Origin of the sequence: Affinirhizobium helianthi (genome assembly GCF_042680945.1) — a bacterium.
Lineage (GTDB): Bacteria > Pseudomonadota > Alphaproteobacteria > Rhizobiales > Rhizobiaceae > Neorhizobium > Neorhizobium helianthi.
The window spans coordinates 1-55,554 of the sequence record NZ_JBHUEQ010000011.1; the positions used below are offsets into that span (position 1 = coordinate 1).

56 protein-coding genes and 1 tRNA gene (1 of these 57 only partly in view) are annotated in these 55,554 nt (G+C 58.7%); 30 read left to right on the forward strand and 27 right to left on the reverse strand.

Annotated elements, in window-relative coordinates; translation table 11 throughout:
- Positions 1–126: 126 nt before the first annotated feature.
- Both ACFSE1_RS06590 and rpmB read right to left on the reverse strand, forming a co-directional pair.
- A complete protein-coding gene (locus ACFSE1_RS06590; protein WP_377398206.1) occupies positions 127–762 on the reverse strand; it encodes a VUT family protein in 636 nt (211 codons plus the stop codon).
- Between the two features lie 107 nt (positions 763–869).
- On the reverse strand, positions 870–1,160 hold the full coding sequence (gene rpmB, locus ACFSE1_RS06595; protein WP_377398209.1) for a 50S ribosomal protein L28: 291 nt from the start codon (positions 1,158–1,160) through the stop codon (positions 870–872).
- A 237-nt stretch (positions 1,161–1,397) separates the two neighbouring features.
- On the opposite strand from rpmB, the gene ACFSE1_RS06600 reads away from it, so the two are divergent.
- Positions 1,398–2,174, forward strand: coding sequence for a DUF3108 domain-containing protein (locus ACFSE1_RS06600; protein ID WP_377398212.1), 777 nt, complete (start codon positions 1,398–1,400; stop codon positions 2,172–2,174).
- A 14-nt stretch (positions 2,175–2,188) separates the two neighbouring features.
- Positions 2,189–3,067, forward strand: a complete 879-nt coding sequence (gene yddG / locus ACFSE1_RS06605; protein ID WP_377398215.1) for an aromatic amino acid exporter YddG — start codon at positions 2,189–2,191, stop codon at positions 3,065–3,067.
- Here the strand turns inward: yddG and ACFSE1_RS06610 are convergent.
- On the reverse strand, positions 3,064–3,486 hold the full coding sequence (locus ACFSE1_RS06610) for a cupin domain-containing protein (protein WP_377398218.1): 423 nt from the start codon (positions 3,484–3,486) through the stop codon (positions 3,064–3,066). The genes yddG and ACFSE1_RS06610 overlap by 4 nt on opposite strands.
- Entirely contained in the window at positions 3,483–4,256 is a 774-nt protein-coding gene (gloB, locus tag ACFSE1_RS06615) for a hydroxyacylglutathione hydrolase (RefSeq protein WP_377398221.1), read from the reverse strand. Before gloB ends, ACFSE1_RS06610 begins: the two co-directional genes overlap by 4 nt.
- Before the next feature lie 77 nt (positions 4,257–4,333).
- Here gloB and ACFSE1_RS06620 point away from each other — a divergent pair, with 77 nt between their 5' ends.
- The 3 genes from ACFSE1_RS06620 (at position 4,334) to ACFSE1_RS06630 (ending at position 7,176) form a co-directional block, all read left to right on the forward strand.
- Positions 4,334–5,077: a class I SAM-dependent methyltransferase gene (locus ACFSE1_RS06620; RefSeq protein WP_377398224.1), complete on the forward strand. Its 744-nt coding sequence runs from the start codon at positions 4,334–4,336 to the stop codon at positions 5,075–5,077.
- A 72-nt stretch (positions 5,078–5,149) separates the two neighbouring features.
- Entirely contained in the window at positions 5,150–6,256 is a 1,107-nt protein-coding gene (hisC, locus tag ACFSE1_RS06625) for a histidinol-phosphate transaminase (RefSeq protein ID WP_377398227.1), read from the forward strand.
- Positions 6,253–7,176, forward strand: coding sequence for a prephenate/arogenate dehydrogenase family protein (locus tag ACFSE1_RS06630; RefSeq protein ID WP_377398230.1), 924 nt, complete (start codon positions 6,253–6,255; stop codon positions 7,174–7,176). The genes hisC and ACFSE1_RS06630 overlap by 4 nt, the downstream gene beginning before the upstream one ends.
- A gap of 10 nt (positions 7,177–7,186) precedes the next feature.
- Here ACFSE1_RS06630 and ACFSE1_RS06635 read toward each other — a convergent pair whose 3' ends face one another.
- A complete protein-coding gene (locus tag ACFSE1_RS06635; protein WP_377398233.1) occupies positions 7,187–8,191 on the reverse strand; it encodes a DUF2125 domain-containing protein in 1,005 nt (334 codons plus the stop codon).
- Positions 8,192–8,241: 50 nt separating this feature from the next.
- On the opposite strand from ACFSE1_RS06635, the gene ACFSE1_RS06640 reads away from it, so the two are divergent.
- Both ACFSE1_RS06640 and ACFSE1_RS06645 read left to right on the forward strand, forming a co-directional pair.
- Positions 8,242–8,781, forward strand: a complete 540-nt coding sequence (locus ACFSE1_RS06640) for a gamma-glutamylcyclotransferase (protein WP_377398236.1) — start codon at positions 8,242–8,244, stop codon at positions 8,779–8,781.
- A 330-nt stretch (positions 8,782–9,111) separates the two neighbouring features.
- Positions 9,112–11,379, forward strand: coding sequence for a methyl-accepting chemotaxis protein (locus ACFSE1_RS06645; protein WP_377398239.1), 2,268 nt, complete (start codon positions 9,112–9,114; stop codon positions 11,377–11,379).
- Positions 11,380–11,566: 187 nt separating this feature from the next.
- Here ACFSE1_RS06645 and ACFSE1_RS06650 read toward each other — a convergent pair whose 3' ends face one another.
- The 4 genes from ACFSE1_RS06650 to ftsE all read right to left on the reverse strand — a co-directional run bounded on the left by ACFSE1_RS06650 (position 11,567) and on the right by ftsE (position 14,965).
- Positions 11,567–12,358, reverse strand: coding sequence for a lysophospholipid acyltransferase family protein (locus tag ACFSE1_RS06650; protein WP_377398242.1), 792 nt, complete (start codon positions 12,356–12,358; stop codon positions 11,567–11,569).
- Positions 12,359–12,423: 65 nt separating this feature from the next.
- Positions 12,424–13,122 carry a YdcF family protein gene (locus ACFSE1_RS06655; protein ID WP_377398245.1) on the reverse strand — a complete coding sequence of 233 codons (699 nt, stop codon included), beginning with the start codon at positions 13,120–13,122 and terminating at the stop codon, positions 12,424–12,426.
- Between the two features lie 141 nt (positions 13,123–13,263).
- On the reverse strand, positions 13,264–14,313 hold the full coding sequence (locus ACFSE1_RS06660; RefSeq protein ID WP_377398248.1) for a cell division protein FtsX: 1,050 nt from the start codon (positions 14,311–14,313) through the stop codon (positions 13,264–13,266).
- Entirely contained in the window at positions 14,306–14,965 is a 660-nt protein-coding gene (ftsE, locus tag ACFSE1_RS06665) for a cell division ATP-binding protein FtsE (protein WP_377398251.1), read from the reverse strand. The genes ACFSE1_RS06660 and ftsE overlap by 8 nt, the downstream gene beginning before the upstream one ends.
- A 200-nt stretch (positions 14,966–15,165) precedes the next feature.
- On the opposite strand from ftsE, the gene ACFSE1_RS06670 reads away from it, so the two are divergent.
- From ACFSE1_RS06670 to ACFSE1_RS06680, 3 genes are all read left to right on the forward strand, one after another.
- Positions 15,166–15,855 (forward strand): hypothetical protein, encoded by a 690-nt coding sequence (locus ACFSE1_RS06670; RefSeq protein ID WP_377398254.1) that lies wholly within the window; start codon positions 15,166–15,168, stop codon positions 15,853–15,855.
- Between the two features lie 140 nt (positions 15,856–15,995).
- Complete coding sequence (hpt, locus tag ACFSE1_RS06675; protein WP_377398257.1) at positions 15,996–16,541, forward strand: hypoxanthine phosphoribosyltransferase; 546 nt, start codon at positions 15,996–15,998, stop codon at positions 16,539–16,541.
- Between the two features lie 143 nt (positions 16,542–16,684).
- Positions 16,685–17,059, forward strand: coding sequence for a response regulator (locus ACFSE1_RS06680; RefSeq protein WP_377398260.1), 375 nt, complete (start codon positions 16,685–16,687; stop codon positions 17,057–17,059).
- A gap of 75 nt (positions 17,060–17,134) precedes the next feature.
- Here ACFSE1_RS06680 and ACFSE1_RS06685 read toward each other — a convergent pair whose 3' ends face one another.
- The 4 genes from ACFSE1_RS06685 to argH form a co-directional block, all read right to left on the reverse strand.
- On the reverse strand, positions 17,135–19,783 hold the full coding sequence (locus ACFSE1_RS06685; RefSeq protein WP_377398263.1) for a TIGR02302 family protein: 2,649 nt from the start codon (positions 19,781–19,783) through the stop codon (positions 17,135–17,137).
- Positions 19,784–19,924: 141 nt separating this feature from the next.
- Positions 19,925–21,193: a diaminopimelate decarboxylase gene (gene lysA, locus ACFSE1_RS06690; RefSeq protein WP_377398266.1), complete on the reverse strand. Its 1,269-nt coding sequence runs from the start codon at positions 21,191–21,193 to the stop codon at positions 19,925–19,927.
- Between the two features lie 18 nt (positions 21,194–21,211).
- A complete protein-coding gene (gene lptM, locus ACFSE1_RS06695) occupies positions 21,212–21,409 on the reverse strand; it encodes an LPS translocon maturation chaperone LptM (RefSeq protein WP_377398269.1) in 198 nt (65 codons plus the stop codon).
- An 89-nt stretch (positions 21,410–21,498) separates the two neighbouring features.
- Positions 21,499–22,902, reverse strand: a complete 1,404-nt coding sequence (gene argH / locus ACFSE1_RS06700; RefSeq protein ID WP_377398272.1) for an argininosuccinate lyase — start codon at positions 22,900–22,902, stop codon at positions 21,499–21,501.
- Positions 22,903–22,925: 23 nt separating this feature from the next.
- Between argH and tlpA the strand changes: the two genes are divergently transcribed.
- The gene (gene tlpA / locus ACFSE1_RS06705) at positions 22,926–23,591 is read left to right on the forward strand and encodes a thiol:disulfide interchange protein TlpA (protein ID WP_377398275.1); all 666 of its coding nucleotides are present in this window, start codon (positions 22,926–22,928) and stop codon (positions 23,589–23,591) included.
- A 16-nt stretch (positions 23,592–23,607) separates the two neighbouring features.
- Here the strand turns inward: tlpA and ACFSE1_RS06710 are convergent, their stop codons facing one another.
- Complete coding sequence (locus ACFSE1_RS06710) at positions 23,608–24,480, reverse strand: 3-hydroxybutyryl-CoA dehydrogenase (RefSeq protein ID WP_377398278.1); 873 nt, start codon at positions 24,478–24,480, stop codon at positions 23,608–23,610.
- Between the two features lie 290 nt (positions 24,481–24,770).
- Between ACFSE1_RS06710 and ACFSE1_RS06715 the strand changes: the two genes are divergently transcribed.
- Positions 24,771–27,221, forward strand: coding sequence for a methyl-accepting chemotaxis protein (locus ACFSE1_RS06715; protein WP_377398281.1), 2,451 nt, complete (start codon positions 24,771–24,773; stop codon positions 27,219–27,221).
- A 77-nt stretch (positions 27,222–27,298) separates the two neighbouring features.
- Here ACFSE1_RS06715 and ACFSE1_RS06720 read toward each other — a convergent pair whose 3' ends face one another.
- The 6 genes from ACFSE1_RS06720 to ACFSE1_RS06745 all read right to left on the reverse strand — a co-directional run bounded on the left by ACFSE1_RS06720 (position 27,299) and on the right by ACFSE1_RS06745 (position 31,547).
- Positions 27,299–28,228, reverse strand: coding sequence for an electron transfer flavoprotein subunit alpha/FixB family protein (locus ACFSE1_RS06720; protein ID WP_377398284.1), 930 nt, complete (start codon positions 28,226–28,228; stop codon positions 27,299–27,301).
- A gap of 17 nt (positions 28,229–28,245) precedes the next feature.
- Positions 28,246–28,995, reverse strand: coding sequence for an electron transfer flavoprotein subunit beta/FixA family protein (locus ACFSE1_RS06725; protein ID WP_377398288.1), 750 nt, complete (start codon positions 28,993–28,995; stop codon positions 28,246–28,248).
- Between the two features lie 161 nt (positions 28,996–29,156).
- Positions 29,157–29,873: a rhomboid family intramembrane serine protease gene (locus ACFSE1_RS06730; protein ID WP_377398291.1), complete on the reverse strand. Its 717-nt coding sequence runs from the start codon at positions 29,871–29,873 to the stop codon at positions 29,157–29,159.
- 20 nt (positions 29,874–29,893) lie between these two features.
- On the reverse strand, positions 29,894–30,475 hold the full coding sequence (locus ACFSE1_RS06735; RefSeq protein ID WP_377398294.1) for a cob(I)yrinic acid a,c-diamide adenosyltransferase: 582 nt from the start codon (positions 30,473–30,475) through the stop codon (positions 29,894–29,896).
- 3 nt (positions 30,476–30,478) lie between these two features.
- Entirely contained in the window at positions 30,479–30,676 is a 198-nt protein-coding gene (locus ACFSE1_RS06740; RefSeq protein WP_377398297.1) for a twin transmembrane helix small protein, read from the reverse strand.
- Between the two features lie 37 nt (positions 30,677–30,713).
- Positions 30,714–31,547 (reverse strand): SDR family oxidoreductase, encoded by an 834-nt coding sequence (locus ACFSE1_RS06745; RefSeq protein ID WP_377398300.1) that lies wholly within the window; start codon positions 31,545–31,547, stop codon positions 30,714–30,716.
- A gap of 65 nt (positions 31,548–31,612) precedes the next feature.
- On the opposite strand from ACFSE1_RS06745, the gene ACFSE1_RS06750 reads away from it, so the two are divergent.
- Positions 31,613–32,551 carry a YihY/virulence factor BrkB family protein gene (locus ACFSE1_RS06750; RefSeq protein WP_377398303.1) on the forward strand — a complete coding sequence of 313 codons (939 nt, stop codon included), beginning with the start codon at positions 31,613–31,615 and terminating at the stop codon, positions 32,549–32,551.
- Here the strand turns inward: ACFSE1_RS06750 and gluQRS are convergent.
- A complete protein-coding gene (gene gluQRS / locus ACFSE1_RS06755; protein ID WP_377398306.1) occupies positions 32,513–33,394 on the reverse strand; it encodes a tRNA glutamyl-Q(34) synthetase GluQRS in 882 nt (293 codons plus the stop codon). The genes ACFSE1_RS06750 and gluQRS overlap by 39 nt on opposite strands.
- Before the next feature lie 33 nt (positions 33,395–33,427).
- Here gluQRS and ACFSE1_RS06760 point away from each other — a divergent pair, with 33 nt between their 5' ends.
- Together ACFSE1_RS06760 and ACFSE1_RS06765 are read left to right on the forward strand one after the other, a co-directional pair.
- Complete coding sequence (locus ACFSE1_RS06760; RefSeq protein WP_377398309.1) at positions 33,428–34,069, forward strand: DNA-3-methyladenine glycosylase family protein; 642 nt, start codon at positions 33,428–33,430, stop codon at positions 34,067–34,069.
- Between the two features lie 100 nt (positions 34,070–34,169).
- Entirely contained in the window at positions 34,170–34,727 is a 558-nt protein-coding gene (locus ACFSE1_RS06765) for an HNH endonuclease (protein ID WP_377398312.1), read from the forward strand.
- Here ACFSE1_RS06765 and ACFSE1_RS06770 read toward each other — a convergent pair whose 3' ends face one another.
- Entirely contained in the window at positions 34,728–35,246 is a 519-nt protein-coding gene (locus tag ACFSE1_RS06770; protein ID WP_377398315.1) for a disulfide bond formation protein B, read from the reverse strand. It lies immediately after the preceding gene.
- A gap of 188 nt (positions 35,247–35,434) precedes the next feature.
- Between ACFSE1_RS06770 and ACFSE1_RS06775 the strand changes: the two genes are divergently transcribed.
- A tRNA-Leu gene (locus tag ACFSE1_RS06775) sits at positions 35,435–35,519 on the forward strand.
- Positions 35,520–35,573: 54 nt separating this feature from the next.
- Here the strand turns inward: ACFSE1_RS06775 and ACFSE1_RS06780 are convergent.
- The 3 genes from ACFSE1_RS06780 to secA all read right to left on the reverse strand — a co-directional run bounded on the left by ACFSE1_RS06780 (position 35,574) and on the right by secA (position 41,112).
- A complete protein-coding gene (locus tag ACFSE1_RS06780; RefSeq protein ID WP_377398318.1) occupies positions 35,574–36,860 on the reverse strand; it encodes a GNAT family N-acetyltransferase in 1,287 nt (428 codons plus the stop codon).
- Positions 36,835–38,133 carry a lipopolysaccharide biosynthesis protein gene (locus ACFSE1_RS06785; RefSeq protein ID WP_377398378.1) on the reverse strand — a complete coding sequence of 433 codons (1,299 nt, stop codon included), beginning with the start codon at positions 38,131–38,133 and terminating at the stop codon, positions 36,835–36,837. Before ACFSE1_RS06785 ends, ACFSE1_RS06780 begins: the two co-directional genes overlap by 26 nt.
- A 267-nt stretch (positions 38,134–38,400) precedes the next feature.
- Positions 38,401–41,112 carry a preprotein translocase subunit SecA gene (secA, locus tag ACFSE1_RS06790; protein WP_377398321.1) on the reverse strand — a complete coding sequence of 904 codons (2,712 nt, stop codon included), beginning with the start codon at positions 41,110–41,112 and terminating at the stop codon, positions 38,401–38,403.
- Between the two features lie 261 nt (positions 41,113–41,373).
- On the opposite strand from secA, the gene ACFSE1_RS06795 reads away from it, so the two are divergent.
- The 6 genes from ACFSE1_RS06795 to ACFSE1_RS06820 all read left to right on the forward strand — a co-directional run bounded on the left by ACFSE1_RS06795 (position 41,374) and on the right by ACFSE1_RS06820 (position 45,660).
- Positions 41,374–42,216 carry a peptidylprolyl isomerase gene (locus ACFSE1_RS06795; RefSeq protein ID WP_377398324.1) on the forward strand — a complete coding sequence of 281 codons (843 nt, stop codon included), beginning with the start codon at positions 41,374–41,376 and terminating at the stop codon, positions 42,214–42,216.
- A 64-nt stretch (positions 42,217–42,280) separates the two neighbouring features.
- Positions 42,281–43,516 carry a bifunctional glutamate N-acetyltransferase/amino-acid acetyltransferase ArgJ gene (argJ, locus tag ACFSE1_RS06800; RefSeq protein WP_377398327.1) on the forward strand — a complete coding sequence of 412 codons (1,236 nt, stop codon included), beginning with the start codon at positions 42,281–42,283 and terminating at the stop codon, positions 43,514–43,516.
- Positions 43,497–44,306, forward strand: coding sequence for a GNAT family N-acetyltransferase (locus ACFSE1_RS06805; RefSeq protein ID WP_377398330.1), 810 nt, complete (start codon positions 43,497–43,499; stop codon positions 44,304–44,306). The genes argJ and ACFSE1_RS06805 overlap by 20 nt, the downstream gene beginning before the upstream one ends.
- A complete protein-coding gene (mutT, locus tag ACFSE1_RS06810; RefSeq protein ID WP_377398333.1) occupies positions 44,303–44,716 on the forward strand; it encodes an 8-oxo-dGTP diphosphatase MutT in 414 nt (137 codons plus the stop codon). The genes ACFSE1_RS06805 and mutT overlap by 4 nt, the downstream gene beginning before the upstream one ends.
- Positions 44,717–44,991: 275 nt before the next feature.
- Positions 44,992–45,312, forward strand: a complete 321-nt coding sequence (locus tag ACFSE1_RS06815; RefSeq protein ID WP_377398381.1) for a hypothetical protein — start codon at positions 44,992–44,994, stop codon at positions 45,310–45,312.
- Between the two features lie 183 nt (positions 45,313–45,495).
- Positions 45,496–45,660: a Flp family type IVb pilin gene (locus tag ACFSE1_RS06820; protein WP_377398336.1), complete on the forward strand. Its 165-nt coding sequence runs from the start codon at positions 45,496–45,498 to the stop codon at positions 45,658–45,660.
- Positions 45,661–45,663: 3 nt separating this feature from the next.
- Here ACFSE1_RS06820 and ACFSE1_RS06825 read toward each other — a convergent pair whose 3' ends face one another.
- Positions 45,664–46,542, reverse strand: coding sequence for a methyltransferase domain-containing protein (locus tag ACFSE1_RS06825; protein WP_377398339.1), 879 nt, complete (start codon positions 46,540–46,542; stop codon positions 45,664–45,666).
- A gap of 63 nt (positions 46,543–46,605) precedes the next feature.
- Here ACFSE1_RS06825 and ACFSE1_RS06830 point away from each other — a divergent pair, with 63 nt between their 5' ends.
- From ACFSE1_RS06830 to ACFSE1_RS06845, 4 genes are read left to right on the forward strand one after another with little or no spacing between them, the layout of a single operon-like run.
- Complete coding sequence (locus ACFSE1_RS06830; protein ID WP_377398342.1) at positions 46,606–47,382, forward strand: ComF family protein; 777 nt, start codon at positions 46,606–46,608, stop codon at positions 47,380–47,382.
- A 48-nt stretch (positions 47,383–47,430) separates the two neighbouring features.
- A complete protein-coding gene (gene grxC, locus ACFSE1_RS06835) occupies positions 47,431–47,688 on the forward strand; it encodes a glutaredoxin 3 (RefSeq protein ID WP_377398345.1) in 258 nt (85 codons plus the stop codon).
- Positions 47,689–47,698: 10 nt separating this feature from the next.
- Entirely contained in the window at positions 47,699–48,550 is an 852-nt protein-coding gene (locus tag ACFSE1_RS06840) for a carbon-nitrogen hydrolase family protein (protein WP_377398348.1), read from the forward strand.
- Positions 48,547–48,975, forward strand: coding sequence for a DUF1178 family protein (locus tag ACFSE1_RS06845; protein WP_377398351.1), 429 nt, complete (start codon positions 48,547–48,549; stop codon positions 48,973–48,975). Before ACFSE1_RS06840 ends, ACFSE1_RS06845 begins: the two co-directional genes overlap by 4 nt.
- Positions 48,976–48,988: 13 nt before the next feature.
- Here the strand turns inward: ACFSE1_RS06845 and ubiG are convergent, their stop codons facing one another.
- Positions 48,989–49,732 (reverse strand): bifunctional 2-polyprenyl-6-hydroxyphenol methylase/3-demethylubiquinol 3-O-methyltransferase UbiG, encoded by a 744-nt coding sequence (gene ubiG, locus ACFSE1_RS06850; RefSeq protein ID WP_377398354.1) that lies wholly within the window; start codon positions 49,730–49,732, stop codon positions 48,989–48,991.
- A gap of 223 nt (positions 49,733–49,955) precedes the next feature.
- On the opposite strand from ubiG, the gene ACFSE1_RS06855 reads away from it, so the two are divergent.
- The 4 genes from ACFSE1_RS06855 to prfA all read left to right on the forward strand — a co-directional run.
- On the forward strand, positions 49,956–50,741 hold the full coding sequence (locus ACFSE1_RS06855; RefSeq protein WP_377398357.1) for an SH3 domain-containing protein: 786 nt from the start codon (positions 49,956–49,958) through the stop codon (positions 50,739–50,741).
- Between the two features lie 228 nt (positions 50,742–50,969).
- Positions 50,970–52,244 (forward strand): aspartate kinase, encoded by a 1,275-nt coding sequence (locus ACFSE1_RS06860; RefSeq protein WP_377398360.1) that lies wholly within the window; start codon positions 50,970–50,972, stop codon positions 52,242–52,244.
- Between the two features lie 88 nt (positions 52,245–52,332).
- Entirely contained in the window at positions 52,333–54,600 is a 2,268-nt protein-coding gene (gene ptsP, locus ACFSE1_RS06865) for a phosphoenolpyruvate--protein phosphotransferase (protein ID WP_377398384.1), read from the forward strand.
- Positions 54,601–54,728: 128 nt separating this feature from the next.
- Positions 54,729–55,554 carry the 5' portion of a peptide chain release factor 1 gene (prfA, locus tag ACFSE1_RS06870; protein ID WP_377398363.1) on the forward strand. Its footprint extends 254 nt past the window's final position, so 826 of the gene's 1,080 nt are visible here — the first part of the coding sequence; its start codon is at positions 54,729–54,731; the stop codon falls past the right edge of the window.

Here is a 55,554-nt window from a genome sequence, read left to right on the forward strand (position 1 = left end):
AAACGCTCTGCTGAAAAACAACCGAAAATGGGTCCCAAAGATGGCTTGATCAAAACGGATACTCTAACTCTTTGTTTTCGCGCATTTCCCGATGGAAGGCCGTTACGCACTTTTCTCAGGCAAAGGCTAGGCAACCTTGGCAGGCGGCATGGGCTTCACGATGCTCATCAGCGCGCCGTAAGGCAGAAGCATCACCAGTCCGACGATCAGCTTAACTGCGAAATCGCCAATCGCCCAGGAAATCCAGCGCGGTGCCTCGCTTGCGAAGATGCCGAGGATCGGCGCGGAGCTGATGGCAAAATCATCATTGCCGCCAAGGAAGGCGAAGATCGGCGCGAAGGAGAGCGAGAAGAAGAGCAGCGTATCCAGAGCCGAGCCCAGCATGGAGCCAGCCAGCGGCGCCTGCCACCAGGTCTGGCGGCGCAGCTTGTTGAAGACCGAAATATCCAGCAATTGCCCAACCAGAAAAGCCGTGCCGGATGCCATGGCGATACGGGGCAGCGAGGTATAGAAGGACAGCGTGACGCCGACGACAAAGCCCGCAAAGACCACGCGGCGCGCAATATGCGGACCGAACTGGCGGTTCGTGAGATCGGTGACGAGGAAGGCTGCCGGATAGGTGAAGGCACCCCAGGTCAGCAGGTCGCTCAAGTTTATGCCGAGGAGTGTGCCGGGAATCGGGAACTGCACAAGGAAGTTCGACGAGACGACAACGAGGGTCATCAGCAAGACATAGATGGAAGTCGCGCGGAGATACTGCATTTTTTTACCCTGGGTGATGCCACCAGCTAGAGGATTGCCAACAGAAAAGGCTTGAACGGTTTTATCCGCCAAGCCTTTTTCTGAATTTCAAATGCTGAATGCGAAGATCAGGCGGCTTCAGCCGTCTTCTTCACGATCTGGCGGCGCAGCAGACGAGCGCGCATGGACAGATCACCTTCGCTTGCCTTCAGAAGGAAAGCGTCGAGGCCGCCGCGGTGCTCAACAGAGCGCAGGGCATGCGCGGAAACGCGCAGACGGAAACGCTGGCCGAGGGCGTCGGAAATCAACGTAACGTGGCACAGGTTCGGGAGGAACCGACGCTTCGTCTTGTTGTTGGCGTGGCTGACATTGTTGCCCGACTGGACGCCCTTACCGGTCAATTCGCAAACACGGGACATGGGTACACCTTTGTTCTTCTTTGCAATTGAATGGGGTTTCGGACAAAGTCCGGCCTGCCGATCCAACTGGTCCTGATTGGAAAGTTGCGGTTCTATAGTCAGTGAGGCCGCCCGCGTCAAGCCAAACATGGGGCTCAGACTCGAAAAACCACCCTAAGGAGAGGCTCTGCCGCTATTTTGTTGCCACAGTGCGTCCGCTATAAAGTACCAACAACGCTCATCCAGCAGGATAACGCCATGCTCAAGGGAAGCCCCACGCTTCTTGCCGCCACAGCCATTGCATTCGGGCTTGCCGTTACTCCGGCCGTTCCCGCCAGCATTCGCCATGTCAGCGAATATGATATTTCGCTTGGCCTTTTGCCCATTGCGAGGGCCTCCTTTGCCAGCGAGTTCGATGGGGGAAGCTACAGGATTGCGGGGTCTTTCAAATCGTCCGGTCTCGTCAATCTGTTTACCCGTGTTTCTGCCAATACCAAGGTCTCGGGTGCGGTTTCCGGCAGGCGCTTGCAGACCAGCAGTTACTCGTTGGTCTATACGCAGGGCAAGAAAACGCGTGTCTACGATGTCAGCTATCGAAATGGCAGCGTCGTTTCCACAACCATCAAGCCGGAGCCGGGCACGCGACCGGATACATGGGTGCCGGTTTCGCCCGAAGATCTGCGATCTGTGATGGATCCTCTTTCCGGCCTCATTTTCCCGGAAGGCTCACAGGTGTGCCCAACGCGCCTGCCGATCTATGACGGGGAATCGCGGCTTGATCTGGTGTTGTCGGCAAAAGGCAGCAAGCCGTTTTCGACGCAAGGCTTCAAGGGCGATACGATTGTCTGCGAAGTGCGCTACGAGCCGCGATCCGGCTACCGCAAGGGACGCAGTGATATTGAATTCCTGAAAAAGCAGCGCATGGAAGTCTGGTTCGCCAAGGCGGAAGGCGCGAATGTTTATGCGCCGGTCTATGCCCGTATTCCCACCCGCGTTGGGGACGTGTATGTCACAGCCGTCAAATATGGTGGCTGAGGGGGACGGCAGACGTGAAGATCCGGGGAACGCTGATTGGCTTTACCGCCATTTTGATGTGGTCTTTGCTTGCATTGATGACAGCAGCCTCCGGCAAAATGCCGCCGTTTCAGCTCTCCGCCGTGACTTTCGCTATTGGTAGTCTTCCAGGCCTTATCTTGTTGGCATTTCGCCCAGAGCGCCTGCGCCTGTTGCGCCAGCCGCCGAAGGTCTGGATCATCGGCATAGGCGGCCTCTTCGGCTATCATTTTCTCTATTTTACAGCACTTCGAAACGCGCCAGCGGTTGAGGCGGGGCTGATTGCTTATCTCTGGCCGCTTTTGATTGTTGTCGGTTCGGCGCTTTTGCCCGGTGAACGCCTTCGCTGGTTTCACATTGTGGGGGCCTTGGCGGGACTGTGTGGAACCTTCGCGATCATCTCGCGCACGGGCCTGAACTTCGACCAATCCTATCTCGTCGGTTATGGAGCGGCGCTGGCCTGTGCTTTCACCTGGTCCGGCTATTCGCTTTTGACGCGGCGGTTCGAAGCCGTATCCACAGACGTGGTAACCGGCTTCTGCCTCGCGACATCGCTGCTCTCGCTCATCTGCCATCTGGCGCTTGAGGTGACCGTGTGGCCTGCAGGCTCAGGCGAATGGGCAGCGGTGATCGGCCTCGGTCTTTTGCCCGTCGGTGCGGCATTCTATGCCTGGGATTACGGTGTGAAGAACGGCGATATCCAGATCCTCGGCGCGGCAAGCTATGCCGCGCCTTTGCTCTCGACGCTGATCCTTCTTCTCTTCGGCTTTGCTGAGCCGAGCCTCAGGATTGCTCTCGCCTGCGTGCTGATCACTGGCGGCGCGGCGCTTGCGGCCAAGGATATGATCCGGCGTAAGCCGTCCCCAAAAAGCTAGATTTCAGGCTCCCAGCCGGCTTGCGCCATCTCGAAAGACGAGAACTGGAAGCCCGGGGAGACCGTGCAGCCAACGAGGGTGAACGCCCCAAGCGCTTCAGCGGATTGCCACTCATTGGCCTCGACAAGGACCTGCGGTCGCTCGCCGTTTGCGAGATCCGCACCCAGAACAATCTCTCTCGCGGCCTCGCCGTCCTTTGCCAGACGCAGCCTGAGCGGGCTTCCGGCGTAGAAATGCCAAACCTCGACCGCGTCCTTGACACGGTGCCAATGCGATCTCTCATCCTGTTCCAGCAGGTAATAGATGGCTGTAGAGTGGCCGCGTTCTCCACCTGCCGCATCGCGGAAGGTTTCCACATACCACCCGCCCTCCGGGTGGCGCTGCATTCCAAGCGTGCGGATAATCTCTTCCGCTTTCACTTGAAATTGTCCTTGCGCTTGCGAAGCTCGGCAAAAACATCCTCATTGGATGCGCCTTCCATCACCAGATGGCGGCGAATATCGGGGTCTGCCACGCGCAGGAAAGGGTTGGTTTCCTTTTCCAGCCCCATCATCGTGGGAATGGTGAAACGGCCTTCGGCTCGAAGCTCATCGATTTGCTTTGCGCGACGTTGCAGGACTTCATTGCCAGCATCGACACTCAGCGCAAAGCGGGCGTTTGACTGCGTATATTCATGGCCGAAATAGATGGCTGTTTCATCCGGCAGCACGGCCAGTTTCTGGAAGGAATGCCACATATCCGCGGCCGAGCGCTCGAACAGGCGTCCACAGCCCAAGGCGAAAAGTGTGTCGGCGGAAAACAGGATCTTGTCTTCCGGGAAGTGGAAGCAGATGTGCCCTGCCGTGTGGCCCGGTGTTTCAAATACGCGGACGGGATGCTCGCCGAAAAGAAACTCGTCGCCATCGGCAACGGTGCGATCCAGGCCGGGAATTGCCACCGCCTCATTGATCGGACCGATAACTTCGCAGCCAAACTTTTCTTTCAGAGCAAGATTGGCTTCCACATGGTCCGTATGGTGGTGGGTGGTAAAGATATGGGTGATCTTCCAGCCCCTGCGGTTTGCGGCTTGCACAATCGGGGCTTCTTCGGGTGCATCGATTGAGGCTGTCAGCCCGCTTTCCGGGTCGTGCACCAGCACGCCGTAATTATCGCTGCGACACATAAAGACTTCGATTTCGAGAGGTTTCATTCGCCCAACCTGTCCTTCTGTCATTTTGACGCACAATGTAGGTTGCTACGGCTTGAAGTCCAACCTAGCTTGTTGTCATGCACGCCGATATCGTTGACCTGCGCGAATTCTATCACTCCCCGCTTGGGCATTTTGCCGAGCATTCCATTGCCATGGCCTTGAGTTCGCTCTGGGAGCGCCTGCCGGATGAACGTCTGGTGGGGCTTGGCTATGCGGTTCCCTATCTGGAACGCTTCCGCGCCGATACGGAGCGCACCTTCGCCTTCATGCCAGCCGGGCAGGGGGCGGTGAACTGGCCGGTGGGTGAACGCTCGGCAACTGCGCTTGTGTTTGAGGAAGAATTGCCGCTGCCCGATTCCTCCATTGATCGGGTGCTGATGGTGCATTCCCTGGAATTTGCCGAAAATCCGCGCGAAACGCTGAAGGAACTGTGGCGAGTTCTGGCACCTGGCGGGCGGCTGGTCATCGTCGTGCCAAATCGAAGAGGTGTCTGGGCGCGCATGGAGCACACGCCGTTCGGTTCGGGCCGTCCCTATTCAAGACGGCAGTTGACCAATCTGCTGCGTGAAACCAATTTCACGCCTGCGGCAAGCGCCGAGGCTCTGTTCTTCCCGCCTTCCAAGGTGCGTGCAATGCTCAAGTTGCGGCACGGCTTCGAGCGGATCGGCAGACGGTTGTGGCCAGCTTTTTCCGGCGTTTTGATCCTTGAGGCACAGAAGCGGCTCTATCAGGGGCTTCCCGTTGCCGCACGCGCATCCCGCCGCGTCTTCGTTCCTGTGCTCGGCGCGCAGGGCGTGCCGACGACCAGAAGCCGCAGTTGAGGGGTTCTACCCTCGACAAAAGCGGCAGAGGGGATTAGAGCAGAGAACCGATTTTTCGAAGGTTCTTGCCCTATGGATGCCGCCATGCTGAAGCCCGTTCCCCGCCCCGGAATTATGGATATCGCAGCCTATGTGCCGGGCAAGGAACATGCGCCGGGTGTCGCCCGTGTCTTCAAGCTTTCATCCAATGAGACGCCGCTGGGCGCAAGCCCGAAGGCGCTGGATGCATTCCGCCAGAGCGCCGGTCATCTGGAAATCTATCCTGACGGCCAGGCCATGCAATTGCGCACGGCAATTGCGGAGACCCACGGTCTGAATCCTGCCAACCTCATCTGCGGCAATGGTTCGGATGAGCTTCTGGGCCTCATCTGCCATGTCTATCTGGGTGCCGGTGACGAAGCCATCATCACAGAGCACGGCTTCCTCGTTTACAAGATCCAGATCATGGGTGCCGGTGCCACACCGGTGACGGTGAAGGAGAAGGATTGCCGCGTCGATGTGGATGCCATTCTGGCGGCTGTGACCGACAAGACAAAGCTCGTTTTCATTGCCAATCCCGGCAATCCGACCGGCACCTATGTGCCTGCCTCCGAAATTCGCCGTCTGCATGCCGGTCTGCCCAAGAATGTGATCCTCGTTCTGGATGCGGCCTATGCCGAATATGTGCGCGCGCATGATTTCGAGGCCGGGATTGAATTGGTCTCTTCCAGCCATAACGTTGTGATGTCCCGCACCTTCTCGAAGGCTTACGGGCTTGCCGCACTTCGCATCGGCTGGATGTATGGCCCGGCGGATATTCTGGACGCCCTGAACCGCGTTCGTGGCCCCTTTAACCTCAACGCGCCAGCGATTGCTGCGGGTAGCGCTGCCATTCGCGATCAGGCTTTCATTGCAAAGGCCGTGGAGCATAACAGCGAATGGCGGGTGAAGCTGACCGAGGCTTTCGAGGCGCTTGGCCTTAAGGTTACGCCTTCTGTGACCAATTTCGTGCTGATCCATTTCCCGGATGTGGAAGGCAAGCGTGCGCCGGAGGCCGATGATTTCCTGACCAGCCGTGGCTATATTCTGCGGGCGGTGAAAGGCTACGGCTTTCCCAATGCCCTGCGCATGACCGTCGGCTCCGAGGAGGCAAACCTTGGCGTGATTGCAACGCTCAAGGAGTTTATGGGCAAGGCATGAGCACGATCCTGTTTAACCGCATCACGCTGATCGGCATTGGTTTGATTGGCTCATCCATAGCGCGTGACATCAAGGCCCTGGGTCTGGCTCACGAGGTGGTGATTTCCACCCGCAGTGAGGCAACGCTGAAACGTGCGGAAGAACTGGGGCTGGGCGACCGATACACAGTGTCTGCCGCCGAGGCGGTGCGTGATGCCGACCTCATCATTGTTTCGGTTCCGGTTGGTTCATCCGGCACGGTGGCGGAGCAAATCGCGCCCAACCTGAAGCCCGGCGCGATCCTCACCGATGTTGGCTCCACCAAGGCTTCGGTCATTGCGCAAATGGCACCGCATGTGCCGGAGGGCGTGCATTTCATTCCCGGTCACCCTCTTGCGGGCACGGAAAAATCCGGCCCGGATGCCGGCTTTGCCGGGCTGTTCCGCGGCCGTTGGTGCATCTTCACGCCACTGCCGGAAACGGACGAGACAGCGCTTGGCAAGCTGCGAGACTTCTGGATCGCGCTTGGCTCCCGCATTGATGAGATGGATCCGCAGCATCATGACAAGGTGCTGGCCATCGTTTCGCATTTGCCGCACATCATTGCCTATAACATCGTTGGCACGGCGGATGACTTGGAGACGGTGACGGAATCGGAAGTCATCAAATATTCGGCTTCAGGCTTCCGCGATTTCACCCGTCTGGCGGCATCCGATCCTACCATGTGGCGGGATGTGTGCCTGCACAACAAGGATGCCATTCTGGAAATGCTGGCGCGCTTCTCGGAAGATCTGGCCTATCTTCAGCGTGCGATCCGCTGGGGTGAAGGGGACAAGCTGTTTGAACTGTTCGCCCGCACACGCACCATTCGCCGCTCCATCGTGCAGGCGGGCCAAGATGTTGATGCGCCTGACTTCGGTCGCCACGCGCTCGACAAGTAAATCATTTCGATCAGATCGGCGGAATTTCGCCAACAGCAATGAAGCCGCCGATCAGGATCTTGCCGCGATTGATCGTGAGATCCAGTGTTGCGCGGTCTCCGCCGCCGGTGAGTGCTGAGAGCATTTTCGAACCCGTATCGATGCTCTTTGCCAGTTGCGGCATGGAATTCTTCAACTGGTCGCGCCAAGCGCCAATTTTCTCCACCTCGATACGCAGTTTGCCGGAAATGCGGCCCTCATCATCAATGGAGAACGGTCCTGTCATGTTGACGACCCGGCCATTGCCAAGATCGAGGGCCAGCTTGCGCATCTCGCCTTCGGAGCCGTAAAGGCCTCGGCCTGTATCCTGACCGGCGAGAAGGGCTGCCTTGCCTACAAGTGTTACGTCGCCCGTTGCTGTGAAGCGCGGCATCATCTGGGGCAGGCCCTTCGGAATGATATCCGTATCCTTCAAGGTCAGGGCGGCATCGAGATCGTTCCCGTTCTGGCGAAGGTGAGCCTCGGTATGGCCGATCTTCACGTCGAAGGCCTGATTGGTTTGGGAAGAGATGATGCTGGTCGAGAGGCCTTCGATCACCGTCGAGCTGCGATCCAGGGAACGGAAGCTGGTGACGAGGCTTGATTGCAGGGCGTTCCAGGTGGAGGATGCCGTGATGCCAGTGCCAGTGCGGGTTTCGGCCGGTCCGTCCAATTCCCAAACGATGTGGCTTGGCTGGTAAACCTGTGCCGCGGAGCGCAAGGCACCGAAGCTTGCAGAAACGCCATTGGCGCTGTCATCAATCGTGACTTTCGAGCAGAATAGGCCGATGCGGAAGGGATAACCGCGATATTCCGCATCATGACATTCGGCGGTCACGCCGTGCTGTTGTTGCGCTCCGAGAAGCGCAAGGGTCTTTTCTTTGAGGACGGAGGCTGCATAGAACCAGCCAGCGGTATAGAGACCGGTGACGAGGACGATGCCGGCGGCGAGGGCCCAAAGCTTTGAACTCACGCCACTTCGGCTTGACGCTGCCATGATGATCTCCAATGGTGCTTTGCGGTTTTATATATGATTTGGCGTGCGATATGGACGAATTTTGGGTCTTTGGCTACGGCTCCCTGATGTGGAACCCCGGCTTTGCGTTTCAAGAGCGAGTGGCGGCAAGAACATTCGGATATCGCCGCTCGCTCTGTGTGCGCTCTCACGTGCATCGCGGGACGCCGGAATGTCCGGGCCTTGTTCTGGGCCTTGACCGCGGCGGCTCCTGCCGCGGCGTAGCCTTCCGGGTGAGTAGCGACGACTGGACTGGTGTTCTTGATTATCTTCGAGAGCGAGAGCTTGTCACCAATGTTTATCTGGAGCGGCACCTTCCCCTCCTGCTGGATGACGGACGCCGGCTCAAGGCCGTGGGCTACGTGGTGGATCGCGAGCATGAGCAATATGCCGGAGCGCTCGATACGGATGAGGCCGCCGTTATCGTTCTGACCGCGAACGGTAAATCCGGTCCCAACGATGCCTATGTCGTCAACACGGTGGCACATCTCAAGGAGCTGGGCATTCGCGATCTCTGGCTGGAGAGCGTTGAAGCCAAGGTACGGGAGAAGGCGCAGTCGCCTTCGCAATGACCCGAGAAGCACGTCTTGAGACGTGCAGCGGCCTTGCAAACACGGACCGCTTTAAAACAGGGATTCAAGGCTTGAGGAGCGCGCTCCGCACGATCGCGGCGTGCTTCAGTTCAGTCTGGCCTGAAAGGCTCCGATGAGGGCCTACAAGGCGATCTTCTGTCATGACGCTGACACAAATTAATAGCGCTGCGATTGGTTAAGTTTAATATACGCGCAGTGCGTGTTTTCTCCTGTTGCGCCGCGATATAATCCAACAGCCCCTCGCATTTGGTAACTTTTCGTTTGCTTCCTCTCCATATGCATGTTGCATCGCAATAGGATGAAACTGCCATGGCCATTTCCCTGAAAACGATCCTCATCGGAATTTTCGCAGCGCTAGGCTTGCTTGTTTGCACGCTTGTCGGTTCTGCTTTTCTGTCTTCCGTCAGCGATTACAACCGGTATTCGGAGATTTCTCATCTTGCTGTGCTGGACAAGGCCCTGTTCAACACCCTTCTTTCCTTCCGCAATGAGCGGGGAGATGGTCCGCCAGCGCTGGTTCTGCCGATCGAGAAGGCGGATGGAGCCATAGCCCAGATCCGCAAGGACCGCGCCGACACGGTGAGAGCGATGGCGGATGTTCATGCTGCTGCACCTGCAGTCACAGGCGGGGCGGTTTCGGCCTCGATGCGCCAGGTCATGGATCACTATGCCATGGTGGAGCGTTTCCGCCAGAGGCTTGACTCGACGCTGGCGCAGCCTTTGCCGCAGCGTGATGCGAGCTTCAGCGAGGCGTGGATGTCGGAGACCCAGAAGTTCCTCAACAGTGTCGGCGAAGCATCGGAGCAGATAGGGCAGGATATCCGCGCGCTGGATCCGAGCCTGGTTCCGGTCAGCCAGATCGGCAGCACCGCCTGGAGTGCCCGTGTGGCTGCGGGTGAAGTCTCGCTGGTTCTCAACCCACTTGTCGCTTCGGCAAAACAGATGAGCGAGGACCAATATGCCAAGGTGATTGTCGGTGAAGCGCGTATCAACGCTCTCTGGCAGATCGTTGGTGCGCTCGTTGCTCATCCGGCAACCGAACCGGAACTGCGTCAGGCCTATGCGAAGGGGCAGCAGGATTTCTTCTCCAGCGCTTTCGCTCAACGTCGCAAGGAGCTGATCACTGCGCTTCACAAAGATAAGCCCTTGCCGATGAACACGGATGAGTGGCGCGCCGGCAACAAGACCGCACTTGGATCTATTGCCGAGGTCGCACTGGTTGCGAAGACCGTACTTGTGGAGCGCGCAGAGGCGGCCCAGGCCAGCGCCTTAAATTCCGTCATGATCTATACTGGGATATTCCTGCTTACGATTGCCTTTGCCGTCGCGGCGCTTTGCGTCATCATCTTTCGGGTGACCCGCCCCATCGAGCGCCTCACGGCATGCATGAATACGCTCGCGCAGGGTAATCATGCCGTTGCCGTTGACGGTTTGCATCGGACAGACGAGATCGGCGGTATGGCGCGGTCCGTGGAGGTTTTCCGTCAGGCGGCCATTCGCAATGCCGAGCTGGAGCGTGAGGCGGAGGAGGTTCGCGCCCGCAACGAGGCCGAACGTATTGCCTTCCAGCAGCAGGCTGAGGCTGAGGCGCAACAGCGTCTCGAAGCGGCAACCGGCGCTCTTGCCACGGGCCTTCGACAGCTTGCATCCGGCGATATGCTTTGTGAGATCGAGGAAAGTCTCGCGCCTCAGTTCGAATCCCTGCGGCACGACTTCAATCGCTCGGTCAGCCAGCTGCGTCAGACGCTCGTTTCGGTCGGTCGCACTGTCTCTACCGTGCGAAACGGCAGCGACGAAATCGCCACCGCATCGTCTGATCTGTCCAAGCGAACGGAAGGGCAGGCGGCTTCGCTGGAGCAAACCGCCGCAGCGCTGGAAGAGATTACGTCCAACGTCATGTCCACCTCATCGCGCAGCGCCGAGGCCAGGGATCTGGTGCGTGCTGCGAGCGGTCAGGCCGAGCAATCGGGCGTTATCGTCAACGATGCCGTTCTGGCCATGGGGCGTATCGAAACCGCTTCGCGACAGATCGGACAGATCATCAGTGTGATCGACGAAATCGCCTTCCAGACGAATTTGCTCGCCCTTAATGCCGGTGTGGAAGCGGCCCGGGCCGGTGAGGCCGGAAAGGGGTTTGCCGTTGTTGCCCAGGAGGTTCGCGAACTTGCGCAGCGCTCTGCCAATGCAGCAAAGGAAATCAAGCAACTGGTCGGCAATTCGGAACAGGCTGTCGCGGAAGGGGTGAAGCTCGTCAGCGCCACTGGCGAGGGGCTGTCGGCCATTGCGGGGATGGTGGAATCCATCAACCGCCATATGGATGCCATCGCGACCGCCGCACAGGAGCAGGCAACCGGGCTTGGCGAAGTGAACGGATCCGTCAATCATATGGACCAGACAACGCAGCAGAATGCAGCCATGGTCGAACAGCTGAGTGCCGGAAGTTCACGCCTTGCCCAGGAAGCGGCTCAACTGGCCGTCATGCTGGAGGCATTCCGCATCGCTGCAGGTGCCGAGGCGGTTCAGGCTCGGTCCACGGCGGGGCAAGCAGTCTCCGGCCAGCCAAGGCAGGCGGCCTGAGGTCTGTCTATGAGGGCCCGTTGACCGGGTCTTCAAACCGATAGAGCGGTTTAGTGTTTCACGGAAACGCTGAACCGCTCTAACTCTTTGTATTTTAGCCATTTCCGAACGAAAAACCGCACCGCACTTTTCTCAGGTAAATGCTTTAGAGAAAAGGATGAGACCGGCGGCATTTCCGGTCTCAATCTCAAACCTCGGTCTTCTGCTTCAATTCTGCAATCCGCTTCTGTGCGGTCGGCGGCAGGGGCAGGGCGGGATTGGTTGCCGCTGCCTCCAGCAGAAGCTCGTCGCTTGCCTTCTCCAGTACTTCGATCAGATGTTCGAAAAATGCGTCCGGATCCATGCCCGGCTGTATCGCTGGCAGGATCCTGATCTTGAAATGGCCCGGATAGCGCATGGTGCTGCGGCGCGGCCAGAAAAGGCCCGGATGCATGGCAATCGGGACGACGGGCACCTGAACATCGCGATAGATGCGGGCAATCCCATAGCGGTAATGCGGTTCGTCACCGGGCTGTCGGCGGGTGCCTTCCGGGTAGATGATCAACTGGCGACCATTGTTCATCTCGGCCTTGGTGCGCTGCATCACCTCGACCATGACCTTGCCGCGCGCCCCGCGATCCACCGGGATCATGCGCTGCTTCTTGACGTACCAGCCGAACAGCGGAATCCAGGTCAGTTCGCGCTTCAGGATGTAGACCGGATCATCCATCCACGGCAGCAGGGCATAGGTGTCCCAGAAGGATTGATGCTTTGGCGCAAAGATGCAGCCGGTTTTCGGAATGTTTTCCAGCCCCTCGATTTCAAAGGTCGTGCCGACGATCTTTTCCATCAGCCAATGGTTGGAGCGTGCCCAGGCTTTCGGAATCGCATAGGCTTTCTTGCGTGGCAGCAGGAAATAGATGGGCGTCAACAGGATCATGCGAAGGATCAGGTTGGCATAAAAGGCAACATTGAAAAGCGTCGAGCGTAGAGCCAGCATCAGGACCAATCCGAAAGGGCGGGATTTCCGGTCCCTACACCATCGCATGGCCCAGCGAAAGCCGTTCATCGGTGCGGATGCGCGCTTTCCTTTTCGATTTGCTGTTCGGAGCGCAGGCCATCTCCCTGGCTGTAGCCGATGACTGCGCGCAGGCTGGCGGCTGCCATCTTCGCATATTCGGCCAGCATCAGCCGCAAGACATCGGGTTCCGTAAACCAGGCTTTTCTGGACAGGTCCGAATTGATCACGGGATAGGGGATGAAATCGGTTCTGTGATCGCGCCGGCGCAGCTCCAGCAGGCTTCGCGGCATATGGTAATTGTTGGTGACGACCAGCACCCGGGCGTAGTTATGGTCGCTGATCCAGCGTGTGATTTCATTGGCATTGCCGATTGTGTCGATGGCCTCATAGCCAATGTCGACGCAACATTTGAAGAGATCCGGCGAAGCCTGTGTTGCACGGCGAATGGAGGCGGGCGAGGCGGATGGATGTGCGCCGGAGATGAGCAGCCTCTGGCCAGCGCCATCCCGCAGAAGACCGATCGCCTGATCGATGCGCTGATACCCGCCGGTCAGCACCACAATGGCATCGGCCTTGACGCCATCTGGTGCCTTGAGCGAGGTGACGGCATCGGCAAACCAGAGAAAACCGCCAAAGATGAGGGCGGCAAGCAAAATGAGGGTGATGCCGATGTAGCGAAGCGCGCGCCGCAAGGGGCCCTTGCGGCGAAACCACCCCTTCTGTTCCGGCTGAAGCACTATCATCTGCTGCTATCCGCATTTCAAAACGCTTGGAGACTGTTTTGTTCTCTTCCCGCGTTCCATCGTCAATCCTCGATGTGGAGCCCGATTCTCCTCCTATGTCCATAGCCTGACTTGGGCAGGGTGAACAGATCGAATTCCTGGTCAGGAACCAGGCAGGCCGTCGGATCGAGCTGGATCCGAGCGGATAAGATCGATCTCGTCGATGGTTCGCATGACCGTGAAGCGAGCGGTCAGCGTGGTCAGCAATGCGATGACGATCATGGTGGCCAGAATGCCGAGATAGCCGCCAAAGCCGATGGTGAAGGTTCCGAAAAGCGCGGTCGCCTGATCGCTCTGCGGCGTGGCCAGGGAATTGCTTTGCCAGAGGCTGGCGGTGGCAAACAGGAGTGCTGCAAGCGCGCCACCGGCTGCCGAGCCTTTAAGACTGATCTTCAGGAAATGCTTCTGGAACTCGGTTGCCACGAAGCCGCTTTCGGCCCCCACGAAGTGCAGAACCTCGACAATGTGCCGATTGCCGGAAAGGGCGCCGCGTGTGGCAAAGATGACGGTAAGGATCATGGCTGTGAAGACGAGGACGAGAATACTCATGCCGATCAGCACCGTCGTATGCGCCATGGATACCAGACGGTCTACCCATGTGCGGTGATCGTCGAGCACTGCCTGTGGAACTTCCGCGCGCAGCAGGTCTCGCATGGCGGCAAAATCCGGTGGATTGGTCTCGTCGATGGTGATGATCACAAGGCGAGGGACAGGCAATTCGTTCAGATCCAGGCCCGCACCCAGCCACGGCTCCAGCAGGCGGGCGGTGGCGGCATCGTCCATGATCGTGCCTTGCTTGGTGCCGACGAAGGTCAGCGCCAGATCGCGGGCCTTGCGCAGGGTTGCATCCATATCCAGCCCTTCCTGCGGCTTGATCTGAATGGTCACCTCGCGGGAAATCTGGCTTTCCCAGCTTGCCGCCGTTGCACGAACCATGCTGACCGCTCCAAGCGTCAGGCAGGCGAGGAAGGACATGATGGCAATAACCACCATCAGCGCATTGCCCTGTATGTTGGAGGGCGGCAGGATAGGCCCTGTCGGGCGCACACGCATTTCCGCCCGGCGAGGCTCCCCGCCTTTTCCATCCAGGTTTTGTTTTGCGGCGCCGTCTTTTGCCGGAGGCTTGCGGCCTGAACGCTCGATGTCACTCATAGATATCAAGCCGCCCTTCGGTCAGGATCATTCTGCGGGCATCCACCTGGTCCATCAATGCCAGATCATGTGTGGCGATAACGACGGCGGTGCCAAGCCGGTTGAGTTCCATGAACAGGTTCAGTAGCCGCCTTGCCATGGGCGGGTCGACATTGCCTGTGGGCTCATCCGCCAACAGGATTTCCGGTCGGTCCATCAATGCGCGGGCAATGGCTGCGCGCTGTTTCTCACCGCCTGAGAGGACAGGCGGCAGAACATTGATCCGCTCACCCAAGCCCACCCATTTCAGAAGCTCGATCACGTCATTGCGATAGGAGGCTTCCTCCTTGCCGCGAACGCGCAAGGGAAGTGCGACATTCTCATAGGTCGTCAGATGTTCAAGCAGCCGGAAGTCCTGGAAAACGATACCGACACGGCGGCGAAGCATGGGCAGTTCGCTTCGCGGGATCTGGGAAATATCCCGGTCGAACATGCGGATGAGGCCGCGCGTTGGCTGCAGCGACATGAAAAGCAGGCGCAACAGCGTGGTCTTGCCTGCTCCGGACGGGCCGGTGAGAAACTGGAAAGAGCGGCTCGGAATATCGAAGGTCAGGTCCCTGAGAATTTCGGGACCCATGCCATAACGCAGGCCGACATTTTCGAAATGGATCAATGCGTCATCCAGTCCATTGGATCTTGGTTGGGTGTCGTCGTTCGTAAACGGCAAGAGTTGACGGAAACTGAAACCGCAGCCAATGCAGCCGGGTTCCTTGCGATCTTTGCAAAGCATTAACCATATAAATTTACGACTGAGCGGGATTCGTTTCAATGCCCCTGATTTGCCGTTGTGGCAGCGAGGGGCGGGAGAGAGCCATGAACGCATTTCGCCAGCGGCGCAGCAAGGTCGACAATGGTTACGACATCCTGCCGCCGGATGCCATGGGATCACGTCCCGCCCGGCGCAGCCTGTCCCAGTCGTCCGTCGAAGACGCCCATTTCATCACGCTTCCGGTGGATCCGACGTCACGGGCGCCGCATCGCTTCGAAAACGACAATCGGATAAGGCAATCTCCACGGCCTTCCAGATCCAGTGGCCAGATGGGGAAAAGATCAGGGGAAATGGCGCGGGGGATTGTCTCGAGGATCGAGACTTATCTCATGCGCATGTCCGCCGATTTCTTCTCGGCTATCGTGGCCTTTGTTTTTGTCATGGTCTTCGGTCTGGCGGGCGGTTTCTCGTTGATCAATTCCGGGCAGCAGGCTCCATCCAAGGGGTTGGACATCACGCATGTCACGCTTGCGCCGCAGGAGGCGGGCGGCATGCCGGTTCTCCAGATCAACGGCATTGTTGAAAACCGGACAGGCGCCTTGCAGAAGGTGAACCCGATCCGTGCCGAGCTTATCGTCGATGACCGGATCGTTTTCAGCACGATCATCGATCCGCCTGTGACCCATATCCAGCAGGATCATAGCCGCGGCTTTGTCGCACGCGTGCCCCATCCTGGTGGAAAACGCCCGCAATTGCGGCTTTCTTTCATAGAAGCGGGTGCCACGACCTCCTGATTGTGCTATCGCGAATGAAACGGAGCAGTTGGCCGCGTGCCGACAATGCTCCGATTTTCGTTTTGAAGGCCGCGGAACCTCGAAGATGATGGACGCGCCTTCTTTATTCTTGATTGCACGGAAAGTCTCAGGAGACGCTGATGCCTATCGTTCGCGGCAAAGTGATTGAGCCGCTTTTTACCGCCGAGCAGATTGCCGAGCGCAACCATGCGCTTGCCCAGCAAATCGCAGCCGGCCCCACCAAGGATCTTCTGGTCATCGCGATCCTGAAGGGCTCCTTCATCTTTGCGGCCGATCTTTTGCGTGCGCTTCACGATACGGGACTTGCACCGGAAGTCGAGTTCATCACCCTTTCAAGCTATGGTGCGGGCACTGTTTCGCAGGGGGTGCGCATCGTCAAGGATATCGATTCCGACGTGAAGGATCGCGACGTTCTGTTGATCGACGATATTCTGGAATCCGGCCGCACGCTGCGGTTCGCCAAGGAGCTGCTTTTCAAGCGCGGCGCCCGCAATGTGACTGTTGCAGTTCTTCTGGACAAGAGCGTGAAGCGCAAGGAAGACCTTGAAGCGGAGTATGTCGGTTTCGAGTGCCCAGACGAATTCGTGGTAGGCTACGGCATGGATGTGGCCTATGCCTTCCGTGAACTGCCTTTTGTTGGTGTGGTGACAGGCGACGCTGAGTAGGGCGCAAGCCGATCAGGCGGTCTTGCCTTTCGGAAAGTCACGGGGCGTTAACCATATGCGCCCCGTTGCCCGTTTTATTTACTCCTCGAAAAGGAAATACAGGTCATCTGGGTCCCGAATTGATGCACGGGAGACCAACAGCGATGGCCAAGATCCTGATCACCGAAGATGAAGATTCCCTGCGCTCCTTCGTGGCGCGGGCGCTTCGGCTGGACGGACATGAGACGCAGGAAGCGGCTGATGGTGCCGAGGGTCTTCAGCTTCTGGCTGAGGCGCAATATGACCTGCTTCTCTCCGACATTCGCATGCCGGTTATGGATGGAATCGAGCTGGCGCACAGGGCCGCCGAGCAGTTTCCGCAACTGAAAATCCTGCTGATGACCGGCTATGCGGAGCAGCGCGAACGTGCCGATGACCTGATGGCCAAGATCGTCGATGTGGTGGATAAGCCCTTTGCGCTGCCGGATATCCGCCGGGCTGTGGCCCAGGCACTGGCAACTGCACCGAAGGCAGCCTGAAAAAGCGCCAAAATATTCAAAGCCACGGGTGATGCACAGCGCATCACCCGTGGCTTTTTCATTTATCCCTGAAAATCATCGCGTTTCCAGAAGGCGCTCAAGATAGCGGCGTTCCATATCGTTCAGGAGCGGAGTGCCCATGGTGCCCTGGATGGAATCGTTCAGCTTCTCGCGAATCGCGTCGAGGATGCGTCGCGCCTGCTGCGCATCGATTTCGTTCGGGATTTTGAGGCGCGAATCCGGCAGCCCGTCTGCGCTTCCGGTTTCGCGACCGAGCGGATCGCGACGGGTTTGGTTGCCTTGCCCAGCCATACCTTCACCTGGTTCCTGGCCCTGCCCCTGCTGGCCGCGCATGGCCTGCATCATCTGCTGCATCATGTTCTGCGCGCCCTGGCGCAGCGCATTGAGCGCGTTGCCCTGTCCCTGCACCGCCTGATCACCCTGCGCTTCGCCAAGCGCCTTCCCGGCATTGCCCATTTCCTGCTGTGCCTCACCGAAGCTCTTGCCTGGATCCATGCCAAGATCTTTCAGGCCTTTCTGCAACTGCTCCAGCTTCTGGCCGAGACCTTGCTGTTGCGCCTGCAATTGCTTCAAAGCATCGCGCAACTGCTGTTCCGTCATCTGGTCTGGCTGTTGTTGCCCGTTTTGGCCCTGTTGTTGCTGACCCTGTTGTTGCTGGTTTTGCCCCTGTTCATAAGGCTGGTCGTTACCGCGCTGCATCCGGTCCCGCAGAGCCTCGTTGAGGCGATGGGTCTGATCCATCAGGCGTTGCTGTTCCTGCATGATCTCGCCCAGCTTGTCGATCTGCTCGCGCATCGGGTTGTTCTGGTTCTGGCCCTGTTGCGGGCGCTGCATGCGGCCTGCCTGCAGGTTGTTCATCAGGCGCTGCAATTCGGAGAGCATTTGCTGTGCTGCATCGCGATTACCGGAACGAGCCAGGTTTTCGATCTGGTCCATCATATTCTGCAGATCACGCTGGCGAATGACGTTCTGTGCCTGCATGCTCTGTTGCGACTGCGGCATGTTTTGTATGCGCTGCGCCATTTCGTTCATGAGGTTCTGCATTGCCTGACGCAGTTCCTGCATCAGCTTGGCAATTTCCTCTTCGGAGGCGTTGTTTTGCAGTGCATCGGAAAGAGCCTGCTGCGCATCCCGCAGACGCTTCTGTGCCTGCGACAGGTCTCCGTCCTCGATACCGAGCGCAATGTCCCAGAGATAGGCAGCCGTATCCTTGAACTGTTCTTCCGTTCTTGCCTGCTTCATGCGGCCAAGGGCGGAGCGGATCAGCAGGTAGTGGCTGAGATTCGGGATGGTTTCTTCCGGGCGAAGCGCCAGAGCCTGATTGAGCGCTATCGATTTCTTAATCTGGCGTGTATCGAGTGCAAAGACTTGGCGCTGTTCGGCCACGGCCGCGGCCAGGGGATTGACGAAGCGGCGGGCAGGCAGCGTCATCTCAATGGGCGCGCTGCGGCCTTCCTGGCCTGCGCCATCGGTTGCAATCAGCGTGATGCGAACCCGCTTTCCGGCCAGAGGGTGTTCCGTCAGGTCACGGCTCGTCGTGCCGCGCACCTCTTTCTCTGTCCCACGGCGAGGTAGGTTCAGCCGGAATTCCGGTGCCGGGAAGAGCGGCTTTGCATCTGCGGCGGGTGGTTCCACAGGCTCAATCAAGGCTTCCGCCTTTGTGATCCCGTAATCGTCCTTAGCGAGAACGGCAATTTCCAATGCTCCGTTCACTGCGCGCCTCGGCTGCTTGTCAAAGGCAATTTCCGGAGGACGATCCGCAATGACATCGAACAACCATTGCTGCCCGTTGACAACGAGATCGCCGCTTTCCGTTATTTTCAGCGCATAGGTGCGCGGTCCCGTTTGCGTGCCTTCGCTGGCCGGCTTGCCCTGCTGCTGATCGGCCTCTTGTCTTTTCGGATCATCCTGTCGCGGAACATCACGCTGCGGTCCGCCCTCCGCAGGAACGAACGTGACGCTCTCGGAGCCTTCTCCAGTCACCCGCACGGTGAGCTGGGAGAACTGCGGTGTCTGGACCCTGTCGAGCGCGCTTGCCTGTGTGCCAGTGAGGAAGATGGGCGCACGGCCCGTGTAGGAGGGCGGTGTGACCCAGGCATCAATGCGAAGATCGGGATTGGTCTCGCCTGCCGGTCTGGACGGACTGACGGCATCGCTCAGAAAGCCGCCGCCGTTGGAATAGGAAAATGCAAAGGCGATAGCCACAATGAGGGCCGGAAGTGCCCGGAGGCCAAAACGGTCATGGCTGGCAATATCCGGCTGCGGCAGTCCCGCATCCAGATGCGCGATCCGCTCGGCCATCCGTGCCTGATGCTCCTTCCACAAAGCCCTTGCGAATGGGGTGTCGAACGCCGGTTCGTCTTCCTGCACGGCCACGGGCTGGTGCGGCAGGTTGTTGCGCTTTTCCAGCAAGCGATCCGCTTCTGCCGCTTCTGGCCAGCGCAGACGTGCCAGGGGCAGGAGAGAACTCAGGAAAGAGAACAGGAAAACAAACAGCACGCTCCAACGCAGCAGGTCTGGCATGTGGCGAAACAGGCCAAACCAGGCGGTGGCGAGAAAAAGCGCCAGGATGGACAGCGGCAGCAAAAGTTTCGGCAGGAGGGTTTCCGCAAACAGCACGCCGCGCGCAACCGCCCGTTTTGTGGCGATGCGGCGTGCCAAACCCGGATGCGAGTGGAAGGCATCTTTTGGCGGGTGGCTCATGCGGCCCGTCTCCTGTTCATGGCGGCGTCAACGCAATAACGCATTGCAGAAGATACCAACCTTTGTGGCGAAGACGAGGGGCCGCGGCCCGTTTCAGGCCGCTTTCCCGTCAATTCCGAAAATTGTGAACGCAAATATCGTTCAACCGAGCCAGGCGGGCACGCTGTCGAGCCCGATCAAATCTTCGTAGGTGCGGCGTGGGCGAACGACATGGAACTTGTCGCCATTGACCAGTACTTCGGGAACCAGCAGCCTGCTGTTATACGTGCCGGATTGCACCGCCCCGTATGCACCAGCCGAACCCACCGCCAGAAGATCACCCGGCTGTGGCCGCGCCATTTCCCGATCCAGAGCCAGATAATCTCCGGTTTCGCAGACGGGGCCGACAATGTCACCCTTGATGCGTTCTGCATCCTCGGATGCCAGCACCACGGGGCGGATGCTGTGATAGGCTTCGTAAAGCGTAGGCCGGATGAGATCGTTCATCGCGCCATCGACAATGACGAAATGCTTCTCGCCTGCATCCTTCACATAAATCACTTCTGTCACCAGAATGCCGGCATTGCCGACAATCAGGCGGCCGGGTTCTGTGACGATCTTGCAATTCAGGCTCTTCAACTGTGCCTTGACGATATCCGCATAGGCATCGGGCAGCGGAGGCGGCTGATTATCCTCGCGATAGGGAATGCCGAGGCCGCCGCCGATATCGACATGTTCGATCCGGTGCCCGTCCTGTCTCAGTGTCTCGACAAGCTCCCGGAGCAGGCGGAATGCATCCTCAAAGGGCTGCAGATCGATAATCTGGCTGCCGATATGCATATCGATGCCGCTGATCTCGATTCCCGCCAGTGTTGCGGCGTGAGCATAGACGGCGCGTGCGCGCTCATAGGAAATTCCGAACTTGTTTTCCTTCTTGCCCGTGGAAATCTTGGCGTGGGTGCGGGCATCCACATCGGGATTGATGCGGAAGGAAACATGCGCCTTGCGCCCCATCTTCACGGCCCGCGCGTTGAGGACTTCAAGCTCCGGTTCCGATTCGACGTTGAAGCAATAGATGCCTGCCTCGAGAGCCAGATCCATTTCCGCCGGTGTTTTACCGACGCCGGAGAACATGATCCGGCTTGCGGGAATGCCGGCTGCAAGGGCCCGGCGAAGCTCGCCGCCAGAAACCACATCCACGCCCGCTCCCAGGCGGCCGAGCGTTTTCAGCACGGCCTGATTGGAATTGGCCTTCATGGCGTAGCACACCATGGCATCCACATCGTCGAAAGCCTTGGAAAAGACCTTGTAGTGCCGTTCCAGCGTTGCGGTGGAATAGCAATAGAAGGGCGTGCCGACCGCCTTGGCAATTTCGGGAATGGGCACGTTTTCAGCGTGCAGGACGCCGTCAATATACTGAAAATGGTTCACGGATGAAAAACCGATAGATCAAAGGAGGGGATCGAGAAGGAAAGGCTTTTCGGCAACAGGTTCTCGGGACTGTTCCTTGCCGGTCTTGCGCAGGTTCTGCTGCTCAACCGGCGTGCTCGGCTTATCCAGGTTGCCCTTGCGGCCGCAGCCGGTCACAACGAGACCGGCAATGCACACGGCGACAGACATGCGGGCGATCTTGCGCAGGTTAGACATTCCTATTCCTTCAAAACAGCAGGCCGAGCCTGTTCATAGCGAAGTTCGTGCCTCTTGTGCAGTCACTTCTGCAGTCAGTCTTTCGGTTCTCAGTTGCGGCCGCGCCACCAGGCGATCTGCTTGCGCACTTCGCTGGGGGCCGTGCCGCCGAAGCTGGTGCGGCTTGCAACCGAGGCATCCACGGACAATACATCGAAAACCTTGTCGGTGATGGATGCATGGATGGATTGCAGCTCTTCCAGGCTCAGATCCGCCAGGTCGCAACCCTTGGCCTCGGCCATGGCCACGGCGCGGCCGGTGACATGGTGTGCATCGCGGAAGGGCAGACCCGCCTCGCGCACCAGCCAGTCGGCCAGATCGGTGGCCGTGGAGAAGCCGGAACCGGCAGCCGCACGCATGCGGTCGGCGCGCACTGTCATGTCGCGAACCATGCCTGCCATGGCGGCAACCGCCAATTCCAGGTTTTCGGCAGCGTCGAAAACCTGTTCCTTGTCTTCCTGCATATCCTTGGAATAGGCGAGCGGCAGGCCCTTCATGACGGTGAGGAGTGCAATCAGCGAACCATTGATGCGGCCCGTCTTGGCGCGAACCAGTTCAGCAGCATCCGGGTTTTTCTTCTGCGGCATGATGGATGAGCCGGTGGAGAAGGCATCCGACAGGCGGATGAAGCCGAATTGCGGCGTCGACCAGATGACGATTTCCTCCGCGAAGCGGGAAAGGTGAACCGCGCAGATCGAGGCAACAGACAAAAATTCCAGCGCGAAATCGCGGTCGGAGACCGTATCGATGGAATTGCGGGTCGGGCCACGGAAGCCGAGCGCCTCCGCCGTCATGTGGCGGTCTATGGCAAAGCCGGTTCCAGCCAGCGCGGCCGCGCCAATCGGTGATTCGTCCATGTGCTCGATGGCGTGGCGAACGCGGGCGCGATCACGACCGAACATTTCCACATAGGCCATGCAGTGATGACCAAAGGTAACCGGTTGAGCCGTCTGGAGGTGCGTAAAACCCGGCATGACGGTATCGGCGTGTTCTTCCGCCTTGTCCAGAAGTGCGTTGATGAGATCGGTGAGGGCCGCTTCCGTCTTGCCCATCTCTTCCTTGACCCAGAGACGGAAATCCAGCGCCACCTGATCGTTGCGGGAGCGGGCAGTGTGCAACCGTCCTGCCGCGGGGCCGATCAGGGCGGCCAGTCTTGCTTCGATATTCATATGAATATCTTCGAGCTTGCGAGAGAATTCGAAGCGTCCTTCCCGGATTTCTGACAGGATCGTGTTCAGTCCTTCGACAATCTTGTCTTTATCTTCGACTGAAATGATGCCTTGTTTCGCCAGCATGGTGGCATGCGCGATTGAGCCGCGGATATCCTGGGCATAAAGCTTCTTGTCGAAGCCGATGGAGGCATTTATCTCCTCCATGATGGCATCTGGACCTGAGGCGAAACGCCCGCCCCACATCTGGTTGGAGGAACCCGCATCCTTCGTGCCGTCAGCCATGATTACCCGTCCTGGAGTCGCAAATGTCGAACAAGAGACCGCTGGGTCTGCCGTCCGCCCGTCTGATTGTGATTGCTGCCATCGCTGGAGTTCTGGCAGGCGCGGTTGCGGTATACGTGAAGCCTACCCTCTCTGGCAATGCCACAGCATTGGCCGAGGCCGATAAGGGGTGCGAAGGGGCTGTTCAGCAGGCCAAGACCATCAATGAGCTTGCCACGGGCGATCTGGCCGCGCTGAAGGGCGTCGATACGCCCCGTCTGCTTCCCTCGCTCACTTTCAAGAACGCAGAGGGCAAGGATCTGAAACTGGCGGATTTCGAAGGCCGGGCAGTGCTTCTTAACCTGTGGGCCACCTGGTGCGTTCCCTGCCGCGAAGAGATGCCGGCGTTGAACAATCTGCAAAAGGCCAAAGGCAGCGATCAATTCGAAGTCGTGGCCGTGAACATCGATACCGGCAGCGACGAAAAGCCCAAGGCTTTTCTCGATGAGACCGGCGTGCACGCGCTTGGCTATTACCGCGATAGCAGCATGGGCGTGTTCAACGCCTTGAAGAAGGAGGGGCTGGCTTTCGGCCTGCCCGTCACGCTTGTTCTGAACAAGAAGGGGTGCCTCATCGGTGCCATGAACGGCCCCGCGCACTGGGATAGCCAGACGGCGCAGGACCTGATCACCAGGGTGACGGCGCTTTAATTTTCGAGCCGCTTGATTATCGTGTCGGAACCGGGATTTCGCCACGATAATCGTAGAAGCCGCGGCCGGATTTACGACCGAGCCAACCCGCCTCGACATATTTGACCAGCAGAGGGCATGGACGATATTTGCTGTCGGCCAGCCCGTCATACAGGACCTGCATGATGGAAAGGCAGGTATCCAGCCCGATGAAATCCGCCAGTTGCAGCGGCCCCATGGGGTGATTTGCCCCAAGCTTCATGGCCGTATCGATCGCTTCAACCGAGCCGACACCCTCATACAGCGTGTAGATTGCCTCGTTGATCATCGGCAGCAGAATGCGGTTGACGATGAAGGCTGGGAAATCTTCCGCCACCGTTACCGTCTTGTCCAGCGAGCTGACAAATTCCTTCGCCGTGGCGAATGTGGATTCCTCGGTGGCGATGCCCCTGACAAGCTCGACCAGCTTCATCACCGGAACCGGGTTCATGAAGTGGATACCCATGAAGCGTTCCGGCCGGTCTGTAGCGGCAGCAAGACGCGTGATGGAAAGCGATGAGGTATTGGTGGCAAGGATCGCCTCAGGCTTTAGGGCCGGGCAGATTGTGGTGAAGATCTTGCGTTTGACAGCCTCATCTTCGGTTGCGGCCTCGATGACCAGATCTGCCGAGGCAAAGTCGTTGGTATCGATAGTGCCGGTGATGCGGGACAGAGCGTTGCGGCGCTCCTCATCGCTGAGTTTGCCGTTGCTGACCTGACGGGCCAGATTGCCGTTGATGGTGGCAAGGCCCGCTTCAATGCGTTCGCTGGAAAGGTCGTAGAGCGTGACCTTGTAACCTGCCAGTGCGCAAACATGCGCGATGCCGCACCCCATTTGTCCAGCACCGACGATTCCTACATTCGTGATCATAATGCCCCATTCGGAATTGTGGTTTTCAACCGGCCTCACGCGTCAGTCGCGCTTTCGCCTGTTCTTGTAACACACATGGCGACTGGCTCTGAATAAATTGATAATGCTGCAGGCGCGAATTTGCCAGCTTAATTGCGACGTCAGGCCAAGGGTTTATGTTCACGTCTCTGTTGAACCAGCAATTTAAACCTAATTAAAGCACTTCGGTCTAAATTCCGACGAAAACCTGTCAGGCGTCTGAGCGATACACCGGTCAGTGACCTGATCTGCCCGTTGGAGACCCTTCTGCCATGCGTATTTCGTGGAAGCTTCCCGTCTTTGTTACCTTGGTAGCCTTGCTTTCGATTGCCGGTGCAAGCATTGCGAGCTTCATGGAAACGGCAAGCGTTGTGCGGCAACAGGCCGTTGCCAAGCTTGAAGCTGTGGCCAATGGCCGACAAAGTGAAACGCAGCTCTATTTGAAATCGCTGGTGACCAACCTGCATGCTTTGGCGGGTATCCCTTCGACGGGCGAGGCGCTTGGCAAGTTTCGCCGGGACTGGCGCTATCTGGGCGACAATCCGAAAGCCACGCTGACGCAACGCTACATCACCGACAATCCCAACCCGGATGGCAAGAAAGCGCTGCTGGATACGGCACGTGTCGATACCTATGACAGTAACCACGCGCTCTATCACCCACTCCTGCGGGCCTCGCTGCAACGGCTGAATTATGCCGATATCTTTCTGATCGATGGCAAGGGGACGATCCTCTACAGCGTTCAGAAAAATCCTGAATATGCCTCCAATCTCGCCGATGCGGCACTGAAGGATACGGCCTTGGCTGCCGTCTTCCGCAAAATGGCGGAGGTTGAGGATCGGGAGGCCTTTGCCATGTCCGATTTCGTGGCCTACGGCCTTGGCAAACAACCGACGCTTTTCATGGCAACGCCGCTTTTTCAGGGTGACGTGAAGGTCGGCGTGCTGGCCGTGGCGGTGGATACTCAGGGTCTGAACGCCATTTTCGGCAACCGGGTCGGCCTCGGTGCGACGGGCGAAACGCGCTTGCTGGATGCCGCAGCCCGCTTTGTCACCACCTCGCAGGTTTATCCGGGCGGCAAGGCTCTGGAGGAAAAGCTCGATCAGCCGGTCATCAAGGCGGCACTGGATGGAAAGCCGCAGACGGGCACCGTTACAGGGCCGCAAGGCAGAAGTCTGGCTGCCGTTACGCCGTTGACCTTTGCTGGCAATCAGTGGGCGGTGGCTGCCCTGATGCAGGAATCGGAAGCCTTGAATGCGCTGAGCCACCTGCGCAACGTCATTTTGATGATCACGGCCTGCATGGTGGTTGTCGCAGTTGCCGCAGCCATCTTCTTCTCTCGCACGATTACCAACCCCATCCGGGATCTGGTTGCGGCGATGTCGGGCCTGGCAAGCGGGGACACATCCGTTGAATTGAAGGGTGAGGCGCGGCGCGACGAACTGGGTGACATGGCCCGTTCGGTTGCCGTGTTCCGGGATGCGGCCATTGAGAAAACCGCGCTTCAGACTGCTGCCGAGCGCGATCGCCAGACGGCAGAGCAGGAACGCCAGCTTCGGGAGACAACGCGCAACCAGGAAACGGCTCGTCTGCAGCAGACAGTCGAAATCCTGGGCGAGGGCCTGCGCCGTCTGGCTTCCGGCGATCTGACCGCCAGCATCGACCAGCCCTTCATGGAAGGGCTCGATCGCTTGCGGCTCGATTTCAACCAGTCGATCCGCAATCTCTCGGAAATCATGCAGCGCGTGGCGGGAAGCACGGGCTCCATTTCCACCACGGCCAATGAAATGGTCTCCGCGACGGAAGATCTGTCGCGCCGTTCGGAACAGCAGGCTGCTGCCATCGAGGAAACATCGGCGGTCATCACGCAGATCATGGAGGCTATCCAGGTTTCGGCAGAGCGTGCCGCCTCCGCCCGTCAGATGGTGGCGGATGCCAAGCTTTCGACAGAGCGCTCTGGCGAAATCGTCGGCACGGCCGTGGAGGCCATGCAGCGCATCGAACAGGCATCGGCTGAAATTTCCAAGATCATCAACGTTATCGACGAGATTGCCTTCCAGACCAATCTTCTCGCTCTCAATGCGGGCGTGGAGGCCGCGCGCGCGGGTGAGGCGGGCAAGGGTTTTGCAGTCGTGGCGCAGGAAGTGCGCGAGCTTGCCCAGCGCTCTGCCAATGCAGCGCGTGAGATCAAGGAGTTGATCGGCAAGTCGGGCGATGCAGTCAAAACCGGCGTCGGCCTCGTGCGCAACACGGGTGAGGCTCTCGGTGGCATTGCCGACCAGGTTGCCCGGATCAATTCGCAGATCGCTTCCATCGCGGATGCGGCGGGCGAGCAGCAGGGCAGCGTGCGCGAGATATCTTCCGCCATCCGTCAGATGGAAACGACCACACAGCAGAATTCGCAGATGGCAGAGAAGACCAATGCGGATATGACCAGGCTTACACGCGATGCGCAGGATTTGTCCGGCCTGATTTCCGGCTTCCGCCTGGATGACCGTGCGCCTGAATCCAACTTCAAGCCGTCTGCGCCTCTTGCACCGGAGCATCGTCCTCTGCCTGTCTCGGTCCCAGCGCGTCCCGTTGTCGCCAAGGTGAAGCCAGCAGATACGAAAAGCCGATCCACACCGTCTCCTGCCAAGGCATTGATGAGCAAGCTTTCCAGCAGCTTCTCCAGTTCATCGGCAACGGCTACCAGCAAGGATGCGGACTGGGAAGAATTCTGATCTCACCCGGTTTTCGAAGACGAAAAGGCCGCGCCGGATATTCCGGCGCGGCCTTTTCTCATGCGTCTTTCAAATGATCAGAGCGACTTCTGCAACTCAGGAAGAAGCTCGAAGAGATCGCCTACGAGGCCGTAGTCGGCAACCTGGAAGATTGGCGCTTCCTCGTCCTTGTTGATCGCGACGATGACCTTGGAATCCTTCATGCCTGCCAGATGCTGGATGGCACCGGAAATGCCGCAGGCGATGTAGAGATCAGGCGCGACGACCTTGCCGGTCTGGCCAACCTGCCAGTCGTTGGGCGCGTAACCTGCATCGACCGCAGCGCGGGATGCGCCGACGGCGGCACCCAGCTTGTCGGCGAGCGGCAGGATGACTTCCTTGAACTTTTCCGAGGAACCCAGGGCGCGGCCGCCCGATACGATGATCTTAGCCGAGGTGAGTTCCGGACGATCGGAGGATGACAGTGCATCGCCCACGAAAGAGGAAACGCCCGGATTGCCGGCAGCCGATACGCTCTCAACCGATGCAGAGCCACCTTCCGCCGTTGCCGCAAAGGCAGCGGTGCGGACCGTGATGACCTTTTTGGCATCTGTGGCCTGAACCGTCTGGATGGCGTTGCCTGCATAGATCGGACGCTTGAAGGTGTCTGCGGAGACGACTTCAATGATTTCCGAAACCTGCATCACGTCCAGCAGGGCTGCAACGCGGGGCATGACGTTCTTCGCCGCTGCGGTGGCAGCTGCGATGATGACATCGTAGGAACCGGCCAGCGAAACAATGAGGTCCGCCACAGGTTCTGCCAGGTTGTTGGCATAGGCGGCGTCATCCGCCAGCAGGACCTTCGATACGCCGGAGAGCTTGGCGGCGGCATCGGCAGCAGCCTTGGCATTGGAACCGGCAACCAGCACATGCACATCGCCGCCAATCTTGGCAGCAGCGGTCAAAGCCTTTGCCGTCTGGTCGGAGACGCTTGCGCCATCGTGTTCTGCGAGAAGAAGAATAGCCATTTTAGTTCTCCCTTTCCTTACAGCACGCCAGCTTCGGTCTTGAGCTTTTCAACCAGTTCGGTGACGCTCTTGACCTTGATGCCGGCCTTGCGGCCGCCCGGCTCTTCCGTTTTCAGGACCTTCAGGCGCGGTGCCAGATCGACGCCGAAATCGGCAGGCGACTTCTTGTCGAGCGGCTTTTTCTTGGCCTTCATGATGTTCGGCAGCGAAGCATAACGCGGCTCGTTCAGACGAAGATCGGTGGTGACGATCGCCGGAAGCTTGACCTCGATGGTCTGCAGACCACCATCCACTTCGCGGGTCACCTTGGCGGAGCCTTCACCCAGCTCGACCTTGGACGCAAATGTTGCCTGACCCCATTTCAGAAGGGCGGCGAGCATCTGGCCGGTCTGGTTCGAATCGTCGTCGATGGCTTGCTTGCCAAGGATGACGAGGCCCGGATTTTCCGCCTCGACCACGCCCTTGAGAAGCTTTGCCACAGCGAGCGGCTCAACCGTTTCATCCGTTTCAATCAGGATGGCACGATCAGCGCCCATGGCGAGCGCGGTGCGCAGCGTTTCTTCCGCCTTGGCAGGGCCGATGGAGACCACGACGACCTCTTCCGCCTTGCCGGCTTCCTTCAGGCGAAGGGCCTCTTCCACGGAAATTTCGTCGAAGGGGTTCATCGACATCTTCACGTTGGCAAGCTCAACGCCCGTCCCATCCGCCTTGACACGGATCTTCACGTTGTAATCAACCACCCGCTTTACAGGCACAAGGATCTTCATGACTTCCTTCCTCAAACTAACCATGGGGAAAATGCGGCCTCTCCCATGCCGCTGATTGTCAATAGGCGACATGGATAGACATTTTTCCACCGAACACAAAGAGTTTTCGGTTTTTCTGGTTGTGCTATTTGATCATCCCCCCATTCCGTTCCAGGCTTGCCCTATTCATCAAGCTCGGCGGACTTAGGCGCAACGACCACCCGATCGAAAAGCGGCACACCATCCCGGCGTAAAATGACAACCAGGAAAGCGCCCGCCAGAATGCCGCCGACATGGGCGCCCCAGGACACGAAACCCCTGACATCCAGGACCAACATGAAGAACTGTTGGCCAACCCAGATGAGAAGAGGGATGAATGCGGGAAGCGGCAAAGGAATGCGGAAGAATATGAGCGTCCACAGGCGCACACGCGGATGCAACATGAGATAGGCCGCCACCACGCCCGATACAGCCCCGGACGCGCCGATCAGCGGCGCTGCGGAAAACGGATCGAGCAGACCGTGCAGCAGGGCGCCCGCCACGGCGCAAACGAGATAGAAAACCAGAAAGCGGACGTGGCCCAACGCATCTTCGACATTATCGCCGAAGACCCAAAGAAAAAGCATATTGCTCAGGAGATGCCAGAAATCGACGTGCAGAAACGCGTAGGTGACGAAAGACGCCTTCTCCGGCAGGATGCTGAAGATGGGTGGCAGTGCCGCATAGTCAAAGGTTACGGCGGGGATGAAGCCGAGCGCCAGAGTGGCGAAATCTGCCTCGCCGGGCGACATGGCACGCGTGAGCAGCCAGACGAGGCAGTTTACGAGGATCAACCCGATCGTCACATACTGAAGCCGGATGTATTTCAGGCGGTTCACATCGTAGATCGGGATGAACATGCGGCGGCTCTCGTCCCGATCTACTCGCGATTCTTACCGGGCACCCAGAGAATATCCGCCTTGCCACCATCGTTGACGAAGCGGGAGGCGACAAAAAGAAAATCGGAGAGGCGGTTGATGTATTTCAACGCAGGCGCGGAGATTGCCTCGCCTTCCGCTTTCGACAGTTCCACCATCAGTCGTTCGGCGCGGCGGGAGACCGTGCGCGCAACATGCAGGTGGGCCGCAGCGGCAGAGCCGCCCGGCAGGACGAAGGAGGTCAAGGGGTCGAGGGCTGCATTCAACTGGTCGATTTCACGCTCGAGGCGATCCACCTGTGCCTGCACGATACGCAGCGGCTCCCATTCAAGCTTTTCTCCGGTGTCTGGCGTTGCCAGATCGGCGCCAAGATCGAAGAGATCGTTCTGAATGCGCATCAACATGGCATCCAGTTCAGGATGATTGCCGGTGTGCAGGCGGGCAACGCCAATCACGGCATTGGTTTCGTCAACCGTGCCGTAGGCTTCCACGCGTACATCGTGCTTGAGCCTTCTCGGGCCGCAGACAAGGCCTGTCGTGCCGTCATCGCCGGTGCGGGTATAAATCTTGTTGAGCTTTACCAAGGCTTATCGACCTCCGCCTGTCAGCCAGAGCGTGAACATGATGAGTATGATGGCGACGGCCTGCAAAAGGACGCGCAATTGCATCAGCTTGTTGGATCTGTTCGCGTCGGTCCCCTTCACCATGTTGAAGAGACCCTTGATGAGAACAAGAACAACCAGACCCATGACGATCAACGTCAGGATCGTCGTGAAATTCGACATGATGTCTAACCTTTCCCCCCGGAGGTGCCGTTCGGTATCAGTCCATTTTACGCAAGAGCTTGTAGAGCAGATCTGCCGGAAGCAGACGCTTTGCCAAAACGCCCTTTTTAGCGGGCGTGGTGACGATGTAATGTGGCCGCGGGCGCTTTGCGGTCAAGGCGTGTTGCAGTACCTGATAGACTGCTTCCGGCCCAAGCTTGTGCTTGTTGATGGGGCCGGTGCCGTCCAGCCGCGCCAATTGCCTGCGATATTCTTCCCGGTGCGCCGAATTCTCGACATCGATGTGCGCCTGCACGGCGGCGAGTGCATTTGCCGTAAAGCGTGACTCGATCGGCCCCGGCTCGATCAGGCTCACCCAGATGCCGCTGCCATCCAGTTCCATGCGAAGCGTCACGCTCAGGCCTTCGATGGCATGTTTGGAGGCATTATAGGCGCCGCGATAGCGGAAGGGCACGAGCCCGAGAATGGAGGAGCATTGCACGATGCGCCCCGTACCTTCCGCGCGCATGAAGGGAATGATCTGGCGGGTGAGTTCATGCCAGCCGAAAACATTGGTCTCGAACTGGAGCCGCAGCACATCGGTCGAAAGATCTTCCACCGCGCCGGGTTGCCCATAGGCGCCATTGTTGAACAGCGCGTCGATTTTTCCGCCTGTTCGAGACGCCACCTCCGCCACAAGGGCATCGATGGTGTCGCGGCGCGTGTAATCCATCAACAGCGCTTCGATACCGTCTGCCTCAAGCGCTGCGAGATCGGCATCGCGGCGAACCGTTGCAAACACGCGCCAGCCGTCACGCTTCAAGGCGCGGGCGCTGTAGGCACCGATTCCTGAGGAGCATCCGGTAACGATGATGCTTTTTTGCCGCGACATGCTTGCTCCCTTACAATTTCAACCGCATTTCCCATATTCCGGAAGCAGTGACAACGGAGTTCCCATTGGCAGACGAAGCGGCGCAAATCCGGTGGCATCGGCTTGCCTTCAAGGTCTTATACGATGCCTACTGGCACTTCAACGACGACGACGGCTGGGCCATGGCAAGCCATGTGGCGCTTTCGGGTCTGCTTGCGCTGTTTCCCTTCCTGATTTTCGGGACGGCATTGGCTGGTTTTCTGGGCGCCAGCACGTTTTCCGCAACGGCGGTGCATCTGCTGTTCGATACCTGGCCGACCGATATTGCCGAACCGCTGGCGGCGGAGGTTAACCGGGTGCTGGAGATCCCGCGCGGCGGTCTTTTGACCATCTCCGTATTGGCCGCGGCCTATTTCGCCTCCAACGGGGTGGAAGCCCTGCGCATTTCCTTGAATCGTGCCTATCGCGTTGCCGAAAACCGGGCATGGTACATCACGCGGCTAACCAGCCTTGGCTATGTCATCGTTGCCGTTGTGCTCTTTGCGGCGATCAGCATCGTTCTGGTTGCCATCCCGATCGCCATCCGCATTGCCGGAACCCGCTTTCCCTGGTTGCAGGATGAGCTTTCCGCCGTATCGAATTTCGGTGTGCTCGGCACAGTCATCGTGCTGTTTGTCGGGTTAATCGTCTGCCACAAATTCCTGCCCGCCGGCAGCCGCCGTGTCATCGACATCCTGCCCGGCGTTCTCTTGACGCTCCTGTGCTGGTCAGGATTTGCCTTGGCCTTCGCCTCATACCTTTCCACCTTTGCCAATTATGCGGCCACCTATGCGGGGCTTGCCTCTGTCATGGTGGTTCTGGTGTTTCTCTATATGGTGGGGGTGATCTTCATGCTGGGGGCGGAGGTGAATGCGGCGCTGATGAAATATCGGGTTTACTCTGCGCTGAAGCATGCAAGGCAAGGCCAGCAGAACAAGGCGGAGGTTTTAGGCCAGACCGAGAAGGCGGCGGATATCGGCCGGTGACTGGCCCGCTTCGCGTAACGATTCCAGGCCGGTCGACTGCTCGCTCTTGGACAGTTTGCGTCCATCCGGTCCCAGAATCAGGCGGTGGTGGTGATAGATGGGTTCCGGCAGATCCAGCAGGTGCTGAAGCAGCCGGTGCACGGCGGTTGCCTTGAAGAGATCGAGACCGCGTACGACATGCGTGACGCCTTGGGCGGCATCGTCCACCACGACGGAGAGGTGGTAGCTGGAGGGCGCATCCGAGCGCGACAGGATGACGTCGCCCCATTCCAGCGGATCTGCTTCAACAATCCCCGTGTCGCTTTCTCCCGTTTCCCGCCAGTTCAGACCGCCGCTGAGTTTCCTGACCGCCTTCGCCATGTCGAGCCGCAGCGCATGGCGCTTGCCAAGAGCGAGCAATTGCCGACGCTCCGCCTCGCTGCGCTCCCGGTCGTCTTCCGGATAATGCGGTGCGCCATCCGGATCACGCGGCCAGATGCGCCCGCTTGCTTCCCACGCGCTGACCCGCTGCTTGACCTCGCTCCGGGTGAGGAAGGCGGGATAGATCAGGCCCTGATCCGTCAGTCTTTGAAGGGCCGAGGCATAGTCAGCCAGATGTTCCGATTGACGCCTGACCGTGCCGTCCCAGCGAAAGCCAAGCCAGACGAGATCCCGATAGATGAATTCTTCCAGTTCGGGGCGGCAGCGTGTCCGGTCGATATCTTCGATGCGCAAGAGCACGCGCCCGGTTTTCTCGCGCGCCATTTTCTGGTTCAGGAGAGCTGAATAGGCATGGCCAAGATGCAAAAGCCCGTTAGGACTGGGGGCAAAGCGGAAAACAGGATGACGCTCATTCATGGACATGCTTCCTTCTGCCACGAAATGGAGACGAACACGATGCCTCTCATTCGTAGCGAACAGGATCTGCAGGCCGGCCTGGAGGCATTGGCCCGGCTTGATGGCAGGCTTTCCCCCATCATTGCAAAGGCAGGCCCCTTGCCGCTGCGTCTGCTGACTCCCGGTTTCGAGGGCCTTGCCAATATCATCGTCTCGCAGGTCATCTCCAAGGCTGCGGCCTCGGCCATCTGGCGGCGGATGGAAGCGTCCGGCGCGATCTCTGCCGAGGGCTTTCTCAACTGCCCGCCTGATGCGGTGAATGGCTTCGGCCTGTCCCGTGCGAAGCTTTCAACCCTGCTTGGTGTCGCGGAAGCCGTGGATACAGGCAGGCTCGATCTGGCTGCCCTGTCATCACTTGCACCGTCCGAGGCGCTGGGCGCGTTGATGCAGTTGAAAGGTGTCGGTCTCTGGACGGCTGAGGTCTATCTGATGTTCTGTGAAGGCCACGCGGATGTTTTCCCAGCCGGGGATGTGGCGCTGCGCGCTGCCGTGGCGCATGGGCTTATGCTGGAGACGCGGCCCTCGATCGCGCAAACGGTTGCCATTGCATCTGACTGGCAGCCCTGGCGCTCTGTCGCCGCCCGTCTTTTCTGGGCCTATTACGCAGCTCACATGGGCCGAAGCATCACGCCGCTTGCCTGATTCGCGAATCATTTGGCTGCGACATCAAAGGGGCTTCACATTCCTGTAACAACGGACCTAATATAGAAGGGACATAAGCCGAATCGGTGAGGAGCGTCCGTTGACGATTGCAGTCTCCCCGCAGGCCCTGCCGGCGCTCGTGTTGAACGCTGACTACCGGCCGCTGAGTTATTATCCCTTGTCGCTCTGGTCCTGGCAGGACGCGATCAAGGCGGTGTTCCTCGACCGTGTGAATATCATAGCAGAATATGATCACTCGGTTTCATCGCCCACCTTCTCGATGCGATTACCAAGCGTCGTCAGCCTCAAGACCTATATTCAACCGACCAGAAACCCGGCCTTTACCCGCTTCAACGTTTTCCTTCGCGATAAATTCGAATGCCAATATTGCGGCTCTCGCGATGATCTCACCTTCGACCACGTGATACCCCGGGCCCATGGCGGGGAAACGACCTGGGAAAATGTGGTGGCGGCCTGCTCTCCCTGCAATTTGCGAAAGGGCAGCAAACTTCCCAAGCAAGCGGGAATGTTCCCGGCGCAGAAGCCCTATCCACCCACCGTGCAGGATCTTCATAACAACGGGCGCCTGTTCCCACCCAACTATCTGCATGAAAGCTGGATGGACTATCTCTACTGGGATACCGAGCTTCAGCCCTGATTATGCGCGCTTGAATATGGCGCGCAGCGCAATGCCAGCCAGAGCAAGGCTTGCAACAACGTTCCAGCCGGCGAAGGACAGGCCGAGCACGCGTAGTGCTGCTTCCGTGCAGGATGGTCCGTGAACACTGTTGAGGTCGCTGAGCAGGTTGCCGGCATTGGTCGTCATGCCATTGGCGGTGGTGGAGCATGTCGCCGGTCCAGGCCAGAAACCCCATTCCACGCCAGCATGGTAGACACCCATTCCGGCTCCCACCAGCATCATGATGGCCACAAGCCCGAGAAGAATGCGTGTGACGGCAGGCGGCAGACGGAAGACCGCCGTGACCAGGGCCCCCAGTGCAACCGGGATGGCCCAGTAATAGGGTTCGCGTTGCAAGAGGCAAAGCGCACAGGGAATGTAGCCGCCGATATGTTGAAAGCCGAGAGCCGTTCCCACTGTGGCAGCCATTCCGGCCGCCAGGATGAGGGAATTGCTCATCAGAAAGCGGCGGGTTTCAGTCGAGGGGGCGGCATCCATGACAGTCTCTCCGGGCGAACCAGTTGTTTGCATCTGATTAGGCGAGGTGCGTCTATGTGTAAATGTGACCTCTTTGCTTCTGTCGGTCTCGAGCACCAAAAAAACGTGAGAAGCTTTGGCGGGAAGTCTCGGCAAACCGCTTGCGCCGCACCTTTGGCCTGTGCTAGACGCGTCTCACCATTTTCGAAGCCCCGTTGGCGGAATTGGTAGACGCGCCTGACTCAAAATCAGGTTCCGAAAGGAGTGCTGGTTCGATTCCGGCACGGGGCACCACTCTTCCCGCTATAGTTTTTTGTTGCTGCATCGGATCTGAGACGTTTCGCTGTCTCAGCCATCGCGCCCTGCAAGACCCAGGATCTTCTGCCTGAGCAGGCGGGCCATGTTGCGCGTGTTGCGATAGAGGTGGAGCTGCGCGCCTACCTGGCGCACGTCGCGGTCGCTGGTTTCCGACAGGCCGATGACCAGCGTGCCCATTTCCTCGCGTTCCATCCAGAATCGGCTCATGATCGGGTGATCCGGCACGGCGCAGGAATCCGAACGCTGAATATTCAGGTCGTCCAGATGCCAGTCGGTCAGCTTCATCATCAGAAGCTTGCCGGGGGAAAAGCGCGCATAGGCCTCGTCATAGGCTGTTTTCCAGGTGTAGGCCTCACCTCCCATGACGAAAACCACCAGTGATGCGATGGCTTTGCCATTCAGGTCTATCGTGTGGATACGAACGGCATCGGCTTCGGAAAGATTGGCAATGGCTTCCCGGGCGAAGGCTGCGCGGAAACGATCGCTGATCATGGCAGAGCGCTTGCGCCCTTTCCAGCCGCTCGCTTCCAGGCTGAGGAATTCCTCGGTTCTGCGGCGGATCTCGGAAGGCTGACGCGCCACCTCGTAGGAGACTGTTCCTTGCGCTTCCAGCTGGCGCCACTGCCGGCGCATTTCCCGCATATGGTGGGAGGACAGGGCTTTTCGGAGATAGGCTTCTCCGTCCAGTTCGCTTTGCAGGATGGGACGCTGAAATATGTTGGTCGTGGTGACCGGAAGGTTGCGGCCGACCGCTACCGCGCGCATGAGTTGGGCAAAGCGGCCATTGATGCGCAGGTCGGGCAGGACGAGAATATTTGGCAGGCGGAGATCTCTGCGTGACAGGGCCTCAAGCAGATTATCCAGAGTTTCAGCCGCCTCTTCGGCATCGAGAAGGGGCGTGCCCAGCGGGCCGAACGGGTTGGCCCAGGCACGAATGATCGAGGCGCCGATGGAAAAGCCCGGCTTTTCCGTGGTGAAGGGCATGAGAAGCCGCATTCGGCTGGAGCGTGCATTCACATCACGAATGAGCGCCAGTTGCACCTGCTTGTCTTCCACGCGCGGCATGGCGGGTGCCAGCACTCTTCCGGCAAAGAAGACGTTGGGTTCCAGTGCGCGGTTTGAAAGAAAGTCCAGTTCCTCCTGCAGGTCGTAACCCATGGAGGCGGGGTAGATGGACAGAGTTCTGCCTGCCCGGCCCACCTGTGTTTTCAAGGGTGCGTCAGGAATGACCGTGCGGGATGGGGCTGGGCCTATCTCGATGTCGGTGCGGAAGGGGCCTTGCGGCGGCATCTCAACCATTGTGATCCTGACCTTCATGTCTGGCGGACCCCACAATGGGGGATGCGAATGCAAACAGCCTTATCCCGAGTGTTTTGCGCACGGCAAGATGGAGGAGAATAGCCTCCAGCACCATCGCGCCCGCTGTGGCGCTCGCGGCACCATAAAGACCGTAAAGCGGAATAAGCGTGATGTTAAGGCAGATATTGGCGGTGAGGATGATCGCGTAGAGCGTCACGCAAAGTGTCTGTCGTCCGGCCATGTTGAGCAGGACTTCACCCGGGCCGACCGTTGCCTTGGCCAGGATGCCCAGAAACAGGATCAACATGAGAGGGTGGCCATTGGTGAAATTGGGGCCGAAAAGGCCAAGCAGAAATTGGCCGAGGGCGAGAACCGACAACCCGACGATCAGCGCTGGCCAGAAGGACCACCGGGCCGCTTCGCCCGCGAAACTGGCGAGTTCCTGCGTATCGCCTCTTGCCATGATGGCGGAAAAACGGGGCGCCGCAGCCGCCTTGACGGAGAAATAAACGAACTGAACCAGTGCAATTGTCTTGGCCGCGGCAAAATAGATCGCCACCTGATCTGGAGGCAGATAGAGCCCGACGACCACGACATCCGAATTGGTCAGCAGAAAACCAATTCCATCGACGAGGAAGAGCGGCAGTGAAAATCGTAGCCACGGCGCCAGCGCCAGGGTTCTGCGCCCGGTGCCGAACCGTGCCCGCAGCTTCACACTCACGCGGATGAACTGGAACAGCGAGGTGAGATAGGTTGCCACAAGCGCAGCTATCATGGCCGTGCGTGCGGTACGTTCTTCTCCAAGCCAGATGGCCAGAAGCATAAAGCCAAGGATCAGCAGCGGCCGAATGATGAAGGTGGGGCTGAGTGCGGTGAAGATCCAGCCATTGGCTCTGGCCGTGCCATCCAGCACATCGCCAAGCGCAATCATGGGCAAAGTGAACAGACCGAGGAAGACGGGCACCATCCAGTAATCCGGCACGACCTGATCGAAGACTTCGAGGAACAGAAGCCCGAAGCCCGCCAGCACGCTGGCCGATGCCATTGCAATGACACGTGCCGTCGAATTCAGCCCGCGGACAAACTCATGCTCGCCGCGGCTGCGATGCTGCGGCAGGAACCGGATGACGGCCGTGTGAAAACCGAGACAGGAGAGATTGCCGAAGACGACAACGAGAACCCATACGAAAGCAAAGATGCCGTATTCGAACTCGCCCATCAGGCGGGCCTGGATGATCTGGGCGAGAAAGGCAATCGCTGCGCTGCCAATGCGGATCAGAAAGGCCACCACCGCCATGCGCTGGGCAAGGCTTGCTTCATCATGTCCATGCAGCATCGGACCCAGTCGCCGCAGCATCGGGATCAGCCGAAGCCTGACGCTGAGCGGAAGCAGTCTTTCCGCTGTTTCGATGACCGTCATGGATGGGCGATACTCACGGTAAGCCACAAAGTAGTATCGAATTTGCATGACGGAGCGTTAAGGAAGCGTATGTCCCGGCATGAAAAAGGGGAGGTTCGAGCGAACCTCCCCTTCACGTTTCTGTTCTCGTAGAGCCAGTTAAGCCTGTTCGAAGGCGCCGTGGCAGTGCTTGTACTTCTTGCCTGAACCGCAAGGGCAGGGCTCGTTGCGGCCAACCCGCCCCCAAGTGCGAGGATCGTTGGGATCGCGATTTTCCGATACGGCAACAGCCTGATACCCGGCGGAGGCAAATTCATCTTCTCCCGTCATTGGGTCGATGTGATGAGCCTGCATCACCGGAGGCGGCTCCGGATTGGTGGCGCTGTCCTGCACCAGTTCCACGCGCATCAGCTGAGCCGTTACCGCCTCGCGCAGATTGGCGAGCAGGGCCTGGAAGAGTTCGAAGGCTTCGGCCTTGTATTCCTGCAGCGGATCGCGCTGGGCATAGCCACGGAAGCCGACAACGGAACGCAAATGGTCCAGGTTGACGATATGCTCGCGCCACAGGTGATCCAGCGTTTGCAACAGAACGGAACGCTCGACATAGGTCATGATTTCCGGGCCAAAGCGTTCTGCGCGATCCTTCGCAGCGGCATCCGCAGCATTCAGGATGCGCTCGCGAATATCGTCTTCGGCGATGCCCTCTTCCTGCACCCATTCCTCAACCGGAAGATCGAGGTTCAGCAATTGCTGGACGCCTGCCTTGAGGCCAGCAGCATCCCACTGTTCCGCATAGGCGCGTTCAGGGATATGCTTGGTGACCAGCATATCGATCACCTCATGGCGCATGTCGGTAACCGTGTCGGTCAGGTCCGTCGCATCCATCAGTTCGATGCGCTGCTCGAAGATGACCTTGCGCTGATCGTTGGTCACATCGTCATATTTGAGAAGGTTCTTACGGGTGTCGAAGTTGCGTGCCTCGACCTTTTTCTGAGCGCGCTCAAGCGCCTTGTTGATCCACGGATGAACAATGGCTTCGCCTTCCTTGAGGCCAAGCTTTTGCAACATTCCGTCCATTCGGTCAGAACCGAAGATTCGCATCAGGTCATCCTGAAGCGAAAGGTAGAATTTGGATCGGCCCGGATCGCCCTGACGGCCCGAACGGCCGCGCAGCTGGTTGTCGATACGACGGCTTTCGTGGCGTTCCGTGGCGAGAACGAAAAGTCCGCCCGCAGCGAGCGCCTTTTCCTTCAACTGCTTCACTTCCGCACGGATTGCCGCTTCCTTGGCGTCGCGCTCCGGACCGGGCTCCATGCCTTCCAGTTCGCGCTCAAGGCGCATGTCAATATTGCCGCCGAGCTGGATGTCCGTACCGCGGCCAGCCATGTTGGTGGCGATCGTAACCGCGCCCGGCACGCCTGCCTGACTGACGATATAGGCTTCCTGTTCGTGGTAGCGGGCGTTCAGCACGCTGAAATTGTTGAAACCGGCCTGCTTCAGCATGGACGCCAGCAGTTCCGACTTTTCGATCGAGGTGGTGCCGACGAGAACAGGCTGGCCGCGCTCCTGCGCGATGCGGATCTCCTCGATGATCGCCTTGTATTTTTCCTCGACCGTACGATAGACCTCGTCATCCTCGTCAATACGCTGGATGGGAAGGTTGGTCGGAACCTCGACAACGTCGAGACCGTAAATATTGGCGAATTCTTCCGCTTCGGTTGCCGCCGTGCCGGTCATGCCAGCCAGCTTCTCATACATGCGGAAATAGTTCTGGAAGGTGATCGAGGCCAGGGTCTGGTTTTCTGGCTGGATCTGGACCTTTTCTTTTGCCTCAAGCGCCTGGTGCTGGCCTTCCGAATAGCGGCGGCCCGGCATCATGCGGCCGGTAAATTCATCGATGATGACGATTTCACCATTGCGGACAATATAGTCCTTGTCGCGCTGGAAGAGCTTGTGCGCCTTCAGCGCGTTGTTGATGTGGTGAACGATAGCAACGTTCTCGACATCATACAGGGATTCGCCCTTGAGCAGGCCTGCCTCACGCAGGAGATTTTCCAGCTTCTCAGTTCCGACTTCAGAGAAGTTGGCAGAGCGCTGCTTCTCATCGATCTCGTAATCTTCCGCCGACAGCATGGGGATGAAGCCGTCGATTGTGTTGTAGAGATCGGAGCGGTCGTCCAGCGGGCCGGAAATGATGAGCGGTGTCCGGGCTTCGTCGATGAGGATCGAATCCACTTCGTCGACGATTGCGAAATAATGGCCGCGCTGCACCATCTGGCCGCGGTCATACTTCATGTTGTCGCGCAGATAGTCGAAGCCAAGCTCGTTATTGGTGGCGTAGGTGATGTCGCAGGCATAGGCGGCACGACGCTGCTCGTCATCCAGCCCGTGAACGATCACGCCGGTCGTCAGACCAAGGAAGCTGTAAAGCCTGCTCATGATGCCTGCGTCGCGGCTGGCGAGATAATCGTTGACGGTGACGACATGCACGCCGCGTCCGGTCAAGGCGTTAAGATAGACCGGCAGGGTGGCCACCAGTGTCTTGCCTTCGCCGGTTTTCATTTCCGCGATGGCGCCCTGGTTGAGGATCATGCCGCCCGTCAGCTGCACATCGAAGGGGCGCATGCCCAGCACGCGGCGTGCGGCTTCCCGCACAACGGCGAAGGCGGGAACGAGGAGGTCATCCACCGTCTTGCCATCTGCCAGCTGCTGACGGAACTCCACCGTCTTGGCCGCAAGCTGCTCATCTGTCAGGGCCTTGATGCTTTCTTCAAGGGCGCCAATGGCTTCCACGCGCGAACGATAGCCCTTGACGCGGCGATCATTGGCGGAGCCGAAAAATTTGCGTGCGATAGCACCGAAGCTGACCATGCAAATGGTCCTTTCTAAACGTAAGGCATCAGGTCACCGGTACCGGTTTACTGTGACGTCTGTTCGGGTTTTTCACAGACAAATTACAGTGCCCGCCCGGAAACTGTTCTGGACGCGAAGTAGCGTGACAGATAAGAGGGGGGTTGAATGATGTCAACGGTTCTGGCCGATACAGAATGGCCACAATCCGGTGTTTGTGAAGGTGTCATGGCCGGAATCGGACAGACTGAGACCGGTGCCAAACTCGAGAGGTCGTACCTAATGTTTCGTTCCAAAATCGTCGCCGCCGCGACTCTGGCTGCAGCGTTTACGTTTCACACGCCGCTGTTTGCCCAGGACGATGCTGTCGTGGCAAAGGTTGGTGGCGTGGAAATTCACCAGTCAGACCTGGATACTGCGATGGCCAACTTGAGCCCGCAATACCAGCAGCTGCCGGAAGACCAGAAGAAGGTTGCCGCACTTTCGCAGGTTATCGACATCAAGCTCGTTGCCAAGAAAGCCGAAGCGGCTGGCCTGCAGAACAGCGACGATTTCAAAAAGCGCATGGCCTTCCTGCAGGAGCGCGAGCTGCACAACGCCTACCTGCGCGACCAGTTCGACAAGCTGAAGCCGGAAGAAATCAAGGCTCGCTACGACAAGGAAGTCGCAGCCATGCCGAAGGAAGAAGAAGTGCATGCCCGCCACATTCTGGTGAAGACCGAGGATGAGGCAAAAGACATCATCAAGCAGCTCGATGCCGGCAAGGACTTCACCGAACTTGCCAAGGCAAAGTCTGAGGATTCCAGCAAGTCCGATGGTGGTGATCTGGGTTACTTCACCAAGGGCCGCATGGTGCCGGAATTCGAAGAGGCTGCCTTCGCTCTCGAAAAGGGCGCCTACACCAAGACCCCGGTCAAGTCGCAGTTCGGTTATCACGTGATCAAGGTTGAAGATAAGCGCGATGCGCAGCCGCCTGCATTCGATCAGGTTGAGCCGCAGGTTCGCCAGATCGTCATGCAGGAGAAGTATTCTTCGATCATCGATGATGCCAAGAAGGACCAGAAGGTCGAAATTACCGATGAAAATCTGCGCAAGGGCTATGACGAGCTGACCAAGAGCGAGTAATAGCGTCTAAAAGCCAATCCCGGCCCGCCTTGGCGGGCCTTTTCTTGTCCGGAACCTGAAGAACATGTCTGCAACCGTTTCTCCGCTCGCTCCCAAATCCTATCCTGACATGCCGGTCATCGATGGGGTGCGCATGGCCACTGCTGCCGCTGGCATCAAGTATAAGAACCGAACGGATGTGTTGTTGATGGTGTTTGACGAGCCTGCTTCGGTGGCGGGCGTCTTCACCCGTTCCAAGTGCCCTTCGGCTCCGGTGGATTTTTGCCGTGCGAACCTTCCTCACGGCAAGGCGCGTGCGGTGGTGGTCAATTCCGGCAATGCCAATGCATTTACCGGCAAGAAGGGCCGTGCCGCCACGGAACTGACCGCTGATTCGGCCTCCAAGGCCGTGGGTTGCGCCACCAATGAGGTTTATCTCGCCTCAACGGGTGTGATTGGCGAGCCCTTGGATGCCACGAAGTTCGCTGGCGTGCTGGGAGACATGCATGCCAGTGCAACGGGCGATTTCTGGCTGGAAGCCGCCAAGGCCATCATGACCACCGACACTTATCCCAAGGTGGCGACGCGCACGGCTGAAATCGGTGGCGTGACTGTGAGACTGAACGGCATCGCCAAGGGTGCGGGCATGATTGCGCCTGACATGGCGACCATGCTTTCCTTTGTGGTGACGGATGCGGCGATTGCGCCTGCTGTTCTGCAAAGCCTGCTTTCGGAAGGCGTCGGCCCGACATTCAATTCCGTGACCGTCGATAGCGATACATCCACCTCCGACACGCTGCTTCTGTTCGCGACGGGCAAGGCCGCTGGCCAGCAAGAGGTGAGCGATGCAGGAGATGTTCGTCTGGCATCCTTCCGCGCGGCGCTGAACGATCTCCTCAAGGATCTGGCGCTTCAGGTCGTGCGCGACGGGGAAGGCGCCCGCAAGATGGTGGCAGTCACAGTAACCGGCGCCGAAAGCGATGCGGCTGCCAAGCGCATAGCGCTTTCGATTGCCAACTCTCCGCTGGTGAAAACCGCTGTTGCGGGCGAGGATGCAAACTGGGGCCGCGTTGTCATGGCCGTTGGAAAATCCGGCGAAATGGCGGACCGCGATCGTCTGGCAATCTGGTTCGGTGATGTACGCGTGGCCGTTCACGGCGAGCGCGATCCCGATTACTCGGAGGCTGCCGCTACCGCTGTCATGCAGCAGGAAGACATTGCTGTGCGCGTTGATATCGGCCTCGGGCAGGGCTCCGCAACGGTCTGGACATGCGACCTCACGAAGGAATATGTCGCCATCAATGGCGACTACCGGAGCTGATGGATTGATGCAGGCGAGTTCATCCCATGGAAACCTGCCGCTTGTGCGACGCCTGGAGGCCGTCGGCTTTCGGGCCTGGCCTGCGGCTTCCGTGGTTTACGATGGCAGCTGGCAGGTTCGACTGACCGGAAGCCATCCGTCCAAACGGCTGAATTGCGTGGTTCCGCTGGATCCTTCCGATTATCGCGATGCCGATATCCGCATCGAGAAGGCCCGCAAGCGTTTCGAGCATTACGGCCGCCCGCTTTTGATCCGCGAAACGCCACTCGCCCCCAGGCAATTGCTGGAAAATCTGTCGCAGAGTGGCTGGTCGCGGTTTGAGACGGCCGAGGTCATGACGGTGGATCTCACATGCCTGGAATTGCCCGATACGCTGGATCATATACCGACCCACGATATTGGCCGATTCATTGATGTGTACCTGACGGTGCAGCAGGAAGATCCAGCTTTGAAGCCTGCTCTTGCCGAGATTCTGTCCGCCATCAAGCCGACCTGTGGCTTCTTCACGGCGGAGCATCTGGACGAAGGGCCGATGGCCGCCGCGCTGTGTGTTCAGGACAATGATCTGGCAGGCATCCTGTCTTTTGCGGTGATCGAGCGGATGCGCCGCCGTGGTTTCGGCACAGAGCTTCTGACGGCAGCGCTTCGTTGGGCCCGTATCAATGGAGCACGCACTGCCTGGCTTCAGGTCAATGCGACGAATGCGCCAGCTCTTTCTCTCTACAGCAAGTTCGGCTTCCGCACCGCCTACGAATATCACTACTGGGCAATCGAGAAGGACATCCCATGACACAGGTTTCGCGCCGCATCGTTCTTGTTGCTGCTTGCGCGCTTGTGGATGCCGATGGCCGTATTCTTCTTGCGCAACGGCCCGAAGGCAAAAGCCTGGCCGGACTTTGGGAGTTTCCGGGCGGCAAGGTGGAGGCCGGTGAAACGCCGGAAGAGACGCTGGTGCGTGAGCTGGAGGAAGAGCTTGGCATCAAGACCAAGGTGCCCTGCCTTGCACCGCTGACCTTTGCCAGCCATACCTATGAGGATTTCCACCTCTTGATGCCGCTTTATGTTTGCCGGCGTTTCGAAGGCATTCCCGTTGGCCGTGAGGGGCAGGCGATAAAGTGGGTGCGCACCGCGCAATTGCGCGACTACCCCATGCCTCCTGCGGATGAGCCGCTGATCCCCTTCCTTCAAGACCTGCTCTAGGTGTTTAGTCCAGGCCTTCGGTTTCGCGCATTTCGGAGCGAAAGCGCGCGACGACACCATTCCTGGAAATGCTCCAAGTCCTCATCCCGAAGGGTGTGCATCTTTCTCGACTGTCTGGCTGCTGACGCGTAAGCCGAAGCGTCAGAAGTTTCCATTTTCGTTAAATTATCCACAAGCTTTGTCTGATAGGGCCGCCACATCTGTTGGCGTTAACAGATCCTTTATCGGATTCAGACAATATGACGCTTCCTTTAATGATCTTGCATGAGGCTTTGATGGAAGAGGAATTCTGGAAGACTGTTCGCGCCCAAAAGCGGGCATCGAACAGGTCTGGCAAGACCGGTGTTCTGAACATTGCGCTTCTTTTCGGCACGGCAGCGATTGCCTTGTCACTCATTGTGACGCCCATGCTGGCTAACCGGCAGGACACGCGCAAACTCGCCCACGTGCAGGAAGAGTTCGATCAGATCACGACGGGTTCGATTAGCAAGGATGAGAAGGCGCCGAAGCATTATACGATCAGGCGCAGTGTATTGCAGGATACCCCAGGGTCGGTCTGCATCGTTCAGGGTTACGGCGCATCTTCCCCATGCTGATGCTGGCGGTGTTTGCCTGATTTTACACGCGGCCTATGAGGAAATGTTAACGCAGTTATGCGCATAAGTTGAGACAGGGCGAGGCCGGAGCGAAACGATCGCTTCGGCCTTTCCTGCAAGTGCCGCCGTTATCGGGGTGGTTTTGCATCGTCTTCACGACACCGAGCCAAGGCAGGATTGCGAATGTCTCTGTTCCGCAAGCTTTTCAAAGACGAACGCGGCGCGACGGCCGTTGAATACGGCCTGCTTGCTGCCATTATCGGGGGCATCTTGATTGTGGCGTTCGAACTGCTTTCCGGCAGGCTTCAAGCCATCCTTGAACTGGTTGCCAGCTATCTGAAGGGCTGAGAATTATGGAGCGTCGGGCGTGATCTTGAGCGCATCGGCGAGACGCATCTTGGCGGATCCGGGCTTCAATGGCTTCTGTTGACTCTCATGCGGAGCCCAGCCGGAGGCATAGACGATGGAAAAGCTCGCTCTGATACGGCCATCTGGATCGGCAAAGCGCTCTGCATAGATTTCGGCGGCTCGCAGGAAGAACTCCCGCGTCAGCGGTCTGCGGCTGCGATTGATCAGCGGATTGGTCATGCCCATGGCACGCAGATCCCGCATCAGGGCAAAAAGATTATCGTAGCGCACGGTATAGTTCTCGGCATCCACGACCGGCAGGGCAAAGCCTGCCCGTTGCATGAGCCCTCCGATATCGCGCACATCGGCAAAGGGGATTACGCGGGGGCTTGCTCCGCCCAGCAATTCAGCTTCTGCCGCCAATAGAACGTCGCGCAATTCCTGCAAGGTGCCGGCGCCGGGAATGGCGGCCAGAAGCAGACCATCCGGCTTCAGCGCCCGCTTTATGCGAATCAGCATGCCAGGGGTGTCATTGGTCAGATGCAGGGCGAGCGGCGACAGCACCAGATTGACGGACTGTTCCTGAAGCGGAACGTCTTCAAGCGCCCCCTCCAGTATTGCTGTGCCGGCCTCGCCAAAGATCTGGCTGGTCTCCACCCTGTCGATCGTGCCAACCCTGCCTGTGCGCGCCACGAGCCGCGCCGTGCTGCCCGTTGCTCCATGAAGCTCCACAGCCTTTTCGAAATGCCTTTCGACCACGGACAGGCGATCTGCCAGTTCCTGTGCGACGATGTTCAGGAGGAAATCGCCGCCGGAATCCGGCCTGCCCATCGCCTTTTCGCGCCGGGCGGTTACGAGATCGAGATCGAAAAGGACATCCATCGGTATCATCCTGCAAAATCTAGTAGGTCGCATGGGGCGGCTTGAGCGGCTAAAGTCAAGCACATGGGGTGGGATTATCTAAAAATCGAGAGTGATTTCGGGCGCGCGCACGCCAGTGCTCTCTTGCGTCCGCTGCTGGACATTGTCTATCCGCCTGCCTGTTCTGTGTGTGGCGCACGCACCCAGCGCCATTTCGCCATCTGCCCGGATTGCTGGAGCAGGATGCGCTTTATCGAGCGGCCCTATTGCGATGTGCTTGGTATCCCCTTCAGACAGGATCAGGGGGAGGGGGCACTCTGTGCCCAGGCCATTGCAGAGCCCCCCTCCTTCGACAGGCTGCGCGCGGTTGCGCTGCACGAGGGGCCGGCGCGAAGCCTCGTACATTCGCTCAAATATCGCGATCGGACGGATCTTGCGCGGATGATGGCGCAATGGATGGCCCGGGCCGGTGCGGCGGAACTGGCGGCATGCGATGCCATTCTGCCGATCCCGTTGCATTGGACGCGGCTCGCCTGGCGGCGCTTCAATCAATCGGCGGAACTCGCCCGGCATTTGTCACGACTGACAGATAAGCCGATGTTGGCCACGACACTGCGCCGCGCCAAGCGCACCCGTCGGCAGGTCGGGTTGACGGCTTCCAGGCGGGAGGACAATCTTCGTGCTGCCTTCCGCATTGTCCCTGGCCATGAAAACGATGTTTTCGGCAAGCGGATCATTCTGGTCGATGACGTGTTTACCACCGGGGCTACGGTTTCATCCGCAGCACGGGTGCTGCGCCGGGCCGGGGCAACGGACATCACCGTTTTGAGCTTTGCAATGGCCTTGCCAGAACCTATATGACGGCGATAACAGCGAGCGCGAAAATTCCCGGCGTTCCAGGAGATCATGATGGCTGAAGTAGTAATCTATACGCGACAGATGTGCGGCTATTGCGCGCGAGCGAAATCTCTTCTTCAATCGAAGGGCGTGGATTTCACCGAGCACGATGCGACCTTTTCGCAGGAACTGCGGCAGGAAATGATAGAAAAGGCGAACGGCAAGTCCACCTTCCCGCAGATCTTCATCAATGGTCAGCATGTGGGCGGTTGCGACGATCTTCACGCGCTGGATCGAGACGGTAAGCTGAATCCGCTTCTGGCGGCCTGAGGAGTGCGACATGGCAAAACTGGCCGTGGTCCAGATGTGCTCCGGCGTATCTGTCGAGCGGAATGCCGATACCATGGCGCATCTCGTTCGTGATGCCGCCGCGCAGGGCGCAGTCTACGTTCAGACACCTGAAATGACGGGTTCGCTCCAGCGGGATCGCATGGCTCTGCGTGCTGTCCTGCGTGACGAGGAGACGGATCTCATTATTGCGCGGGCAAGAACGCTGGCTGCCGAGCTTGACATTTATGTTCACGTTGGTTCGACCGCCATTGCGCGACCGGACGGCAAGATTGCCAATCGCGGTTTTCTTGCCGGACCCGATGGAGCCAAGATTTGCTCCTACGACAAGATCCACATGTTCGATGTCGATCTGGACAATGGGGAAAGCTGGCGGGAAAGTTCTGCCTATGAGGCCGGGAACGAGGCAAGAGTCGAGAACCTGCCGTTTGGCAAGCTTGGCTTTGCCATTTGTTACGACGTGCGCTTTCCGCAGCTCTTCCGCGCGGAAGCCATGGCTGGCGCAGAAATTCTGACAGTGCCCGCTGCGTTTACGCGGCAGACTGGTGAGGCGCATTGGGACATCTTGCTGCGTGCACGTGCGATTGAGAACGGCGCGTTTCTTCTGGCTGCAGCACAAGGTGGAACCCATGAGGATGGTCGTGAGACCTATGGGCATTCGATGATTATCGATCCCTGGGGCCGCATTCTGGCGCAGGCTGGCGGGCAGGGCGAGGCCGTTCTGGTTGCCGATGTGGATGTAAGCGACGTTCACGCAGCCCGGCGCAAGATCCCCAATTTGAAGAATGCGCGGGAGTTCGCACTGTGCCAGGGCAATGGCGAGTGGGGAGGCGAACGCGCTTGATCCGCTATTCATTACATTGCGACAAGGGCCATGACTTCGAGGGGTGGTTCTCGACCAGCGCTGATTTTGACGGGCAGTTGGCCTCAGGTTTCCTCAGCTGTCCTTCCTGTGGCTCGACTTCCATTCACAAGGCGCTGATGGCGCCTGCCGTCTCGACCGCCCGGAAGCAGGAAGCGCGCCAGCAGGTTGTCATGGACGCGGTTCGGCGCGAGGCAATGGCCAAGCTGAAGGAAGCCGTTCAGGCAATCCGCGCCAATGCGGAGGATGTGGGTGAACGCTTCCCCGAAGAGGCGCGCAAGATCCACTATGGCGAAGCAGATGCGCGCGGCATTATCGGTCAGGCAAGCCTGGATGATGTTCGTGACCTGATCGACGAGGGTATCGAAGTCGCGCCGCTACCGGTGCTTCCCGACGATACCCATTGATGACGTTCCCGGTTCACCCAGGGCGCTTCGTCAGCAGCATATAGTTCACATCCATGTCGCGGGACAGGTTCCAGCGGTCCTGCAAAACATTGTAGAACACGCCTGTGCGGTGGATGACCTCAAGGCCGCTCCGCTGCAAGGGGCGCTCGAGTTCCTCCGGGCGCACCAGCTTGTCATAGGAATGTGTACCCTTGGGCAGCCAGCGCAGGATGTTTTCCGCCGCAAATATGGCCAAGGCGTGCGCCTTGAAGGTGCGGTTGATCGTGGCGATGAACATCAGGCCACCGGGGCGGACCATGGAGGCGCAGGTGCTGATGAAGAGATCGACATCGGCAACGTGTTCCACGACTTCCATGTTGAGGATGACATCGAAGGTCTCGCCTGCTTCTGCCAGCTGTTCGGCGGGCACGGCCCGGTAATCGACGGAAACGCCGCTTTCGGCTGCATGGGTCTGGGCGATGCGGACGTTCTTTTCTGACGGGTCCGCGCCAACCACTTCGGCACCCATGCGTGCCATCGGTTCAGACAGCAGGCCGCCGCCGCAGCCGATATCGAGAAAACGCAGACCTTCGAACGGGCGAGCACTGCGCGGGTCACGACCGAAATTCTCGCACACCTTGTCGCGAATGAAAGAGAGACGTACCGGGTTGAACTTGTGGAGGGGTTTGAACTTGCCGGTCGGGTTCCACCATTCCGCAGCCATGGCGGAAAAACGATCCACTTCGCTCTGGTCGATCGTCGTTGCGGTGTCGGTCATCGTTCGGCTCCTTCATCTGTCGAAGATTGAAGTCGGTTGCTGCAGGCCACTTGTCAAGCCCGGCATAAGGCCGCAGAGGATATCAATCGATGGTTTCGCTTTTATGGACGGCCGCTTATTCATCCAGCGGCTGCATTGACTTAAAAAAAACAAAATGAAATTTGCCTTTGACGACAGAAGGGACGTTGAGCATGACAATAATGTTTTCCCCAGGAGGAAACCTGTGAAACGTCAAATTTGGAAGGCTATGGCAATCACCGCCTTCTGTGCGCTGCCCGCCGTGGCATCGGCGGCAAGCAGCGGCATTGCCACTGCCAATGTGAACATGCGTTCCGGCCCAAGCACTCGCTATCCCGCAGTCGTGGTGATCCCCGCGGGCGCCCCGATCACCATCAATGGATGTCTGAACAACGTCAATTGGTGTGACGTGACCTTTGCCCGTGGGCGCGGCTGGGTTTCCGGCAGCTATATTCAGGCGACCTATCGCCAGAACCGCGTCTATGTCGCGCCGAACTACTATCGCTCGCTGGGAATTCCCACGATCACCTTCGATGTCGATACCTACTGGGGACGCTACTATCGCGACCGCGATTTTTATCGTGAACGGGACAGATGGAGAAGCTGGGATTACCGGCGCGATCTGCCGCCGCCTCCACCTCCTGGCTGGCGCGAGCGTGATCCGGACCGTGACTGGGCGAGAGATCGCTTGCGCGATGAGCAACGTTTCCGGGAGGAGCAGCGCTGGCGAGATGAGCGGCGGTTCCGCGAGGAACAGATGCAACGGGATGAACAGCGCTGGCGCGAGGAGCGCAGATGGCGCGAGCAGAACCGCGACTGGCGCGATGGACGCCCCGACGACGGTAACTGGCGTGACAGGCGAAATCAGGATTTCGAGCGCCGCGCCCTGCCACCCGGCAGCGACGATCTCGGGACCAGAACGCCGCCGGACATGGACCGCGATTTCGGCAATTGCGCCCCTGGTCTGCCCTGCTCGGCACCCCGCAATTGACAGGCTTCCTGCGCTCCCGCTTTCAGCGGGGGCGCCTTGACTTTGCCCAAGCCTTTTCATTTATTTCGTTGACGCTTACATCGGCGGTAACAAAGCGCTTTTCCGTTGCGCACAATCCCCCTTTTCGCTAATAGGACGCCGCAAGCCAAGGGGGCTTCCGGCACCCGAGGACGACGGAATGTGAAGCCGTGTCCGTCTCGGGACATGAAAAGGTGGTTTTGATCAGCGATGGCACGCATTGTCATGAAGTTCGGCGGCACTTCGGTCGCCAATCTCGAGCGCATTCATAACGTCGCGCGCCATGTGAAACGCGAAGTCGATGCGGGCCACGAGGTGGCTGTGGTCGTTTCCGCCATGTCGGGCAAAACCAACGAATTGGTGGGTTGGGTTCAGGACACGCCGAAGGTCGCGGGCGCAAGCTCGCCTTTCTACGATGCCCGGGAATATGATGCAGTCGTTGCCTCCGGTGAGCAGGTCACGTCCGGCCTTCTGGCCATCGCGCTGCAATCCATGGGCATCAATGCCCGATCCTGGCAGGGCTGGCAGATCCCGATCCGCACGGACAACGCACATGGCGCGGCCCGCATTCTCGATATCGACGGCAGCGAAATCGTTCGCCGCATGGGCGAGGGGCAGGTTGCGGTGGTCGCCGGTTTCCAGGGGCTTGGCCCCGATAACCGCATTGCAACGCTTGGCCGTGGCGGTTCGGATACCTCGGCTGTTGCCATTGCCGCTGCCGTCAAGGCGGATCGTTGCGATATCTATACAGACGTCGATGGTGTCTATACTACCGACCCGCGCATCGTGCCCAAGGCGCGACGTATGAAGAAGATCTCCTTTGAGGAAATGCTGGAAATGGCATCCCTCGGTGCAAAGGTCCTGCAGGTTCGCTCCGTCGAGCTTGCTATGGTGCACAAGGTGCGCACCTTTGTTCGCTCCAGTTTCGAGGATCCCGATGCGCCGGGCATGGGCGACCTCATCAATCCGCCCGGTACGTTGATTTGCGACGAGGAAGAAATCGTGGAACAGGAAGTCGTAACCGGCATCGCCTATGCCAAGGATGAAGCGCAAATTTCGCTGCGCCGCGTGGCAGACCGCCCCGGCGTTTCCGCGGCCATCTTCGGCCCGCTGGCGGAAGCGCACATCAATGTCGATATGATCGTGCAGAATATTTCCGAAGACGGTTCCAAGACGGACATGACCTTCACGGTACCGTCCGGCGATGTCGAAAAGGCAATGCAGGTTCTGGATCAGAACAAGGGCACGATCGGTTTTGACGTCGTTCAGAACGAAACCGGCATGTGCAAGGTCTCTGTTGTCGGTATCGGTATGCGCAGCCATGCAGGTGTTGCTGCCACCGCCTTCAAGGCACTCGCCGAAAAGGGCATCAATATTCGTGCCATCACAACTTCGGAGATCAAAATCTCCATTCTGATCGATGGCGCCTACTCCGAACTTGCCGTTCGCACTTTGCATTCTGCTTACGGTCTCGATAAGAGTTGAAAATCAACCGGCACGGTTGCGTCGCTCTCTCGGGCGGCGCATCATCTTCCGGATTATTGTGATTTGAGATTCGGGAGTACGAATGCCGATGAGAGACCTATCGGCAGGCCCGCGCGTCCTGCTTAAGCGATTGCGGGAATTGATGGCAGAGCCGCTGGAGCCGCAAGAGCGGCTCGACCGGATCGTGCGTCAGATTGCCAGCAATATGGTGGCCGAAGTTTGTTCGGTCTATGTGCTGCGTTCAGACGGTGTGCTGGAGCTTTACGCCACCGAAGGTCTCAACAAGGATGCGGTGCACCTTGCCCAGCTGAAAATGGGGCAAGGTCTTGTCGGCACCATCGCTGCATCTGCCCAACCGCTCAATCTTTCCGATGCGCAGGCTCATCCTGCATTCCGCTATCTGCCTGAAACGGGTGAGGAAATTTATCATTCCTTCCTCGGCGTGCCGATCTTGCGTGCCGGTCGCACTTTGGGCGTTCTGGTCGTTCAGAACAAGGCGCAGCGCAACTACCGCGAAGACGAGGTAGAGGCGATGGAAACCACCGCAATGGTGATCGCCGAGATGATTGCGACCGGAGAATTGAAGAAAATTACGCAGCCGGGTCTGGAACTGGACCTGACCCGCGCCATCACGCTGGATGCAGATGGCTATAATGAAGGGATCGGATTGGGCCACGTGGTTCTGCACGAACCGCGCGTGGTGGTAACCAATCTTCTCAACGAGGATGCGGACAAGGAAATTGAGCGCCTTGCCGAGGCCATCGGCTCCTTGCGCCTTTCCATCGACGACATGCTGTCCCGCCGCGAAGTGGCGCAGGAAGGTGAGCACCGCGAGGTGCTGGAAACCTACCGCATGTTTGCCCACGACCAGGGATGGGTGCGCCGAATGGAGGAAGCAATCCGCAACGGCCTGACCGCCGAAGCGGCGGTGGAGAAGGTTCAGAGCGATACCAAGGCGCGCATGATGCGCCTGACGGATCCTTATCTGCGCGAGCGGATGCATGATTTTGACGATCTTGCCAATCGCCTTCTGCGTCAGCTGACCGGCTTTTCCGGCCGTGCGATGGATCAGGGCTTCCCGATTGATGCGATTGTTTTTGCGCGCGCCATGGGCGCGGCGGAGCTTTTGGACTATCCGCGCGCCAATCTGCGTGGACTGGTTCTGGAAGACGGTGCTGTCACCAGCCACGTCGTGATCGTTGCGCGTGCCATGGGCATTCCGGTCATCGGTCAGGCGGCGGGTGTTGTGGCGCTGGCGGAAAACGGCGATTCGGTCATCATCGACGGTGACGAGGGTCAGGTTCACCTGCGGCCGATGGCCGACCTGGTGAAAGCCTATGAGGAAAAGGTTCGCCTGAGAGCACGGCGCCAGGAGCAGTTCCGGGCCTTGCGTGACGTTGACCCCGTGACGCGGGACGGCAAGCGAATCACGCTGCTGATGAATGCGGGGTTGATGGTCGATCTGCCCCAACTGGCCGAATCGGGCGCAGATGGAATTGGTCTGTTCCGCACGGAACTTCAGTTCATGATCGCTTCGCAGATGCCGAAGCTGGAGGAACAGGAAGCCTTCTATCGCAATGTGCTGCGGCAGGCTGCCGGCCATAGCGTGACATTCCGCACGCTCGATATTGGCGGTGACAAGGTCGTTTCGTATTTCCGTTCGCAGGAAGAGGAAAATCCGGCGCTGGGTTGGCGTGCCATTCGCCTCTCGCTCGATCGCCCCGGCCTGCTGCGCACTCAATTGCGTGCCTTGTTGCGTGCCTCGGCCGGTTCCGAGCTGAAGATGATGCTGCCAATGGTGACCGAGGTTTCGGAAATCCGTGCCGTGCGGGACCTGATGCAGAAGGAAGTTCAGCATCTTTCCAAGTTCGGCCACGGCTTGCCGCGCAAGCTTCAGTTCGGTGCCATGTTGGAAGTACCGGCCCTGATGTGGCAGCTGGATGAATTGATGACAGAGGTGGACTTTGTGTCCGTCGGCTCGAACGATCTCTTCCAGTTTTCCATGGCGGCGGATCGTGGCAATGCCCGCGTCTCGGATCGTTTCGATATTCTCGGCAAGCCCTTCCTGCGCATTTTGCGTGACATCGTGCGGGCCGCAGATCGGAACAAGACGCCGTTGACGCTTTGTGGCGAAATGGCTGGAAAGCCCCTTTCGGCGATGGCGCTGCTGGCAATCGGCTTCCGCTCTGTGTCCATGACGCCGACCTCCATCGGCCCTGTGAAGGCCATGCTGTTGGGGCTGGACGTCGATCTGTTGGCAGGAGAGCTCAACCAGGTGCTTGACGATACGCGTTCGGATGTTTCCGTTCGCGAATTGCTGGTCAACTTTGCGACCACGCACAATATCCCGCTCTAGAGCATGGGATTGCCTGGAAAGCGAATGCCGGTTTTCAGGGAGTCCGATGCGCGAACAAGGCAGTAGAGCCTCATGTTCTCTCAGGGAGCATGATGGTCTCGAACACGAAAACTATTGGAGTTTATTAGGTGGCGAAGCTTCCTGTCGACAAGATGCGCGAACTGGAGCGCCGCTTCAGCGAGATTGAAGCGCGCATGGCTGAAGGCCCCGCTGCGGATGTTTATGTAAAGCTGGCTTCGGAATATTCGGAATTGCAGCCGGTCGTCGCGAAGATACGCGACTATGAAAAGGCCGTGGCGGAAGAGGCGGATTTGCGAACGCTTCTGGCCGACAAGGCGACCGACCGCGAGATGCGCGAACTGGCGGAAATGGAGCTACCGGACACGCAGGCCCGCGTCGAAGCGCTGGAAAAAGACATGCAAATCCTTCTGCTGCCGAAGGATGCGGCGGATGAGAAGAGTGCGATTCTTGAAATTCGTGCCGGGACGGGCGGTTCAGAAGCGGCGCTGTTTGCTGGCGATCTCTTCCGTATGTATGAGCGCTTCTCCAGTTCGAAGGGCTGGAAGGTGGAGGTGCTTTCCGCAAGCGAAGGCGAAGCTGGCGGCTTCAAGGAAATCATCGCCACCGTTTCGGGCAGGGGCGCTTTTGCCAAGCTGAAGTTCGAATCGGGTGTGCATCGCGTGCAGCGCGTACCGGAAACGGAGGCTGGTGGACGTATTCATACATCGGCTGCGACAGTCGCAGTTTTGCCGGAGGCTGAGGATATCGATATCGAAATCAGGCCTGAGGACATCCGCGTGGATACCATGCGCTCTTCCGGTGCCGGCGGGCAGCACGTCAATACTACCGATTCCGCTGTGCGAATCACCCATCTGCCAACCGGTCTGGTGGTGACGAGTTCCGAAAAATCGCAGCACCAGAACCGGGCAAAGGCCATGCAGGTCCTGCGCTCGC

What these genes read in the sequence shown, in the direction of transcription:
- ACFSE1_RS06590 (WP_377398206.1), bottom strand. Translation starts at nt 762, where the DNA reads ATGCAGTATCTCCGCGCGACTTCCATCTATGTCTTGCTGATGACCCTC.
- rpmB (WP_377398209.1), bottom strand. Translation starts at nt 1,160, where the DNA reads ATGTCCCGTGTTTGCGAATTGACCGGTAAGGGCGTCCAGTCGGGCAAC.
- ACFSE1_RS06600 (WP_377398212.1), top strand. Translation starts at nt 1,398, where the DNA reads ATGCTCAAGGGAAGCCCCACGCTTCTTGCCGCCACAGCCATTGCATTC.
- gloB (WP_377398221.1), bottom strand. Translation starts at nt 4,256, where the DNA reads ATGAAACCTCTCGAAATCGAAGTCTTTATGTGTCGCAGCGATAATTAC.
- ACFSE1_RS06620 (WP_377398224.1), top strand. Translation starts at nt 4,334, where the DNA reads ATGCACGCCGATATCGTTGACCTGCGCGAATTCTATCACTCCCCGCTT.
- hisC (WP_377398227.1), top strand. Translation starts at nt 5,150, where the DNA reads ATGGATGCCGCCATGCTGAAGCCCGTTCCCCGCCCCGGAATTATGGAT.
- ACFSE1_RS06630 (WP_377398230.1), top strand. Translation starts at nt 6,253, where the DNA reads ATGAGCACGATCCTGTTTAACCGCATCACGCTGATCGGCATTGGTTTG.
- ACFSE1_RS06635 (WP_377398233.1), bottom strand. Translation starts at nt 8,191, where the DNA reads ATGGCAGCGTCAAGCCGAAGTGGCGTGAGTTCAAAGCTTTGGGCCCTC.
- ACFSE1_RS06640 (WP_377398236.1), top strand. Translation starts at nt 8,242, where the DNA reads ATGGACGAATTTTGGGTCTTTGGCTACGGCTCCCTGATGTGGAACCCC.
- ACFSE1_RS06645 (WP_377398239.1), top strand. Translation starts at nt 9,112, where the DNA reads ATGGCCATTTCCCTGAAAACGATCCTCATCGGAATTTTCGCAGCGCTA.
- ACFSE1_RS06650 (WP_377398242.1), bottom strand. Translation starts at nt 12,358, where the DNA reads ATGCTGGCTCTACGCTCGACGCTTTTCAATGTTGCCTTTTATGCCAAC.
- ACFSE1_RS06655 (WP_377398245.1), bottom strand. Translation starts at nt 13,122, where the DNA reads ATGATAGTGCTTCAGCCGGAACAGAAGGGGTGGTTTCGCCGCAAGGGC.
- ACFSE1_RS06660 (WP_377398248.1), bottom strand. Translation starts at nt 14,313, where the DNA reads ATGAGTGACATCGAGCGTTCAGGCCGCAAGCCTCCGGCAAAAGACGGC.
- ACFSE1_RS06670 (WP_377398254.1), top strand. Translation starts at nt 15,166, where the DNA reads ATGAACGCATTTCGCCAGCGGCGCAGCAAGGTCGACAATGGTTACGAC.
- hpt (WP_377398257.1), top strand. Translation starts at nt 15,996, where the DNA reads ATGCCTATCGTTCGCGGCAAAGTGATTGAGCCGCTTTTTACCGCCGAG.
- ACFSE1_RS06680 (WP_377398260.1), top strand. Translation starts at nt 16,685, where the DNA reads ATGGCCAAGATCCTGATCACCGAAGATGAAGATTCCCTGCGCTCCTTC.
- ACFSE1_RS06685 (WP_377398263.1), bottom strand. Translation starts at nt 19,783, where the DNA reads ATGAGCCACCCGCCAAAAGATGCCTTCCACTCGCATCCGGGTTTGGCA.
- lptM (WP_377398269.1), bottom strand. Translation starts at nt 21,409, where the DNA reads ATGTCTAACCTGCGCAAGATCGCCCGCATGTCTGTCGCCGTGTGCATT.
- argH (WP_377398272.1), bottom strand. Translation starts at nt 22,902, where the DNA reads ATGGCTGACGGCACGAAGGATGCGGGTTCCTCCAACCAGATGTGGGGC.
- tlpA (WP_377398275.1), top strand. Translation starts at nt 22,926, where the DNA reads ATGTCGAACAAGAGACCGCTGGGTCTGCCGTCCGCCCGTCTGATTGTG.
- ACFSE1_RS06710 (WP_377398278.1), bottom strand. Translation starts at nt 24,480, where the DNA reads ATGATCACGAATGTAGGAATCGTCGGTGCTGGACAAATGGGGTGCGGC.
- ACFSE1_RS06715 (WP_377398281.1), top strand. Translation starts at nt 24,771, where the DNA reads ATGCGTATTTCGTGGAAGCTTCCCGTCTTTGTTACCTTGGTAGCCTTG.
- ACFSE1_RS06720 (WP_377398284.1), bottom strand. Translation starts at nt 28,228, where the DNA reads ATGGCTATTCTTCTTCTCGCAGAACACGATGGCGCAAGCGTCTCCGAC.
- ACFSE1_RS06725 (WP_377398288.1), bottom strand. Translation starts at nt 28,995, where the DNA reads ATGAAGATCCTTGTGCCTGTAAAGCGGGTGGTTGATTACAACGTGAAG.
- ACFSE1_RS06730 (WP_377398291.1), bottom strand. Translation starts at nt 29,873, where the DNA reads ATGTTCATCCCGATCTACGATGTGAACCGCCTGAAATACATCCGGCTT.
- ACFSE1_RS06740 (WP_377398297.1), bottom strand. Translation starts at nt 30,676, where the DNA reads ATGTCGAATTTCACGACGATCCTGACGTTGATCGTCATGGGTCTGGTT.
- ACFSE1_RS06745 (WP_377398300.1), bottom strand. Translation starts at nt 31,547, where the DNA reads ATGTCGCGGCAAAAAAGCATCATCGTTACCGGATGCTCCTCAGGAATC.
- gluQRS (WP_377398306.1), bottom strand. Translation starts at nt 33,394, where the DNA reads ATGTCCATGAATGAGCGTCATCCTGTTTTCCGCTTTGCCCCCAGTCCT.
- ACFSE1_RS06760 (WP_377398309.1), top strand. Translation starts at nt 33,428, where the DNA reads ATGCCTCTCATTCGTAGCGAACAGGATCTGCAGGCCGGCCTGGAGGCA.
- ACFSE1_RS06770 (WP_377398315.1), bottom strand. Translation starts at nt 35,246, where the DNA reads ATGGATGCCGCCCCCTCGACTGAAACCCGCCGCTTTCTGATGAGCAAT.
- ACFSE1_RS06780 (WP_377398318.1), bottom strand. Translation starts at nt 36,860, where the DNA reads ATGAAGGTCAGGATCACAATGGTTGAGATGCCGCCGCAAGGCCCCTTC.
- secA (WP_377398321.1), bottom strand. Translation starts at nt 41,112, where the DNA reads ATGGTCAGCTTCGGTGCTATCGCACGCAAATTTTTCGGCTCCGCCAAT.
- ACFSE1_RS06795 (WP_377398324.1), top strand. Translation starts at nt 41,374, where the DNA reads ATGTTTCGTTCCAAAATCGTCGCCGCCGCGACTCTGGCTGCAGCGTTT.
- argJ (WP_377398327.1), top strand. Translation starts at nt 42,281, where the DNA reads ATGTCTGCAACCGTTTCTCCGCTCGCTCCCAAATCCTATCCTGACATG.
- ACFSE1_RS06805 (WP_377398330.1), top strand. Translation starts at nt 43,497, where the DNA reads ATGGCGACTACCGGAGCTGATGGATTGATGCAGGCGAGTTCATCCCAT.
- mutT (WP_377398333.1), top strand. Translation starts at nt 44,303, where the DNA reads ATGACACAGGTTTCGCGCCGCATCGTTCTTGTTGCTGCTTGCGCGCTT.
- ACFSE1_RS06815 (WP_377398381.1), top strand. Translation starts at nt 44,992, where the DNA reads ATGGAAGAGGAATTCTGGAAGACTGTTCGCGCCCAAAAGCGGGCATCG.
- ACFSE1_RS06820 (WP_377398336.1), top strand. Translation starts at nt 45,496, where the DNA reads ATGTCTCTGTTCCGCAAGCTTTTCAAAGACGAACGCGGCGCGACGGCC.
- ACFSE1_RS06825 (WP_377398339.1), bottom strand. Translation starts at nt 46,542, where the DNA reads ATGGATGTCCTTTTCGATCTCGATCTCGTAACCGCCCGGCGCGAAAAG.
- ACFSE1_RS06830 (WP_377398342.1), top strand. Translation starts at nt 46,606, where the DNA reads ATGGGGTGGGATTATCTAAAAATCGAGAGTGATTTCGGGCGCGCGCAC.
- grxC (WP_377398345.1), top strand. Translation starts at nt 47,431, where the DNA reads ATGGCTGAAGTAGTAATCTATACGCGACAGATGTGCGGCTATTGCGCG.
- ACFSE1_RS06840 (WP_377398348.1), top strand. Translation starts at nt 47,699, where the DNA reads ATGGCAAAACTGGCCGTGGTCCAGATGTGCTCCGGCGTATCTGTCGAG.
- ubiG (WP_377398354.1), bottom strand. Translation starts at nt 49,732, where the DNA reads ATGACCGACACCGCAACGACGATCGACCAGAGCGAAGTGGATCGTTTT.
- ACFSE1_RS06860 (WP_377398360.1), top strand. Translation starts at nt 50,970, where the DNA reads ATGGCACGCATTGTCATGAAGTTCGGCGGCACTTCGGTCGCCAATCTC.
- ptsP (WP_377398384.1), top strand. Translation starts at nt 52,333, where the DNA reads ATGAGAGACCTATCGGCAGGCCCGCGCGTCCTGCTTAAGCGATTGCGG.